Annotated in this window: 38 protein-coding genes, 2 rRNA genes, 1 pseudogene and 1 CRISPR repeat array (2 of these 42 cut by a window edge); of the genes and pseudogenes, 17 read left to right on the top strand and 24 right to left on the bottom strand. The window is 72.7% G+C overall.

Annotated features, from left to right (window positions below):
- The 6 genes from ACQYWQ_RS19490 to ACQYWQ_RS19465 all read left to right on the top strand — a co-directional run.
- Positions 1-731: the 3' portion of an ABC transporter substrate-binding protein gene (locus ACQYWQ_RS19490; RefSeq protein WP_431036205.1), read on the top strand. It extends 616 nt beyond the left edge of the window; 731 of the gene's 1347 nt are visible here — the last part of the coding sequence; the start codon falls outside the window, past its left edge; the stop codon is at positions 729-731.
- 124 nt (positions 732-855) lie between these two features.
- Complete coding sequence (locus ACQYWQ_RS19485) at positions 856-2151, top strand: carbohydrate ABC transporter permease (RefSeq protein ID WP_431039257.1); 1296 nt, start codon at positions 856-858, stop codon at positions 2149-2151.
- Positions 2148-3071, top strand: coding sequence for a carbohydrate ABC transporter permease (locus ACQYWQ_RS19480; RefSeq protein ID WP_431036204.1), 924 nt, complete (start codon positions 2148-2150; stop codon positions 3069-3071). The genes ACQYWQ_RS19485 and ACQYWQ_RS19480 overlap by 4 nt, the downstream gene beginning before the upstream one ends.
- 294 nt (positions 3072-3365) lie before the next feature.
- A complete protein-coding gene (locus ACQYWQ_RS19475; RefSeq protein ID WP_431036203.1) occupies positions 3366-5048 on the top strand; it encodes a hypothetical protein in 1683 nt (560 codons plus the stop codon).
- Positions 5045-6616: a glycosyltransferase gene (locus ACQYWQ_RS19470; RefSeq protein WP_431036202.1), complete on the top strand. Its 1572-nt coding sequence runs from the start codon at positions 5045-5047 to the stop codon at positions 6614-6616. The genes ACQYWQ_RS19475 and ACQYWQ_RS19470 overlap by 4 nt, the downstream gene beginning before the upstream one ends.
- Before the next feature lie 150 nt (positions 6617-6766).
- Positions 6767-7144, top strand: a complete 378-nt coding sequence (locus ACQYWQ_RS19465; RefSeq protein WP_431036200.1) for a peptidase inhibitor family I36 protein — start codon at positions 6767-6769, stop codon at positions 7142-7144.
- A gap of 210 nt (positions 7145-7354) precedes the next feature.
- On the opposite strand, the gene ACQYWQ_RS19460 is transcribed toward ACQYWQ_RS19465, so the two are convergent.
- Positions 7355-8077 carry a leucine-rich repeat domain-containing protein gene (locus ACQYWQ_RS19460; protein WP_431036199.1) on the bottom strand — a complete coding sequence of 241 codons (723 nt, stop codon included), beginning with the start codon at positions 8075-8077 and terminating at the stop codon, positions 7355-7357.
- Positions 8074-8763 (bottom strand): TetR/AcrR family transcriptional regulator, encoded by a 690-nt coding sequence (locus ACQYWQ_RS19455; RefSeq protein WP_431036197.1) that lies wholly within the window; start codon positions 8761-8763, stop codon positions 8074-8076. Before ACQYWQ_RS19455 ends, ACQYWQ_RS19460 begins: the two co-directional genes overlap by 4 nt.
- A gap of 128 nt (positions 8764-8891) precedes the next feature.
- Here ACQYWQ_RS19455 and ACQYWQ_RS19450 point away from each other — a divergent pair, with 128 nt between their 5' ends.
- The 4 genes from ACQYWQ_RS19450 to ACQYWQ_RS19435 all read left to right on the top strand — a co-directional run bounded on the left by ACQYWQ_RS19450 (position 8892) and on the right by ACQYWQ_RS19435 (position 14984).
- Positions 8892-9884, top strand: a complete 993-nt coding sequence (locus tag ACQYWQ_RS19450) for an ABC transporter permease (protein ID WP_431036195.1) — start codon at positions 8892-8894, stop codon at positions 9882-9884.
- A complete protein-coding gene (locus tag ACQYWQ_RS19445) occupies positions 9877-10785 on the top strand; it encodes an ABC transporter ATP-binding protein (RefSeq protein ID WP_431036194.1) in 909 nt (302 codons plus the stop codon). The genes ACQYWQ_RS19450 and ACQYWQ_RS19445 overlap by 8 nt, the downstream gene beginning before the upstream one ends.
- A gap of 222 nt (positions 10786-11007) precedes the next feature.
- Positions 11008-13263 (top strand): CDP-glycerol glycerophosphotransferase family protein, encoded by a 2256-nt coding sequence (locus ACQYWQ_RS19440; RefSeq protein ID WP_431036192.1) that lies wholly within the window; start codon positions 11008-11010, stop codon positions 13261-13263.
- A complete protein-coding gene (locus ACQYWQ_RS19435; RefSeq protein ID WP_431036191.1) occupies positions 13260-14984 on the top strand; it encodes a glycosyltransferase family 2 protein in 1725 nt (574 codons plus the stop codon). The genes ACQYWQ_RS19440 and ACQYWQ_RS19435 overlap by 4 nt, the downstream gene beginning before the upstream one ends.
- Positions 14985-15050: 66 nt before the next feature.
- On the opposite strand, the gene ACQYWQ_RS19430 is transcribed toward ACQYWQ_RS19435, so the two are convergent.
- From ACQYWQ_RS19430 to ACQYWQ_RS19415, 4 genes are all read right to left on the bottom strand, one after another.
- On the bottom strand, positions 15051-20021 hold the full coding sequence (locus ACQYWQ_RS19430) for an NAD-glutamate dehydrogenase (protein WP_431036190.1): 4971 nt from the start codon (positions 20019-20021) through the stop codon (positions 15051-15053).
- Between the two features lie 960 nt (positions 20022-20981).
- Complete coding sequence (locus ACQYWQ_RS19425) at positions 20982-23336, bottom strand: ATP-binding protein (RefSeq protein WP_431036189.1); 2355 nt, start codon at positions 23334-23336, stop codon at positions 20982-20984.
- A gap of 174 nt (positions 23337-23510) precedes the next feature.
- Positions 23511-24185: an HAD family hydrolase gene (locus ACQYWQ_RS19420; RefSeq protein WP_431036188.1), complete on the bottom strand. Its 675-nt coding sequence runs from the start codon at positions 24183-24185 to the stop codon at positions 23511-23513.
- Positions 24186-24710 (bottom strand): DUF6912 family protein, encoded by a 525-nt coding sequence (locus ACQYWQ_RS19415; protein WP_431036186.1) that lies wholly within the window; start codon positions 24708-24710, stop codon positions 24186-24188.
- A gap of 180 nt (positions 24711-24890) precedes the next feature.
- On the opposite strand from ACQYWQ_RS19415, the gene ACQYWQ_RS19410 reads away from it, so the two are divergent.
- Positions 24891-25322 (top strand): Rv3235 family protein, encoded by a 432-nt coding sequence (locus ACQYWQ_RS19410; protein WP_431036185.1) that lies wholly within the window; start codon positions 24891-24893, stop codon positions 25320-25322.
- Between the two features lie 550 nt (positions 25323-25872).
- A CRISPR array of direct repeats spans positions 25873-26328; the repeat unit is 29 nt; unit sequence GGGTCCATCCCCGCGCAGGCGGGGAGCAC.
- 1132 nt (positions 26329-27460) lie between these two features.
- Here ACQYWQ_RS19410 and ACQYWQ_RS19405 read toward each other — a convergent pair.
- From ACQYWQ_RS19405 to secA, 3 genes and pseudogenes are all read right to left on the bottom strand, one after another.
- Positions 27461-28290, bottom strand: a protein-coding gene (locus ACQYWQ_RS19405) for an IS5 family transposase (RefSeq protein WP_431039256.1) whose coding sequence is annotated in 2 segments (ribosomal slippage) — positions 27461-27946 and positions 27949-28290 — 828 coding nt in all. Because the reading frame shifts where the segments join, the coding sequence is not laid out codon by codon here.
- A gap of 63 nt (positions 28291-28353) precedes the next feature.
- Positions 28354-29216, bottom strand: a pseudogene (locus tag ACQYWQ_RS19400) (IS5 family transposase).
- Positions 29217-29850: 634 nt separating this feature from the next.
- A complete protein-coding gene (gene secA / locus ACQYWQ_RS19395) occupies positions 29851-32646 on the bottom strand; it encodes a preprotein translocase subunit SecA (RefSeq protein WP_431036183.1) in 2796 nt (931 codons plus the stop codon).
- 431 nt (positions 32647-33077) lie between these two features.
- Here secA and ACQYWQ_RS19390 point away from each other — a divergent pair, with 431 nt between their 5' ends.
- Positions 33078-34304, top strand: coding sequence for a winged helix-turn-helix domain-containing protein (locus tag ACQYWQ_RS19390; RefSeq protein WP_431036181.1), 1227 nt, complete (start codon positions 33078-33080; stop codon positions 34302-34304).
- A 121-nt stretch (positions 34305-34425) separates the two neighbouring features.
- Here the strand turns inward: ACQYWQ_RS19390 and ACQYWQ_RS19385 are convergent, their stop codons facing one another.
- Positions 34426-35145 carry an SDR family oxidoreductase gene (locus ACQYWQ_RS19385; protein WP_431036179.1) on the bottom strand — a complete coding sequence of 240 codons (720 nt, stop codon included), beginning with the start codon at positions 35143-35145 and terminating at the stop codon, positions 34426-34428.
- Positions 35146-35240: 95 nt separating this feature from the next.
- Between ACQYWQ_RS19385 and ACQYWQ_RS19380 the strand changes: the two genes are divergently transcribed.
- Positions 35241-36116 carry a LysR family transcriptional regulator gene (locus ACQYWQ_RS19380; RefSeq protein ID WP_431036178.1) on the top strand — a complete coding sequence of 292 codons (876 nt, stop codon included), beginning with the start codon at positions 35241-35243 and terminating at the stop codon, positions 36114-36116.
- 686 nt (positions 36117-36802) lie between these two features.
- On the opposite strand, the gene ACQYWQ_RS19375 is transcribed toward ACQYWQ_RS19380, so the two are convergent.
- The 4 genes from ACQYWQ_RS19375 to ACQYWQ_RS19360 all read right to left on the bottom strand — a co-directional run bounded on the left by ACQYWQ_RS19375 (position 36803) and on the right by ACQYWQ_RS19360 (position 40837).
- Positions 36803-37555 carry a response regulator gene (locus ACQYWQ_RS19375; protein WP_431036176.1) on the bottom strand — a complete coding sequence of 251 codons (753 nt, stop codon included), beginning with the start codon at positions 37553-37555 and terminating at the stop codon, positions 36803-36805.
- Between the two features lie 779 nt (positions 37556-38334).
- The gene (locus ACQYWQ_RS19370; RefSeq protein ID WP_431036175.1) at positions 38335-38457 is read right to left on the bottom strand and encodes a hypothetical protein; all 123 of its coding nucleotides are present in this window, start codon (positions 38455-38457) and stop codon (positions 38335-38337) included.
- A gap of 542 nt (positions 38458-38999) precedes the next feature.
- Positions 39000-39710 (bottom strand): ribosome hibernation-promoting factor, HPF/YfiA family, encoded by a 711-nt coding sequence (gene hpf, locus ACQYWQ_RS19365; RefSeq protein WP_431039255.1) that lies wholly within the window; start codon positions 39708-39710, stop codon positions 39000-39002.
- Between the two features lie 320 nt (positions 39711-40030).
- Positions 40031-40837, bottom strand: a complete 807-nt coding sequence (locus ACQYWQ_RS19360) for a ComF family protein (RefSeq protein WP_431036173.1) — start codon at positions 40835-40837, stop codon at positions 40031-40033.
- A 274-nt stretch (positions 40838-41111) separates the two neighbouring features.
- On the opposite strand from ACQYWQ_RS19360, the gene ACQYWQ_RS19355 reads away from it, so the two are divergent.
- Both ACQYWQ_RS19355 and ACQYWQ_RS19350 read left to right on the top strand, forming a co-directional pair.
- Positions 41112-42536 (top strand): hydrolase, encoded by a 1425-nt coding sequence (locus tag ACQYWQ_RS19355; RefSeq protein WP_431036171.1) that lies wholly within the window; start codon positions 41112-41114, stop codon positions 42534-42536.
- A gap of 693 nt (positions 42537-43229) precedes the next feature.
- Complete coding sequence (locus ACQYWQ_RS19350) at positions 43230-43814, top strand: GNAT family N-acetyltransferase (RefSeq protein WP_431036169.1); 585 nt, start codon at positions 43230-43232, stop codon at positions 43812-43814.
- A gap of 24 nt (positions 43815-43838) precedes the next feature.
- Here the strand turns inward: ACQYWQ_RS19350 and ACQYWQ_RS19345 are convergent, their stop codons facing one another.
- Complete coding sequence (locus ACQYWQ_RS19345; RefSeq protein ID WP_431036168.1) at positions 43839-44660, bottom strand: helix-turn-helix domain-containing protein; 822 nt, start codon at positions 44658-44660, stop codon at positions 43839-43841.
- Between the two features lie 167 nt (positions 44661-44827).
- On the opposite strand from ACQYWQ_RS19345, the gene ACQYWQ_RS19340 reads away from it, so the two are divergent.
- Complete coding sequence (locus ACQYWQ_RS19340; RefSeq protein ID WP_431036167.1) at positions 44828-45229, top strand: DUF1330 domain-containing protein; 402 nt, start codon at positions 44828-44830, stop codon at positions 45227-45229.
- 50 nt (positions 45230-45279) lie between these two features.
- On the opposite strand, the gene ACQYWQ_RS19335 is transcribed toward ACQYWQ_RS19340, so the two are convergent.
- The 7 genes from ACQYWQ_RS19335 to mtnA form a co-directional block, all read right to left on the bottom strand.
- Positions 45280-45678 carry a VOC family protein gene (locus ACQYWQ_RS19335; protein ID WP_431036166.1) on the bottom strand — a complete coding sequence of 133 codons (399 nt, stop codon included), beginning with the start codon at positions 45676-45678 and terminating at the stop codon, positions 45280-45282.
- Between the two features lie 86 nt (positions 45679-45764).
- Complete coding sequence (locus ACQYWQ_RS19330; protein ID WP_431039254.1) at positions 45765-47042, bottom strand: MFS transporter; 1278 nt, start codon at positions 47040-47042, stop codon at positions 45765-45767.
- A gap of 29 nt (positions 47043-47071) precedes the next feature.
- Positions 47072-47611 carry an ArsR/SmtB family transcription factor gene (locus tag ACQYWQ_RS19325; protein WP_431036164.1) on the bottom strand — a complete coding sequence of 180 codons (540 nt, stop codon included), beginning with the start codon at positions 47609-47611 and terminating at the stop codon, positions 47072-47074.
- Positions 47612-48173: 562 nt separating this feature from the next.
- Positions 48174-50012: an LpqB family beta-propeller domain-containing protein gene (locus tag ACQYWQ_RS19320; protein ID WP_431039253.1), complete on the bottom strand. Its 1839-nt coding sequence runs from the start codon at positions 50010-50012 to the stop codon at positions 48174-48176.
- A 58-nt stretch (positions 50013-50070) separates the two neighbouring features.
- Positions 50071-52197: an MtrAB system histidine kinase MtrB gene (mtrB, locus tag ACQYWQ_RS19315; RefSeq protein ID WP_431036163.1), complete on the bottom strand. Its 2127-nt coding sequence runs from the start codon at positions 52195-52197 to the stop codon at positions 50071-50073.
- A 17-nt stretch (positions 52198-52214) separates the two neighbouring features.
- Positions 52215-52904 (bottom strand): two-component system response regulator MtrA, encoded by a 690-nt coding sequence (gene mtrA, locus ACQYWQ_RS19310; RefSeq protein WP_007822956.1) that lies wholly within the window; start codon positions 52902-52904, stop codon positions 52215-52217.
- A 4-nt stretch (positions 52905-52908) separates the two neighbouring features.
- On the bottom strand, positions 52909-54042 hold the full coding sequence (gene mtnA / locus ACQYWQ_RS19305; RefSeq protein WP_431036161.1) for an S-methyl-5-thioribose-1-phosphate isomerase: 1134 nt from the start codon (positions 54040-54042) through the stop codon (positions 52909-52911).
- A gap of 156 nt (positions 54043-54198) precedes the next feature.
- On the opposite strand from mtnA, the gene ACQYWQ_RS19300 reads away from it, so the two are divergent.
- Complete coding sequence (locus ACQYWQ_RS19300) at positions 54199-55350, top strand: glycerophosphoryl diester phosphodiesterase membrane domain-containing protein (protein WP_431036159.1); 1152 nt, start codon at positions 54199-54201, stop codon at positions 55348-55350.
- Positions 55351-55491: 141 nt separating this feature from the next.
- On the opposite strand, the gene rrf is transcribed toward ACQYWQ_RS19300, so the two are convergent.
- Positions 55492-55608, bottom strand: a 5S ribosomal RNA gene (gene rrf, locus ACQYWQ_RS19295).
- Between the two features lie 91 nt (positions 55609-55699).
- Positions 55700-57671, bottom strand: a 23S ribosomal RNA gene (locus tag ACQYWQ_RS19290) (it continues 1150 nt past the right edge of the window).

Below are 57671 nucleotides of genomic sequence, written 5' to 3'. Positions count from 1 at the left end.
GCGCGGACGGCTGGACGCTCACCGACTGGTTCGAGAACATCTACCTCTCGCAGGCGGGCCCGGAGAAGTACGACCAGCTCGCGCAGCACGAGATCAAGTGGACCGATCCCTCCGTGAAGCAGGCGCTCACGACGCTCGGGCAGCTCTTCGGCAAGCCCGACCTGCTCGCGGGCGGCGCGAAGGGCGCGCTCGCCACCGAGTTCCCCGCCTCGGTCACGCAGACCTTCACGGGCGGCGACCAGCCGAAGGCGGGGATGGTCTTCGAGGCGGACTTCGTCGGCATCAACATCGCCGAGACGGAGGCGAAGATCGGCACCGACGCGAAGGTCTTCCCGTTCCCCGCCGTGGGCGGTGGGCAGGCCCCCGCCGTCGTCGGCGGCGACGCGGCCGTCGCGCTCAAGGACTCCCGGGGCGCGCAGGCGCTGCTGACCTACCTCGCCTCGCCCGAGGCCGCCTCGATCTGGGCGGGGACGGGCGGGTTCATCTCGCCGAACAAGGCGCTCGACACGTCCGCGTACCCGAACGACGTGCAGCGCGGCATCGCCGAGGCGCTGATCAAGGCCGGGGACGACATCCGCTACGACATGTCTGACCAGATGCCGCAGTCCTTCGGCGGCTCGCCCAACAAGGGCGAGTGGAAGGCGCTTCAGGACTTCCTCGCGAAGCCGAACGACGTCGCCGCGATCCAGCAGCGCCTGGAGCGGGACGCGGCCAAGGCGTACAAGGACTGACGGGGTGGCCGCCGAAGCGGCGGGGGGTGCCGGTCCCGTACCGGTGCCCCCCGCGTCCCCGAGCGGGAACGTCCCCACGCCCCGCAGACCCCCTGAACCCGTCACCGGCAAGCGCGCCGCGTCCGTGACCCGTACGCGCCGCTCGCTCGCCCTCCTCTTCCTGCTGCCCGCGCTCGTCCTGCTCGGCGCGCTCGTCCTCTACCCGATCGTGTGGAACGTCGTGCGGAGTCTCTTCGACTCCTCGGGGGACGGCTTCGTCGGCTTCGGGAACTACCGCGAGATGTTCTCGGACCCGAACATCAGGACGGCGATCAAGAACAACGCGATCTGGCTCGTCGTGGCGCCGACCGTCGCGACGGCGCTCGGGCTCGTGCTCGCCGTGCTCACCGAACGCATCAAGTGGGGAACGGCGTTCAAACTGCTCGTGTTCATGCCGATGGCGATCTCGATGCTCGCTTCGGGGATCATCTTCCGGCTCGTGTACGAGCAGGACCCCGACCGGGGCGTCGCGAACGCGGTCGCCGTGACCGTGCACGACACCTTCGCCGAGTCCTCCGCCTTCCCGAAGGCCCACCCGCGCCCGCGTTCGGCGCTGGAGGCCGTCAAGGGCGGCGCGTTCGTGACGAAGGAGCCCGTACGGGGCGGGACGAGCGTGCTCCTGCCGCTGGTCGGTGTCGCTCCCGACGTCATGCCGGACAGCGCGAGGCCCGCCGCCGTGCCCGCGCCGCCCGGCGGGGACGGCGGGGTCACGGGCACGGTGTGGCAGGACTTCACGAAGGGCGGCGGCGGCACGCTCGACAAGGTCGACCCGAAGGAACTCGGCTACCCGGGGATGCGGATCGAGGCCGTCAAGGACGGCGAGGTCGTCGCCTCCGCGAAGGCCGGTGCCGACGGCCGCTTCACGCTCCCGGCGCGGGCCGACGGGGCCCTGCTCCGGCTTCCCGCCGACAACTTCCGCGAACCGTACGGCGGGATCAACTGGCTCGGGCCCACGCTCGTCACGTGGTCGGTCATCGGCGCGTACGTGTGGATGTGGGCCGGGTTCGCGATGGTGCTCATCGGCGCCGGGCTCGCCGGGCTGCCGCGCGAACTCCTCGAAGCCGCGCGCGTGGACGGGGCGGGCGAGTGGCAGGTCTTCCGCCGCGTCACCGTGCCGCTGCTCGCGCCCGTGCTCGGCGTCGTGCTCGTCACGCTCATGATCAACGTGCTGAAGATCTTCGACCTCGTGTACGTGATCCCGCCCGGCTCGGCGCGCGACGACGCCAACGTCCTGGCCGTCGAGCTGTACAACACGGCCTTCGTGGACGGGGACGCGGGCGTCGCGAGCGCCATATCGATCTTCCTGTTCGTCCTGGTGGTGCCGGTGATGCTGCTCAACATCCGCAGGCTGCGCAGGGAGCGCAAGGAGGAACGCCGATGACCGCCGCCGTACCCGGGACGGTCCCGGAGCCCCGCACCTCCGCGCGGGACCGTGGCCCGCGCGGCAGGGGCGAGTCGTTCGCCGCCCGCGCCGCGCGCCTCGCCGCGGGCGGGCTGCTGCGCCTCTTCCTCCTCGTCGTGGCCGTCTTCTGGCTCGTGCCGACGATCGGGCTGCTGATCTCCTCGCTCCGCTCGCCGTCGGACATCGCCGACGACGGCTGGTGGAAGGTCTTCACCGCCCCCGCGCAGCTCACGGTCGAGAACTACGGCAATCTGCTCGACAACAGCGCGATCACGCACAGCCTGTGGTCGACGGTGCTCATCACCGTGCCGTCCACGCTGCTCGTCGTCCTCATCGGCTCGCTCGCCGGATACGCCTTCGCCTGGATGGACTTCCCCGGGCGCGACGGCTGGTTCCTGCTCGTGGTGGGGCTGTTGGTCGTCCCCGTGCAGGTCGCGCTGCTCCCGGTGTCGAAACTCTTCGGCTGGATAGGGATTTTCGAGTCCACGATCGGCGTGATCCTCTTCCACGTCGCCTTCGGGCTGCCCTTCGCCGTCTTCCTGCTGCGGAACTTCTTCGCGGAGATCCCGCGCGAACTCCTGGAAGCGGCACGGCTCGACGGGGCGGGCGAACTCCGGTTGTTCACAAGGGTCGTGATGCCGCTCGCGGGCCCCGCCATCGCCTCGCTCGGCATCTTCCAGTTCCTGTGGGTCTGGAACGACATGCTGATCGCGCTGATCTTCGCGGACTCCGGGAGCCCGCCGATCACGGTCGCGCTCCAACAGCAGGTACGGCAGTTCGGCAACAACGTGGACATCCTCGCGCCGGGCGCCTTCCTGTCGATGCTCATCCCGCTCGTCGTCTTCTTCGCCTTTCAGCGGCAGTTCGTGTCGGGGGTGATGGCGGGCGCGGTCAAGTAGGCGGCCGGGGGCCCGCTTCTCTCCGTACGGAGGAGGAAGCGGGCCCCTTCGCGTACGGGCCCCTTCGCGTACGGGCCCCTTCGCGTACGGGCCCCTTCGCGTACGGGCGCTCCGCGGCCCCGGGCCCGCTCGGCGACCCGCTCGCCCCCCTCCCCGTACCCCCCAAGAGCACCCCCACAAGAACACCCGAAAGCATTAAATAACACAAATAGGGATACCGGTCCTCCTGCCGGTGGGACATCTGAGGGCATCCGCACCCGTACGGCCCCGCCCCCCGAGAGGACCCCGCCCGCCGTGGACTCCACCGACGCGCAGGCACCCGCCCAGCCCCTCCCACCCCCGGCCCCGCCCCGCCTCCACCGCCGCCGCAACCCGCCCGGCGCCACGGCGAGCCGCCCGCTCGGGCGCTGGCGGCCCACGCCCTTCTTCGTCTTCGGCGGCCTCTTCTGGCTCGGCCTCAGCCTCCTCGCCCTCTCGGTGCAGGCGTGCTGCGACCTCGGGCAGCACGCGGCGGTCGTCGAGCGGCTGCGCGCGAGCCTGCTCCACCCGAGGCACCCGATGGCGGACCTGCCGGGCGCGGGGAGCCCGTACTACTCGCCCTACGCGCTCGCCGAAGGTGTGCTCGCGCGGCTCTTCGGGCTGAGCGGCTGGGAGACGGTACGGCTCGCCGCGCCCGTCAACCTGCTCGTCGTACTGCTCGGGCTCAACGCCTTCGTGAAGCGGTTCACCGCGAGCCGCTGGGCATCGACCGTCGCGCTCGCGCTGCTGGTGACGCTGTGGGGCACGCGACCGCTCGTGTGGAGCGGCTTCGTGGGACTCGTCTCGCTCCCGGTCGCGGCCGGCTACCCGAGCACCTTCGCCCTCGGCCTCACCCTCCTGACCTGGGCGTACGCGGCCCAGCTGACCGACAGGGACCGCGCGGCCCCGCCCTCGCCGTGGGCCAGGGGCGCCCTCGGCGCGCTGTGCGGTCTGCTGCTGCTCGTGCACCCGGTGAGCGCGGTGGCGGGGGTGCTCGGGGCGGCGGTCCTGGTCCTGACGCGGGTACGCGGCGCCGCGCCCGTACCCGACGAAGGCGACCCGCCCGTACGAACCGCAGGCCGCGGCTCCCCCGTACGGCGCACCCGGGCCCCCGCCCTCCGCGCCCTCCGCGCCTGGGCCGCCTGGTGGCCGCTCCCCCTCGGCGCCCTCCTCGCCGCCCTCGCCTGGCTCCCCTGGTTCGACGTCCTCACGCTCGGCTCCGCTTCCGCCGTGCTCGACCCGACCCACGCCGCGCTCTACACCGACGTCCTCGCCCACTTCTGGCTGCTCGGCGCCGTCGCGCTCCCCGCCTTCGCGCTGCGCCTGCGCCGCGACCCGCGCGAGCCGCTCACGTGGATGTGCGCGGTGTGCGTCGCCGTCGCCGCGTACGGCTGGGTGTCCGGGCACTTCACGTACGGGCGCGTCCTCGGTCTCGCCGTGCTGCCCGCGCAGGTCGCCGTGGCCGTGGAGGTGACGCGCGCGGGGCGGGGGCGGGCGCTCAGGGCGCTCGCGGTCACCGCGGCAGCCGCCACCGGTTTCGTCTTCGCGCAGTCCGGGGCCGTGCTGCCCGAGCGGTGGACGCCCCCCGACACGCGGCGGCTGCCCGAGTGGCACTCGTACGCGTGGGCCGCCTCCTCGGTCCGGCCGGGGGAGCCGGTCCTGACCGACCAGCGCGAGGGGACGCGGAGCCTGCCGGGCTTCGGGATCGACATGGTCGCGCCCGTGTGGTCGGACCCCGCGCTGCCCGAGAAGGAGCGGCGGGCGCGGTGGCGGGCGGCGCACTGGTACCTGTCGGGCAGGGCGAGCGCGGCACAGCGCGCGGAGATCGCGCGCCGCTACGGCGTCCGGTGGCTGCTGCTCTCGCGGTGGCAGCGGGTCCCGAAGGAGGCGAAGGTGCTGGACTTCAGCCGCGAGACGGGCGAGGTACTGGCGAAGCTCCCCGAACGGGAGGGGCGATGAGCGTCACCGTCGTCGTGATCGGCTACAACGACGCCCCGCACATCGCCGACGCGGTCGCGTCCGCCTGCGCGCAGGGCGAAGCGGTCAGCGAGGTGATCGCCGTGGACGACTGCTCGACGGACGACAGCGTCCACGTGCTCGACGGCGTCGCCGCGCACGAGCCGCGCCTGCGCGTCGTGCGGCGCACGGTCAACAGCGGCGGCTGCGGGACCCCGCGCAACGAGGGCCTGGCACACGCGACGGCACCGTACGTCCTCTTCCTCGACAGCGACGACGTGCTCCCGCCCGGCGCCGTGGACGCGCTGCTGCGCGCGGCAAGGACGACCCGCGCGGACGTCGTCGGCGGCCTGTGCGTACGGCGCGAACTGCCCGGCGGGCGCGAACTGCCCTGGCAGCGCGAGCTGTACGCGAAACGGCGCACGCTCGACGAGCCCGCCGCGCTCCCCCGCGTCGCCGCCGACACGCTGTGCGTCAACAAGCTCTACCGCACGGACTTCCTGCGCGCGCACGCGATCCTCTTCCCGCCGGGGCGCTACCTCTACGAGGACTTCGTCTTCACGGCGCGCGTCCTGGCGGCCCGCCCGCGCATGGCGCTCGTACCCGACCGGGTCTACGTCTGGCACGTACGGCGCGACGAGGAGCGCCGCTCGCTCTCGCTCGACCGGGACGGGGCGGAGAACTGGCGGGCGCGGGTGCGGGCGCACCGGCAGGCGGTGGCGGAACTGTCCGGGCAGCCGACGCTCGTACGCGCCGCCCGCGCGGGTTTCCTGGACCGCGGACTACGCATGTACGTACGGGAGTTGCCGCGCCACGACCCCGCCTACCAGCGCGCGTGGTGGGACCTGACGCGCGCGTACCTGACGGCGTTCGCTCCCGCGGACGTCGCCGCGGCCGCCGCCCCCGCGCGCACGGCGGCCGCGGTGGTGCGCAACGCGCCCGCGCCGCGCGACCTGGGCCGCCTGCGCGACCTCGTCTCGAAGCCGTCGCGGCTCCTGCCCCCCTCCGCACGTGACGAGACCGGCACCCCCGTGTGGGCCGCCGACCTGCCCGGTGTCCCGCTCACCCATCTGGAGCGCGCCCCGATGGGCCGCCTGCCGCTCACGGTGGACGCGATCCTGAAGCCCGCCGCACGCGGCAGCAGGCTGCGGCTGCGCCTGCACGAGCTGTACGGGCGCGTGGCGGAGGCGGGCCCGGTCGCGGTGCAGGCGGCCCTGGTCCACCGCGACACGGGCCGCGTCGTGCAGCGCCGCAGCGCGAGCCTGGCCCCCGGCCCGACCCCCGGCACCTGGACGGCCTCGCTCCGCCTGCGCCTGACGGAGCTGGAGGCGGGCACGTGGGACGTCTGGCTGATGCTCGCCTTCGCCGACGGCACGACCCGCACGACCCAGCCCCGCGCCCTCACGTCCCTGGGCCACCTCCACCGCACCGCCATCCCCAGCCGCCGCCACGGCCTCGTCCTGGTCCACCCCTACGCCACGCACTCCGCCTCGCTCGCCCTGCGCGTCGCGCCCGGAATGCGGGGGATGGGGGACGTGGTGCGGCGGAAAGTGGGGCGGTGGGTGAGGTGAGGAGGTGAGGGGGCGCGGCGGGGTGCTCGCGGGCGGTCGGGGGATGGGTCGGTGGTGTGTGCTGGGGCGGCGGGGCGTTTTCGCGGGAGGTGGCCTGGCGAGGCTGTGCGCGGCGGGGGAGAGCCTTCCGGCCAGTCAGAGGAGCACCTCATGCGTCGTCTTCCATCGTTCGCCGTCTCCGCCGTCGCGCTGAGCGTCGCCGCGCTCGGCGCGGTCCCCGCGGCCTCCGCGGCGCCCCGGCAGGGCCCGGCCGCCTACAGCTGCGGCGCCGGGTACTTCTGCGTCTACGACGGCTGGAACGGGACAGGGACCCGGTGCCAGTGGTCCCAGGCGAAGCTGGCCAACACGGCCGACAACTGTTCCTTCGTCCAGCGCGGCAAGAACGCCCTGTCCGTCTACAACCGCACCGGCCACCGCGTCCAGTACTACACCGGGACCAACTACAAGAACCGCGTCGGCTCGACCCCGAAGAACGGCAAGGGCAACCTCCAGGGCAACTACCAGATCCGGTCCTTCAAGCCGCAGTAGCGGGGACGGGCCGCGGGCCGCCCCTCGCGGGCGTCGCTGCCGGCGGGCCCGGCCGGACCGTGCCGCGTGACGGCCCACGGCCCCCTTCGCAGGGACCGCTCCGGCGCGGAGGCCGCCCCCGGGCCCCCGGCACCGCGCCCGCCCTCCTGGAGCACCGCTTCGGGCCCAGGCCGCCCCGCTGAGCGGGCCCGGGGGTGCGCCGCCGCCCGGTCACGTCAGGACGAAGCAGCCCCTGGCCTCCAGCTCCCCGGCCACCCCGGCGGGGACCTCGCACGGGTTCCAGCGCAGGTCCAGTTTCTCCAGGGCGGGGAGGGCCGTGATCCAGGGCGGCAGGGTGGTGAGGCGGTTGCCCCTCAGGTCCAGGTGGCGCAGCCGGGGAAGGTGCGCGAGGGCCGGGGGGAGGGAGGTCAGGGCGTTGTCGCGCAGTTCGAGGAGGCGCAGTGCGCGCAGTCCCGCGAGCGTGGGCGGGAGGTCCGTCAGGCGGTTCGCCCCGAGGTGGAGTTCGCGGAGGCGGGTGAGGGCCCCGATGCTCTCGGGGAGGCGCGTCAACCCGGCCTCCCGCACGCGCAGTTCGAGGAGCCCGGCCATCCGCCCGAGTGTGCGCGGAAGTTCCCGCAGCGGGTTCTCTCCCGCGTTCAGGTAGCGGAGGCGGGTCAGGGCGCCCAGGCTCGCGGGGAGCCGCTCCAGGCGGTTGTCGTGCACGTAGAGGCAGCCGTCCATGCCCGTCAGGGAGCCGAGCGAGGACGGCAGCGCGGTCAGGGCGTTGTGGCCGACGTCCAGCGTGCGCAGGGCGGTCAGCCCCGCGAGGCCGGGCGGGAGCGCGGTGAGGTCGTTGTCCGCGAGGATCAGCGTCGCGAGGTCCGTACGGGTCAGGACCTCGGGCGGGACCTCGCCCAGGTGGCGGCGCCACAGGTCCAGCGTCGCGCCGCTCACGCCCCCCTCAGCCCCGCCGCCACCGTCTTCGCCAGGGCCGCAGGGTAGGCGCGGTGCGTCGAGGTGCGGACGACGAGGACGCGCCAGTAGAGGGGGCCGGTGATCAGGTCGAGGGCGAGATCGCGGTCGAGGTCCGCGCGGATCTCGCCGCGCGTCGCGGCCGCGTCGACGACGCCCTGGGCCACACTGCGCTGAGCCTCGCGCAGGGCCTTCTCCAGGGCCTCCTGGAGGTCCGGGTTACGGGCCGCCTCGGCGAAGAGGTCCGGGACGATCTGGGAGGCCGCCGGGTGGCGCAGGGCGCGCGAGGCGACCTCGTAGAGCAGGTGCAGGTCCGTTTCGAGCGACCCGGTGTCGGGCGCGGGCAGGCCCTGGAGCGCTATCTCGGAGACCAGGTCGAGCACGAGGTGCAGTTTCGAGCGCCAGCGACGGTAGACAGCCGTCTTGCCGACGCCCGCGCGGCGCGCCACGCCCTCGATCGACATGCGCCCGTAGCCGACGGCGGCCAGCTCGGCGAAGACCGCGGCGCGGATCGCCTCGGTGACGTCCTCGCGCAGCACGGCGGCACCGGCGGGCGCGCGCCGCGCCTTGCCCGCGGGGGCCACCCCCGCGCCACCGCCGGGTCCCGCCCCCGCACCGGCCGTTTCCCTGCCGTCTTCCTTCGCGCCACTCGCCATGTCCTTCAGCATAGGCGGGCCACGACGAAACGGTTGCGTTGCGACGTACTGACGACCTAGGCTGCGCTGCGACGATACGGTTGCGTTCCGACGTAACGGTACCTACGACGTACCGACGTCCCCCAGCGAAGGCGGCGCGTGTGAGCCAGGTTCTCGATCCCCTCCCCCCACGGCAGGAGCCCCCGCGGGGCCCGAAGGCGTCCGGGACCCGTGCCGCCGCGGCGGCGGGCCCCGGCGCGGGTCCCGGAGCCCTTCCCGACGCGGAGCTGAGCGGCGCCCAGCTCGCCGCCCGCTACGGCCTCTCGGTCAGCGGCGCGCGGCCCCCGCTCACGGAGTACGTGCGGCAGCTGTGGGGCAGGCGGCACTTCATCCTCGCCTTCTCGACCGCGAAGCTGACCGCGCAGTACAGCCAGGCGAAGCTCGGCCAGCTGTGGCAGGTCATGACGCCGCTCCTCAACGCGGGCGTCTACCTGCTGATCTTCGGGCTGCTGCTCGGCACCAGCCGGGGCGTGCCCGACTTCGTGCCCTTCCTCGTGACCGGCGTCTTCGTCTTCACCTTCACGCAGTCCTGCGCGATGGCGGGGACCCGCGCGATCTCGGGGAACCTCGGTCTCGTCCGCGCGCTGCACTTCCCGCGCGCCTCGCTGCCGATCTCGTTCACGCTCCAGCAGCTCCAGCAGCTCCTGTACTCGATGGTCGCGCTCGTCGTGATCCTGCTCGCCTTCGGCGTGTGGCCGCGGCCGTCCTGGGTGCTCGTGGTGCCCGCGCTGCTGCTCCAGTTCGTCTTCAACACCGGGCTCGCGCTGACGCTCGCGCGCGTCGGCGCGAAGACCCCCGACGTCGCGCAGCTCATGCCGTTCATCACGCGTACCTGGATGTACACCTCCGGCGTGATGTTCAGCCTTTCCCACATGCTCGCCAAGCACGACCTGCCGAGCTGGGTGCACACGGTCCTCCAGTGCAACCCGACCGCCGTGTTCATCGATCTCATGCGCTTCGCGCTCATCGACAGCTTCCACTCCGACCAGCTCCCGCCCCACGTCTGGGCCGTCGCCCTCGGCTGGGCGCTGCTGAGCGGCCTCGGCGGCTTCGTCTACTTCTGGAAGGCCGAGGAGAGGTACGGACGTGGCTGAGACGCGTACGCAGAAGAACGGCGGCGCCACCCCCGCGCCGGCCGCCGCGACCCCCGCGGACGCCGCACCCGCACCCGCGGGCGCCGTCCCCGCCCCCGCGGACGCCGCACCCGCGTCCGCACCCGCTGACGCCGCCCCCGCGGCATCGCGCCGCCCCACCGTCATCGTCGAGAACGTCGACATCGTCTACCGCGTCAACGGCGCCAAGGGCGGTCGCGGCTCGGCGACCGCGGCGCTGAGCCGGCTCGTACGGCGTCAGGGACCGGGCGGGCGGCAGGTGCACGCCGTGCGGAACGTGTCGTTCACGGCGTGGCGCGGCGAGGCGATCGGGCTCATCGGCAGCAACGGCTCGGGCAAGTCGACGCTGCTCAAGGCCATCGCCGGTCTGCTGCCCGTCGAGTCGGGCCACATCTACACGGACGGGCAGCCCTCGCTCCTCGGCGTCAACGCGGCACTCATGAACGACCTCACGGGCGAGCGGAACATCGAGCTGGGCGGCCTCGCGATGGGCATGAGCCGCGACGAGGTGCGCGCGCGGGCACCGCAGATCATCGAGTTCTCGGGGATCAACGAGAAGGGTGATTTCGCGACCATGCCGATGCGCACGTACTCCTCGGGCATGGCGGCGCGGCTGCGCTTCTCGATCGCGGCCGTCAAGGACCACGACGTCCTGCTCGTCGACGAGGCGCTCGCGACGGGGGACGCGAGCTTCCGCAAGCGCTCCGAGGCGCGCATCAGGCAGCTGCGCGAGCAGGCGGGCACCGTGTTCCTCGTGAGCCACAGCAACAAGTCGATCCGCGACACGTGCGAGCGGGCGCTGTGGCTGGAGCACGGGGAGCTGCGGATGGACGGCCCCACGGCGGAGGTCCTGCGGGAGTACGAGAAGTTCTCGGCGCGCTGAGGGGCGGCGGGCCCCACGCGCCCACGGGGCCCACGCGCCCACCGGCCCCACGCGCCCGCGGGCCCCGCGGCAGCCCCACGCGCCCACCGGCCCGCGGGGCCCCTCCCGCACGCCCCGCCCCGCCCCTCCCGCGAGCCGCCCGCCACCCGAACAGTGCATACCGCAGGAAACCGCCCCTTTCCGGACGCACACTGGCCTGTGCCGAGGGAAAGGGGCCCCACCGTGCCACCACGTGTCACCGTCATCGTTCACGGACCCGATGTCCGTGGTTCCTTCGCCGAGTGCCTGGCCGGGGTGCTGCGCCAGCTCCCGGCTCCGGGGCGGGACGGCGACAGGGAGCCCGGGGCCGAGATCGTCGTCGTGCCGACGGACGCGGAGGCGCGCGAGGCGACCGCGCACGCCGCCGCGCGGGACGGGCGGCTCCTCGTCGTCGAGGTCCCCGACGCCACGCCCGCTCCGGAGGCGCGCGCGGTGGGGGCGCGGCGGGCGGGCGGCGAGTGGCTGCAATTCCTCGCGGGCAAGGACAGGCTCCCCGCGGGGAGCCTGCACGCGCTGACGGGCGCGATCCAGCTCTGCTCGGTCCCCGCGGGCCGCCACCACGCCGAAGTGATCCTCCTCAACCACGTGCGCTCGACGTGGTCCACCGACGGCGCCCCCTCGCCCGACGGCCCCCTCCTGGACAAGGCGGGGCACAGCCCGCTCCCCCTCGTGACGTTCCCCGGGCTGCTCCGCCTCGCGCCCCTGCTCGGCACGCGGCTCGTGCGGGCCTCGTTCTGGCGCGCCCACGAGGAGGTGCTGACGGCGGGGAACGCGCTGTACACGGCGTACGCGCTGCCGCTCCTCGCCGACCGCGTCGCGTGCAGCGACCAGCTCGCGCTCGACGTGCGCGCCCAGCGCACCGCGACGCTCCCGCCGCCCGCCGCTGACGGCCCCGAAGGCCGCGTCGAGCCGTACGTGGCCGCGTACCGTCTCCTGGAGACCTCGCCGGCGACCGCGCCGCTGCGCCGCACGCTCTACGACCTCATGACGCAGGACTGGCTGCGGATCATCGCGCGCGAACAGCGGGGCAACGACCGGGAGTTCTTCTTCGCCGCCGCCGAGGCCGCACGCGCCTGCAAGCCGGAGGGGCACCGGGCGCCCGAGGGCATCGACGGGGTGCGGCAGAAGCTGCTCGAAGCGGGCTCGTACGAGAGGTACGTGCGGCTCGCCGAGTTCAACGACCGGCGCAGGCACTGGCGTTCGCTGGCGCAGAAGCAGAAGCGGGCGCTCGGCGCGAAGGTCCGCGCGCACCGGAGCCGCACGGCCCGCAGGGCACCGCTCGACCCGGACCTCGCGGTCTTCACCGCGTACTGGAACAGGGGCGTGACGTGCAACCCCGGCGCGATCGCCGCGAAGCTCGCCGAACTCGCCCCGCACATCAAGCCGGTGTGGGTCAGCGGGCGCGCGCGCGTGCCGCTGCTCCCGCCGGGCACCGAGTACGTCGTGCCCGGCACGCCCCGCTACCAGGAGGCGATGAGCCGCGCCACCTACCTCGTCAACAACGTCAACTTCCCGACGGGCTGGGAGAAGCGCCCCGGGCAGCTCCACCTCCAGACCCACCACGGGACACCGCTCAAGCGCATGGGCCTGGACCAGATGCCCTACCCGGCGGCCGCGCACGGCCTGGACTTCCGGCAGTTGCTGCGCCGCGTCGACAAGTGGGACTACAGCCTCACGTCGAACCGTCACTCGACGCTCATGTGGCGGCACGCCTACCCCTCGGGGTACGCCGAGCTGGAGTACGGCTACCCGCGCAACGACATCTACTACGCGGCCGGCGCGGACCTGGTGCGGACCGTGCGGGCGCGGCTCGGCATCGCGCCCGGGGTGCGTGCCGTGCTCTACGCGCCCACGCACCGCGACTACGAGAGCGAGTGGCACCCCAGGCTCGACCTCGCACGGCTCACCGAACGCCTCGGCCCCGACACGGTGCTGCTCGTGCGCGGGCACTACTTCTACTCCTCGGGCCCGAGCGACCTCGCCGGGCTGCGCGCGACCCGCAGGGTGCTCGACGTCTCCGCGTACGAGCCGGTCGAGGAACTGGCCCTCGCCGCCGACGCGCTCGTCACGGACTACTCCTCGATCATGTTCGACTACGCGCACCTGGACCGCCCGGTCGTGGTCTACGCCGACGACTGGGAGATCTACCGGGCCACGCGCGGCGTCTACTTCGACCTCATGGAAGGCCCCCCGGGCGCGGTCGCCCGCACCGAGGACGAACTGACCGAGATCCTCGCGGGCGAGGCGTGGCGCGACGCCGCCGCGCACGCGGCGCGTGCCGCCTTCCGCGAGCGGTTCTGCGCCTTCGACGACGGGCACGCCGCCGAACGCGTCGTGCGGCGCGTGTTCCTGGGCGCCCCGGAGGCCGCGCTCCCGCCCGTGGTGCCGCTCGCGGCACGCACCCCCGCCCCCACGCCCGAGGAGGCCGTGTCCGCATGACCGCGACTCCGACGACCGAACAGAAGAAGGCCCCCTCCGCCGCGGCGACGGCGGCATCGCCACCGCCCCCCGACGTCACCGTCGTCGTCATCGCCTACAACGACGCCGACCGGCTCCCGCGCGCCGTGCGCAGCGTCCTCGCGCAGACCCACCGCGCCCTGGAGGTCGTCATCAGCGACGACCACTCCACCGACACGACCCCCGAAGTCGCACGCTCCCTCGCCGCCGCCGACCCGCGCGTGCGCTTCCTGCGGCTGCCCGAGAACAGCGGCGGGTGCAGCGCGCCGCGCAACCGGGCGCTGGACATCGCCGCGGCCCCGTACGTGATGTTCCTCGACAGCGACGACGAACTCCCGCCCGACGCCGTCGCGAAGCTCCTCGCCGCGCACCGGGCGCGGGAGGTCGACTTCGTGATGGGCGCGGTGCGCAGGGTCCGCGTCGACACGGGCACGTCCTCCCTGTGGATGCCCCACCTGGTGACCGAGCGGCGCACCGTCGAGGGCATCGACCAGGAGCCGGAACTCCTCTTCGAGCACCTGTCGACGTCGAAGATGTACGCGCGCGCCTTCCTCGACCGCGCCGGACTCCGCTTCCCGGAGGGCATCCACTACGAGGACCAGCTGTTCTCGGCGCAGGCGTACTGCCTCGCGCGCGCCTTCACCGTCATCCCCGAGCCGGTGTACGTGTGGTACATCGAGCCGTACGCGGCCGCGGGGAGCGCCTCGATCTCCAACCAGCGCGACCGCCTGGAGAACGTGGCCGACCGCATCCATGTCCAGCGCCTCATCGACGAGTTCCTGGAGACGAGCGGACACGGCGCGATCCGCCCGGAGAAGGACTACAAGTTCCTCAAGCACGACTTCCGCATGTACGCGGGCGACTTGCCCCGCAGGGACCCGGAATGGCTCGCCGGCTTCGCCGGGCTGGTCACCCCGTACCTCGACACGCTCGCCCCGGAGGCGTACGCGCGGCTGCCCCGCACCGAGCGCGTCGTCCTGCGGCTCGTACGGGACGGGCGCCTCGAAGAGGCCCAGCGGGCCGCGCGCGGCCTCGGCCTGCCCGTGGGGCCCCGGCACGTGAGCCACGACGAGCGGGGGCACGTGTACTGGGGCGAGCCGCTGCCGGAGTCGCGGGAGGCACGCACGGAGCTGGACCTGAGCGAGGAGGGCGTCGAGGCGGGCCCGCTCTCGGCCGCGCTCTTCCGGCACGAGGTGCGCGACCTGGAGACGGGCCCCGGCACGGTGCTGCGGTTCACGGTGCGCACGTACGACCCGCTCCTGCGGCTCCCCGTGGGGCCGCAGGTCGCGCGGCTCGCGGTCGCGCCCGGCGGCAGGCGGTACGAGGTCGCCTTCCGCATCGACCCGGTGCTGCCCGGCGTCTTCGAGGGCCGCGTGCGCTTCGACCCGGGGCAGGCGCCGCTGCCCGTACAGGGCTTCGACGGGGTCCGCCACCCCGTGGTCGAACTGCGGCAGGGGCGGGGCCGCCACACCGCGCCGCTCCTGGGCCCGCTCGGCTTCCCCCCCGTCTCGTCCCGCCCCCGCGCGTACGGCGGCACCGTCGAGCACGTCGTGACGGTCTCGCCCGAGGCGGCGGGCACGGCGCGGATCGAGGTCCGCTGGCGCCCCGCGGGCCCCACGGCGAAGCTCGGCCCCCTGGCGGGCCGCCTGAGCCGGTCGGTGGTGTCCAGGGCGGCGAAGGTGATCCGGGGGGCGCTGCGCTGACACGCGGGACGACCGAGGGCGGCCTCCGCGCGGGAGACCGCCCTCTGCCACGTCCCGCCGACTGCCTCAGCCGTGCGCCCGCAGCAGCGTGCGCATCGTGCGCATCGCCACCGACAGGTTGGCCAGGTCGAAGCTGTCGCTGCTCTGGATCTCCTCCAGGGTCGCCCGGGCACGCGTCAGGATCGGCGCGTTCTTGCCCGCCCACACCTCGAAACGCCGCTCCGGGCTGTCGCCGGGCTCGCCCGCGGCGAGGATGTCCTGCGTGAGGCCCGCGTGGGCCGCGTACAGGTCCTCGCGGATCGAGGCGCGCGCCATCGACTGCCAGCGGTCCGCGCGCGGGAGTTCGATGATGCGGTCCATGAGCTGCGTGACCCCGAGCCGGTCGGCGACGTCGTAGAAGACCTCGGCGACGGCGAGCGGCTCGCTGCCCGTGCGCCCGGCGACGGCGACGATGTCGAGCGCGGGGAAGACCGAGGAGAAGCCCGCGACGCGCGCGGCCAGTTCCTCGGGCACGCCCTCGTCGGTCAGCTCCTTCAGGATCGACCCGTACCACTCGGCGTCCGCGCCGCGCAGCAGCTCGGGCAGCCGCTCCCACACCGCGCGCACGTCGTCGCGGAAGGCCTCGACGGTCTCGGCGAGCTGGAGCGGCTGCGGCCGGTTGTTGAGCAGCCAGCGCGTGCCGCGCTCGACGAGGCGGCGGCTGTGCAGCCTGACCCGGGTGAGGACGGCGGCGGGCACCTCGTTGTCGAGCTGCTCGACGGTGTCCCACACGGCGGCGAGGCCGAAGATCTCGCGTGCGACGAGCTGCGCGCGCACGATCTCCTCCAGCGAGGCGCCGGTCTCCTCGCGCAGGCGGTGCAGGAAGGAGATGCCGCCGGAGTTGACCGTGTCGTTGACGAGGACGGTCGTGATGATCTCGCGGTGCAGGGCGTGCGCCTCGATCTGCTCCGCGTACCGCTCGCGGACCTCCTCGGGGAAGTACGCGAAGAGCAGCCGGCGCAGGTAGGGGTCGTCGGGCAGCGAGGTGCCGATGAGTTCCTGGGCCGCGGTGATCTTCGTGTACGCGAGGAGCACGGCGAGTTCCGGCTGGGCGAGCCCGCGGCCGGAGTTGAGCAGTTCGCGCACCTGCCGGTCGCCCGGCAGGAATTCGAGCGCCCTGTCGAGGTCGCCGTCCTTGACGAGGCGGCGCATGAGGCGCTGGTGGGCGTGGAGCAGGCTCGGCGCCTCGGCCTGGGCGTTGGCGAGTGCCACGTTCTGCGCGTAGTTGTTGCGCAGCACGAGGCGGCCGACCTCGTCGGTCATGCTCGCGAGGAGTTCGTTGCGCTGCTTGACGGTCATGTCGCCGCTCTGGACGACGGCGTTGAGCAGGATCTTGATGTTGACCTCGTGGTCGGAGGTGTCCACACCGGCGCTGTTGTCGATCGCGTCGGTGTTGATCCTGCCGCCGTCGCCGCCGTTGCCGAGGCGTGCGAACTCGATGCGCCCGAGCTGGGTGAGCCCGAGGTTGCCGCCCTCGCCGACGACCTGCGCGCGCACGTCGGCGCCGTTGACGCGGATCGCGTCGTTCGCCTTGTCCCCGACCTCCGCGTCGCTCTCGGTGCTCGCCTTGACGTACGTGCCGATGCCGCCGTTCCACAGCAGGTCGACGGGGGCCTGGAGGATGGCGCGCATCAACTCGGCCGGGGTGAGCTTCGCGACGCCGTCGTCGATGCCGAGCGCGCGCCGGATGTGCGCGTTGACGGGGATCGACTTGGCGGTACGCGGGAAGACGCCGCCGCCCGCGGAGAGCAGCCGCGTGTCGTAGTCGGCCCACGAGGAGCGGGGCAGCTCGAAGAGGCGGCGGCGCTCGGCGTACGAGGTCGCGGCGTCGGGCTCGGGGTCGATGAAGATGTGCCGGTGGTCGAAGGCGGCGACGAGGCGGATGTGCTCCGAGAGCAGCATCCCGTTGCCGAAGACGTCCCCGGACATGTCGCCGACGCCCACGACGCGGAAGTCCTCGGTCTGCGTGTCGTGGCCCAGCTCGCGGAAGTGCCGCTTGACGGACTCCCAGGCGCCGCGCGCCGTGATGCCCATGCCCTTGTGGTCGTACCCCGCCGAGCCGCCGGAGGCGAAGGCGTCGCCCAGCCAGAAGCCGTAGGACTCGGCGACCCCGTTGGCGATGTCCGAGAAGGTCGCCGTGCCCTTGTCGGCCGCGACGACGAGGTACGTGTCGTCCCCGTCGTGGCGCACGACGCGCTCCGGCGGGACGACCTTGCCGCCGACGAGGTTGTCGGTGATGTCGAGGAGCGCCGAGATGAAGGTCTTGTAGGCGGCGACGCCCTCGGCCATCCACGCGTCGCGGTCGGCGGCCGGGTCCGGGAGCTGCTTCGCGACGAAGCCGCCCTTCGCGCCGACCGGCACGATGACCGTGTTCTTGACCATCTGCGCCTTGACGAGGCCCAGGATCTCGGTGCGGAAGTCCTCGCGCCTGTCCGACCAGCGCAGGCCACCGCGCGCGACCTTCCCGAAGCGCAGGTGCACGCCTTCGACGCGCGGCGAGTACACCCAGATCTCGTACGCGGGCCGCGGCGCGGGCAGGTCGGGGATGGCCTGCGGGTCGAACTTCATCGACACGTAGGCGTGCGGCTGCCCGTCCGTCCCGCGCTGGAAGTAGTTCGTCCTGAGCGTCGCCTTGATGACGGTGAGGAAGCTGCGCAGGATGCGGTCCTCGTCGAGCGAGGCGACCGAGTCGAGCGCGCCGTCCAGCTCTTCGAGCAGTCCGTCGATCAGCTCGGTCCCCGCGCTCAGGCGCTCGGGCGACAGGCGCGCCTCGAAGAGCGAGACGAGCAGGCGGGTCGTGTGGATGTTGGTGCGGAGGGTGTCCTCCATGTAGTCCTGGCTGAACGTCGCGCCCGCCTGCCGCAGGTACTTGGCGTACGCGCGCAGGACCATCGCCTGCCGCCAGGTGAGCCCGGCGCCGAGGACGAGGGCGTTGAAACCGTCGTTCTCCGCCCTGCCGCTCCACACCGCGCCGAAGGCCTGCTGGAAGCGCTCGCGCGCGTCCTCGCCGAGCGGCTCGCTGCTGCCCTCGGGCATCCGCAGGCCGAAGTCGTAGATCCACGCCGTCGTACGGTCCGCGCAGCGCAGCTCGTACGGGCGCTCGTCGACGACCTCGACGCCGAGCCTGGTCAGCACCGGGAGGACCGACGAGAGCGAGATCTCGCCGCCGAGCCGGTAGATCTTGAAGCGCTTCTGGCGCGGGGCCGCGCCGAGCGGCTCGTAGAGCGAGAGCGCCGAGGACTCCGCGCCCTCACCGGCGCGCAGGCCCTCCAGGTGGGCGAGGTCGGCGACGGCGGCGCGCGGCGAGTGGTCGGCCTTGTAGCCCTCGGGGAAGGCGTGCCCGTAGGTGCGGAGCAGCGCGGCGGCGCGTTCCTCGCCGAACTCCTCGCGCAGCGCCTCGCCGAAGCCGTCGTGCCACGAGCGCGTCGCGTCGATGAGGCGCTGCTCGATGCGCGCGGCCTCGCCGTCGCTGAGGTCGGGGACCTCGGTGCCCGGCGCGACGCGGACGACGAAGTGCAGCCTGGAGAGGATGGATTCGGTGTTCCAGGCGGTGAAGTCGACGGTGACGCCGCCCAGTTCCTCCTTGAGGATGTCGATGACCCGCAGCCGCACCTCGGTCGTGTAGAGGTCGCGGGGCAGGTAGACGAGCGCGGAGTAGTAGCGCCCGTAGACGTCCTTGCGCAGGTAGAGCCGCAGGCGGCGGCGCTCCTGGAGGTAGAGCACGGAGGTGACGACGGGGAGGAGTTCCTCGGGGGTCGTCTGGAACAGCTCGTCGCGCGGGTAGGTCTCCAGGATCTGGAGCAGGTCGCGGCCGTCGTGGCTGTTCGGGGTGACCCCGGCGGCGCGCAGGACCTCGTCGACCTTGCGGCGGACGACGGGGACGCGCTTGACGGACTCGGTGTAGGCGGCCGAGGAGAAGAGGCCGAGGAAGCGGCGCTCGCCGACGACCTCGCCGTTCTCGTTGAACTTCTTGACGCCCACGTAGTCGAGGTAGCTGCGGCGGTGGACCGTCGCGCGGCTGTTCGCCTTGGTGAGGACGAGGAGCGTGTGCTCGCGGGCCTTCGCGCGCGCGTCGGCGGGGAGGCGGCCGAAGCTCGGGCTGACGGGGTGTTCCTCGGCGGTGTCGTGGTGCGGGTCGGAGCGCAGGATGCCGAGCCCGGTCCCGGCCACGGGGGCGAGGGCGTCGTCGGCGACGAGGTCGTACTCGCGGTAGCCGAGGAAGGTGAAGTGGTCGGCGGAGAGCCAGCGCAGCAGCTCGCGGGCCTCCTGCACCTCCTGGTCCCTGAGCCCGGCGGCCGCGGGCCCCTTCGGGAACTCCTGGGGGAGGTGGTCGGCGATGCGCTGCGCCGAGTCGCGCATCTTGTCCCAGTCCTCGACGGCCTCGCGGACGTCGGAGAGGACGCGGAGCAGGTCCGTGGTGATCTGTTCGAGGTCGGCGCGGTCGCTCTCGCGGTCGATCTCGACGTGAATCCACGACTCGGTGAGCAGGTCGTGCGAGGACTCGGCGGGCGGCTCGGGGAAGACCTCGATGAGCTTGCCCGTCAGGTCGCGGCGGACCGTGAGCTGGGGGTGCACGACGGCGTGGATGCCGCGGCCCTGCCGGGACAGCTCGTTGGTCACGGAGTCCACGAGGAAGGGCATGTCGTCGGTGACGACCTCGACCACCGAGTGCGGGGACGACCAGCCGTTCTCGTCGACGGTCGGCGTGTGCACCCGCACCTTCGCGGTGCCCTGCGGGCGCTCGGCCGCGAGCTTGAGGTGGGCCATCGCCGCGCCGTAGAGGTCGTCGGGCTCACGGCCCTCGACGTCCTCGGGGGCGGTGTGCCGGTAGTAGCGCTGGAGGTAGGTGAGAACGCGGGCGCTCTCGAAACCGGGAGTCCCGGGCGAGATGCCGGCCGGAACGGAGATCGGCGGTTGGCCGCCCGTCGTCGGGTTCTCAGCGAGTCGGGCCGCCTGTTCGAGCAGCTCGTCCTTGGCATCGTCCAGCTTGGTCCGCATGATCCTCTGGCTCCTGTCGCGCGCCGTTGCGTGACGTAGAAGGAAGGTGGCGGCGGCACGGTTCTTCGGTGCCGCCCGAAACACGGGGCGGGGTACCGCGACGCCCGTCGCGCGCCGGTTCCGTGCTGCCGGTATCCGTGCCCTCGGCGGCCGAAGCGGCCGCCTCCGGCTGCGCGCCGTACCCGCGCGGTCGCTCAGCGGCGCCCGGGGCACGGAGTGCGTGCGCCGGACGAAGGGCGGGGGCCACGATGCCCGCACGGCCTATCGCGCTGATCACGGACCCAGGCTAACGCCCCCCGCGGGGCCCGCGTCATGAGCCGTATGTGTACAAATCACAGGCGTGGACTTTGACGCGACGCACAGCGCGCCGCATCTCCCTTGTCACGTAAGGCCGCTGCCGTTCCGCAGGCCCCGGCAGGCCCCCGACCAGGGCATCCCGCGAATTTGCGCGCTTCTTACCGCCCCGACACACAAGGCCGTCGAGTGTGACGCGAAAGACACCGAACCGGGGCGCGCCGACAGGCCGGCTGTCCCACCGACGAGGACAGCCGGCCCCCACACGCCCACCGGAGAAGGGCCCGGAGGAGGCCCCGGAGACGGAGCGCGGAACGGGGGAACCGGAACGCCCCGCCCCCGGCCTCCGGACCCTCCCGGTCCGTCCGGCGACGCCCCTCGATTCTTCCGGCGGGAGCGGGCGGATCGGGCAGGTACCGGCGGAAATAGGTAGGGGCGGACCGCTTTTAGGTATACGTACGCAAGGCACGCCCCACCCGATGCGCCCCTGGCACCCCGTCAGCCGCCCGGCCGCCACCCGCCGCGCACGCGTCCGCGAGACGGCTGGGCCCGCGAGACGCCCCGTCAGCGCCTGGGGCCCCTGCGCGAGGAGCCTGGGGGCCCCTGTGCGAGGAGGGGGCACCGCCCGCGCCCGCCAGACGCCCAGACGCCCAGGCCCCCGCCCCCTCACGCCCCCGCGAGTGCCGCCCCCACCGCCGCCCGCGAGCCCACCCCCAGCTTCGCGAGGATGTGTTCCACGTGGGCGTCCGCCGTCCGCTTCGAGATGACGAGCCGCTCCGCGATCTCCCGGTTCGACAAGCCCTCGGCGACCAGTCCGGCCACCTCCCGCTCCCGCCGCGTCAGCGCCTGGGCGCCGCGCCCCGCCCGCCGTCGCCTGACGCCCGGCAGGTCCGCGTCCGCGCGCAGCGCGCCGAGCACCTCGGCCGCCGTGAGCCGCCCGCCCGCCTCGTACCCGCTCCGGTACGCGTCCGCGTCCAGCCCGGCACGGAGCGCGGCCCGGCTCGCCTCGTGCCACGCCTGGAGCGGCGGCAGTACGGAGACGGGGTCGCCGCCCACCTTCCGTGCCCCCTCGCTCCAGCCGAGCAGCCACGCGGCCCGTGCCCACCGCGCCCGCCGCACCGCGACCCAGGTCAGCCCCATCCCCGCTATCCCCGACAGCTGCGACTCGCCGATCTCGGCGCACGCCTCCAGCGCCGCGAGCCAGTCGGCCTCCGCCGCGTCCACCCCGGCACCGGGCGCCACCCCCGCGCCGTCGGCGCCCTGCTCGGCGAGCCAGTGCGCGGCGCCCCGTACGACCAGCGCCGCCGCGCGCAACTGGCACTCGCCGGGCGCGTGCGCGGCGAGGTGCCCGAGGATGTGGTCGCACATCGCGCGCGCCCGCTCCGTCTCACCGAGCACGGCCCACACGATCGCCTCCTCGTGGTAGATCATCGCGATCCCGAGCCCGTCCCCGCGCGCGTCGAACTCGGCGCGCAGGCGCGCCATCGTCTCCAGCGTCCCCTCCGCCTCACCGCTCAGCAGTCGCGTCCCCGCGAGGTGCCCCTCCGCGTACCTGGCCACGTCCTCGTACCCGTAGCGCCGCGCCTCGGCGAGACACCGCGTCAGCCGCTCGGCCGCGAGCGGGAGATCGCCCGTCCACAGCCCGAAGGACCCCGAGCCGAGCAGCGCCCAGGCACGTGCCTCCCTGCCGACGGGCTCCCGCGGGTTCTCGGGGACGAGCGCGAGGCCCTTGTCGAGCCAGTAGTGGCCCTCGGAGATCGCCGCGCGCGCCCGCCAGTACGGCCACAGGTGCGCGGCGAGCAACAGCCCGGTGCTCGCGCGCTCCCGGCTCGCGAGGGCGAGGCCGAGGGCGGCGCGCAGGTGCGGGATCTCCTCGTGCACGGTGCGGTGCAGCGCGGGCTGCTCGGAGCTGAGGAGCCGCGTGTGCAGCCGCGCGGCGAGGGCCGCGTAGTACGTGAGGAAACGGTCCCGCAGTGCGTCGGCCCCGGCGTCGTCGGTGAGCCGCCCGGCCCCGTACTCGCGCAGCGTGTCGAGCATCCGGTAGCGCCCACCGCCCGCTCCCGGGCGCTGCACGACGGACTTGTCGACGAGCCCGATGAGGTGCCGGAACACGTCCCGCGCGGGCAGCCCACCGCTCTCGTCCCCGTCCCCGTCCCCGCACACCGCCTCGGCGGCCTCCGGTGTGAAGGGCCCGTCGAAGACCGAGAGCCGCGCCCACAGCAACCGCTCGGCGGGGGTGCACAGCTCGTAGGACCAGTCGACGGCGGTACGGAGCGTCTGGTGCCTGGTCAGCGCGGTGCGGCGCCCGCCGGTCAGGACGTGGAAACGGTCGTCGACGCGGTCGAGCAGCTGGTCGAGCGGGGCCGCGCGCAGCCGTACGGCGGCGAGTTCGAGCGCGAGCGGGATGCCGTCGAGACGGCGTACGAGTGCCCGCACCCGCGCCGCGTCCGCCCCGCGCGCCGCGAAACCGGGCGAGGCGTCGGCGGCGCGCTGGGCGAAGAGCGCGACGGCGTCGTCCTCGTCGAGCGGCGCGAGCGTGCGGCAGTGCTCGCCCGGGACGTCGAGGGGCTGGCGGCTCGTCGCGAGAACGCTCACGCCGGGCGCCTCGCGCAGCACGAGATCGGCGAGCGCGGCGCAGGCGTCGAGCAGGTGTTCGCAGGTGTCGAGGACGACGAGCGCCTGACGCTCGCGCAGGTGTGCGATCACGGCGTCGAGCGCGGGACGCCCCGAGGGCTCGTACGCCGCCGACGCGGGCCCTTCCTGCGCGCTGGACTCCGGCAGCCCGAGCACCGTGGCGAGCGTCGCGGGCAGCAGCTCGGGATCACGCAGGGCCGACAGCTCGGCGAGCCACACCCCGTCGGGATACCGCTCCCTGGCCCCTGCGGCGACCCGCAGCGCGGTCCGGCTCTTCCCCACCCCACCAGGTCCGATGACGGTCAGCAAGCGCACTCCGCCCAGCACGTCCCCCAGCTCGGCGACCTCCCGCTCCCGCCCCACGAACCGCGTCACCTCAACCGGCAACCCGCCCCGCCGCCCCTGCCCGAAGCCACCGCGCACGCCCCGCCCCCATCCCCCGAACCCCGAACCGCCACCGGCCGGCACCACCTGCACCCACCCCAGCGTACGCATGGGGGTGCGGAGGGTGAGGGGCTGAGGGGGAGGGAGGGGGGAGGGTGTGCTCAGGCGTCCTCCGTGTCAGACACCCGCCGCGATCTCGACCGCCTCCGCGAGCGAGTCGGCAACGGGGAAGCCCGTGCGGGCGAGGCTCGCGCGGCTGTGGGAGCCGCCGGTGTAGAGGACGGCGCGGGCCCCGGCGGCGCGGGCCGCGTGGGCGTCGTCCGCCGCGTCACCGATGACAACCGTACGGGCGGGAGCGACGTCGTCGGCGAGCGCGGCCAGGTGCCGTACGAGGTGCTCGGCCTTGCCGCCCCCCGAGGGCCCGGTGCGCCCCTGGACCCGCACGAAGCGGTCCGCGATGCCGAACCCGTTGACGAGCGGCACCAGTTCCTCGTGCCCGTACAGGCTCAGCAGCGACTGGCTGCGACCGGAATCGAGCCACGCGTCGAGCACGTCGACGGCCCCCGCGGTGAGCCCGCACCGCGTGCTCTCGCGCGCGTAGTGGCGCTGGAACGTGCCGTCCATCAGCTCCCACTCCTCCGCCGTGGGCGCACGCCCCATCAGGGCCTCGTAGAACTCGGTGACGGGCACGCGGTACAGCTCGCGGTAGCGCTCCAGCGTGAGCGAGCGCAGCCCGGGCAGGGCGAGTTCGGCGAAGGCCGCGTTGGTGGCGCCGAGTACGGCGTCCATGTCGTGGAAGAGCGTGCCGTTCCAGTCCCAGACGAGGTGCTGGGCCGGTATCGCCGCGCTCATTCAGCGCTCCTCGGCGGTCGGCGCGATGAGGTACGGGATCTCCTGCGTCGCGAACCACAGCAGCTCGTGATCCTCGGCCCCGTCCACGACGAACCGCGCGTCCGCGTCCCCCTGGTCGGCGGCGCCGAGCGCCTCCGCCGCCGACGTCACGTCCTTGACGGCCTCCTCACCGTCCGCGTGCACGGCGGCCGCCTTCGCGAGCCGGACGGGCCCGGCGAGCCGCACCTCCCCGACGGAGTCCGCGTCCATCCCGTGATCGGGATCGGTACGGGCCGCGCTGTCGGGCACGTCGATCGCGAGCACGACCCGGCGCCTGGCCTCGGCGGGGTCGACGGCGAGCAGCCTCAGCGAGGCGGCGGCGGCGCGACTGAGCGCCGCGTACTCCAGTTCCTCGATGTCGTCGGACACGTACCACTCGCGCAGCGCGGGGGTCACGGCGTACGCCACCACGGACTCGGCCCCCAACTCGCCCCCCTCATGGGCCCGCGCGAGCGCGCTGAGAGTGAGCGGGACGTACACACGCATGGAAACCGCATCCTTTCGCCGGTGCGGCAAGGATACGTGGAGCGGGCGGGCCCTCACCCGGATCGGTGAACCGGTGACCGCCGTCGCCGCACACGCACAGTGACCGCCCGTGCGCCTCGCTTCGCGAACCCTCTCCCTACCGCCCAGTAACAACCGCGTTTCCCCGGAGAGAGGTGCCCGATGTTCACGACCGAGAGTGACGACTCCCCGCGCGTCCCCGCCCAGCGCCGCCGCCGGCGCGGAGCCCAGCGCGGCCCCTCGGGCCCGGCGGGCCGCGCCCCGGCCAACCGCCGCCGCGAGCGCGTCCGCCCGCACGCCCCGCAGGACGAGTGGGCCCGCCGCCTCCTGGCCGCCCTGACGGGCCACCGCACTCCGCAGGACCTCTGGGGCCTCGCCACCGGCACGGCCCTCCACCACCTGACCACGGCGACCCCGCCCTACCCCACCGCCGCCCCGGTCCTCCGCACCACCCGCGCCACCCAGATCGCCCCGGGAATCCTCGAAGCGAGCGCGACCCTGGAAACGGACGGCCGCGTCCACGCCATCGCCTTCCGCCTGGAGGACTGGGGCGACGGCGTATGGCGCTGCACAGCCCTGGAACTCGCGCCGTAGCGCGCAAGCCCGGAGCGACGCGAGCCCGCCCCCCGCCATGCGTGCCGATGGGCCCCGGACCACTGAGTGGTCCGGGGCCCATCGGCACGCATGGCGGGACAGCGAACGGAGCCCGACGCCGGGGACGGCAGCAGGAACGGAAGGCCCGGGCCGCCGGGGACAGGCACCGAAGGCCCGGGACAGGGACGGGCACCGAAGGCCCAGAGCAGGGGCCTGCCAGCGTGGCGAGGGCGGAGGTACGGAGCCCGGCGCCGGGGGCGGGGGCGGAGGCGGAGGTCCAGGGCGGGCCCATCAGCGTAGGAGCGGGGCAGGGGTACTGGGGGCCCGAGCGGGGCCTACCGGCGTGGGAGTGAGGTCGAAGACCAACGCCGGGGCAGGGTGCCGGGCCCGTGGAGCAACCGGAGCCCGAACTGCCCTCCTCGCTAACGAGGCCCCCGACGCTGGACGGGAAGCCCCCCATCACGCAGGGCCGTCTCCCCACACGGTCAGGACCACCCCTCCGGAGGCGTGCGGCACGTTGCCACGACCTACACAACCGGCAGCGGCAGGCGGGCCCGTCCCCGCACAGGCGGGGAGCACAACCACCCCGTGCTCTCGGCTTTCGAGGAGTCGGGCCCATCCCCGCACAGGCGGGGAGCACCCGGAGGTGCCCGCGGGCATCACGCGCGGCGAGGGTCCATCCCCGCGCAGGCGGGGAGCACCCCTCGATCATCTGCGGGGTCGGCGCGGCCAGGGGTCCATCCCCGCGCAGGCGGGGAGCACCCCTCGATCATCTGCGGGGTCGGCGCGGCCAGGGGTCCATCCCCGCGCAGGCGGGGAGCACAAGGACTTCGCGAGCGAGGAGGCGGCGCACGAGGGTCCATCCCCGCGCAGGCGGGGAGCACTGAGTCGCCCAACTCCCTACGGAGCGCGGTACGGGTCCATCCCCGCGCAGGCGGGGAGCACATGCTGCTGTCCTACGACTACTGGTGCAAGGAGGGTCCATCCCCGCGCAGGCGGGGAGCACCCTCGTTGACCTGCGGCCCTACCCACGCCGGACTCCCAGTCTCGCAACAATCGAGGGTTCAGCCGCCCGGCTCCGCCCTGCCGCTTCGCACCTCCCGTCAACCGCCACCCCCGAAAGAGTCGGTCTCACTGTCCCCCATCGAGTGAACATCGGGCGCCTGATTCACGCCCGCACGGCCCACCCTTCCAGCCCTACAACCAGAAAATCCCCCGGAAAAGCCATCGTCCCCGCCGCCCGAAAGAAAGGGAGCCGCCGACCACAGCTCACCAACGCAAACCGCCGAATACCCCCACCAGGAGAGGACCCCACCGCGAACCCACCAGCCCCGCTACCAGACCCCAGCGCCACCCAGCCCAGGCTCCCTGCCATCGGACCACCGCGCCGCCATCAGGCCAATTCCGTCAGGCCCCCGGCCACACCCCACCCTCGACCACCCAGCCACGCAAGCACCGCCCGCCCGGCTACCGAGCCCGCCCCACCACCGGGCGACCCAGCTACCAGGCTGCCCAACCACGAGACCCCCGAGCTACCCGGCCACCCGGTCCGGCGCCCCGGGCCACCGGAGCCACCCAGCTACCGAGCCCACGCCACCGCACCACCGGAGCCGGCCCCCAGTCGCCAAGCCACCCGGCTACCAAGGCCACCCGACACCCAGCCCACCAGCCATTACCAACAACTCCCGTCAGCTCTGGCCCGACCCCGCCCGCCAAGCCCCGCAAACCACCGGGCCGCCGACAACTGAGCCCCCCAAGCACCCAGCCCCGGCGCACGGGCCACAGGCACCCCGACCACCGAACACCGAGCACCCAACGACCAAGCCACCAGAACCCCGAGCTACCGGGCCGCCCCGCCCATCCGGCTACCCGGCCCACCCGGCGCCCGGCCCACCGCGCTACCCGGCCACAGCCAACGACTCCCGTCAGGCCCCGACCAGACCCCACCCCAACCACCAAGCCACCCGAGCACCGGCAACCGGCACCGGGCGGGCACCGCCAACGAATCGCACCAGCCCCTCAACCACCAAGCCACCCAACCACCGAGCCACCCGACACAACCACGCCGCCCGGACACCCGGCCCCAGCACACGCGGCACCGGGCACAACCAACTCCCGCCAGGAGCCGTCTTCACATGTCACGCCCACATCAGGAGCGAGGCGAGGGTGACGGCTGCCTCGTAGGACTCGGCGGTCTTGTCGTAGCGGGTCGCGATGCCGCGCCACTGCTTGAGCCGGTTGAAGCACCGTTCCACGATGTCGCGCCGCGTGTAGAGCTGCTTGTCGAAGCTTGGCGGACGCCCGCCGCGGCTGCCGCGCCGGAGCCGGTTGCGGACCTGGTCGGCCCGCTCGGGGATGGTACGGCCGATGCCGCGACGCCGCAGCCACGTTCGTATCGCACGAGAGCTGTAGCCCTTGTCGCCCAGCACGTGAGCGGGCCGCACTCGGGGCCGCCCCGGCCCGGGGCGGGGCACCCGGATCGCCTCCATCACGGCGGTGAACTGCGTGCAGTCGTTGCTGTTCCCGCCCGTGAGGGTGAAGGCGAGCGGACGCCCGAAAGCGTCGCAGGCCAAGTGAATCTTGCTGGTCAGGCCACCCCGCGAGCGTCCGAGGCATGGGCTGCGGCGCCCCCTTTTCGGGCCCCGGCGGCATGCTGGTGGGCACGCACGACGGTGGAGTCGACCGACACCAGCCCCTCGATGTCCCCGGCCGCGTCCGCCTGGGCCTGCGCGGCCCGGAGCATCCGCTCGAAGGTGCCGCCCAGGGCCCACCGGCGAAAGCGGGGGTGCAGCGTCTGCCACGGCCCATACCGCTCAGGCACGTCCCGCCAGGCCGTGCCGGAGCGGAACTTCCCCACGATCCCGTTGAGCACCCTTCGATCGTCCAACCGCTTCCGCCCCCGCAAGGACGCAGGCAGCAATGGCCGGACGAACTCCCACTCCTCATCGGACAGTTCATGGCGACGAATCACCCGACCATGATCCACCACTCAAGATCAACTGAAGACACGGCCTAGGACGTGTCCGCAATGTCAGTCGGGGAGCCGGAGGCAGAGGCGGGCGAGAGCGACGAGGACTTTGTCGCGGCGGGCTCGTTTGTCGTAGCGGGTGGCGAGGGCTTCGTTTTGAGCTTGGTGAAGCGGCGTTCGACGAGGTTGGGGCGCCGGTAAACCGTGCGGTCGAGACGGCAGAGTGTCTCGCCGCGTCGTTGGCGTCCGCTGATCCGGTCGGTGCGTTCGGGGATGGTACGGGCGATGCCGCGTCCGCGGCGGGTACGTGCGGATCTTGCGGGACGCGTAACCCTTGTCGCCGGTCGCCCGGTCGGGCCGGGTGCGGGATCGGCCCGGGCCGTTCCGCTTGATCGCGATACGGGCCATGACCGGCCCGGACTGCCTGTGGTCGTTGACGATTCCGCCCATGATCGTGAACGCGAGCGGCAGGCCCTTCCCGTCGCGGGCGAGGTGGATCTTCGTGCTCAGCCCGCCGCAGGACCGGCGAGCGCCTCACCTCTCCGGAGCCCCTTTTCGCGCCCAGGACGCGCGCTGATGCGACCCGCACGACCGTCGAGTCGACGCACACGATCGGCCAACGGACCTCGCCGACCGCATCGGAGCGCCGCTGGACGTGAGCCGGGCCCCGGTCCCAGCATCCGGTCCCAGATCCCGTCCGCAGACCAGCGCCGGAACCGTTCGTAGACCGTCTTCCACGGCCCATACCGTTCCGGCAAGGTCCCGCCAAGCCGCACCCGTGGACAGCTTCCACAGAATCCCGTTGAGGACCTGCCGACTGTCCCGCACCGGCCGCCCATCCACGGCGGAGCAAACAACGGCCCAACCACAGCCCAGGCTTGACCAGTCACTTCATGACGACGCACCACGAACGGGCCTACGGCCAACTGACATTGCGCACACACGGCCTAGGCCGAGCCACCGGCCACCGGGCTACCCGGCAACCAAGCCACCCGAGCACCGGCCACCCACCGATCCAACCGCCCAGCCACCCTTGCACCGAGCACCGAGCCCACCCGACGCCCGGCCACCGCGCAGCCACCGGCCACCGGCCACCGGGAAACCCCGCCTTCAAGCCACCCAGCTACCAGACCCAGCTACCAGGCCGCTACCGGCCACCCGGCCCCAGAGCACCCGGCCATCGGGCCCCGAGCTACCGGGCCTCCGCGCCACCAGCCCCCAAGGCCGCCGTGCCACGCCCCACCCGGCCAGCAGACCCCCGCGCCACCGCGCCACCGCGCCCCGCCAACTCCCGCTCGGCCCGGCCATCAAGCCACCCGACCGGGCCACCCAGCCACCGACCCCCGAGAGCTACCGCCCCCGGCCCCGGAGCACCAAGCCACCCGGCCCCAAGCAAGCCAAGGCCCAACTCCCGCCAGGCCCCGGCCACCAAACCGCCAGATCCCCGAGAGTTACCAGCCACCCAGCCCAGGAGCACCGGGCCACCGCCCCCAAGCCACCCGGGGGCCCCGCCAACTCCCGCCGGGCCCCCGGCCAGAACCCGCCCCCGGCGAGATCCCGTTACTTCTTCCGGCGCCGTCCCTTCTGCGCCTTCCTCCGCTCCGCCCGCGTCATTCCGTCGCCCGCGGCCACCGGCTCGCCCGGTTCCCGTGCGAACTCGCCCTCGACCACGCCGCCCTCGCCGTCCACGGTCGGGGCGGAGAAGTGGAGGCGGTCGGCGCGCTGCGGGGCGTCGAGGCCCTTCGCACGGATCTCGGGGCGTCCCGCGCCCGCGGGCACCGCGTCCTCCGGGGCCTCGTCCTTGACCTCGACCTCCTCGACCTGCTGCTCGACCTGGACCTCCAGGTTGAACAGGTAGCCGACGGACTCCTCCTTGATGCCGTCCATCATGGCGTTGAACATGTCGAAGCCCTCGCGCTGGTACTCGACCAGGGGGTCCTTCTGCGCCATCGCGCGCAGGCCGATGCCCTCCTGGAGGTAGTCCATCTCGTAGAGGTGCTCGCGCCACTTGCGGTCGAGGACGGAGAGGACCACACGCCGCTCCAGCTCCCGCATGATCTCGGAGCCGAGTTGCTCCTCGCGCTTGTCGTACTGCTCGTGGATGTCCTGCTTGATCGCCTCGGCGATGTACTCCGCGGTGAGCCCGGCACGGTCCCCCGCCTCCTCCTCCAGCTCCTCCACCGTGACGCGCACGGGGTAGAGCTGACGGAAGGCGTTCCACAGCCGGTCGAGGTCCCATTCCTCGGCGAAGCCCTCGGCGGTCTCGGCGGCGACGTACGCGTCGATCGTGTCGTCCATGAAGTGGATGACCTGGTCCTGGAGGTCCTCGCCCTCCAGGACGCGGCGGCGCTCGCCGTAGATGACCTCGCGCTGCCGGTTGAGCACCTCGTCGTACTTGAGGACGTTCTTGCGCGTCTCGAAGTTCTGCTGCTCGACCTGCGACTGGGCCGAGGCGATGGCGCGGGTGACCATCTTGTTCTCGATCGGCATGTCGTCGGGCACGTTCGCCATCGACATGACGCGCTCGACCATCTGCGCCTTGAAGAGCCGCATGAGGTCGTCGCCGAGCGAGAGGTAGAAGCGGGACTCGCCGGGGTCGCCCTGACGGCCGGAACGACCGCGCAGCTGGTTGTCGATACGGCGCGACTCGTGCCGCTCGGTGCCGAGGACGTAGAGCCCGCCGAGGTCCTTGACCTCCTCGAACTCCGCCTTGACCGCGGCTTCGGCACGCTCAAGGGCGGCCGGGAGGGCGGCGGCCCACTCCTCGACGTGCTCGACCGGGTCGAGTCCGCGCTGGCGCAGCTCGGCCTCGGCGAGGTCGTCCGGGTTACCGCCGAGCTTGATGTCCGTACCACGCCCCGCCATGTTGGTGGCGACCGTGACCGCGCCCTTGCGCCCGGCCTGGGCGACGATCGTCGCCTCCCGGTCGTGCTGCTTGGCGTTGAGCACCTCGTGCTGCACGCCGCGCTTGGCGAGCTGCTGCGAGAGGTACTCGGACTTCTCGACGGAGGTGGTGCCGACGAGGATCGGCTGCCCCTTCTCGTGCTTCTCGACGATGTCGTCCACGACCGCGTCGAACTTGGCGACCTCGGTGCGGTAGATGAGGTCCGACTGGTCCATGCGGACCATCGGCTTGTTCGTCGGGATCGGCACGACGCCGAGCTTGTAGATCTGGTGGAACTCGGCGGCCTCGGTCATCGCCGTACCGGTCATGCCGGAGAGCTTGTCGTAGAGGCGGAAGAAGTTCTGGAGGGTGATCGTGGCGAGCGTCTGGTTCTCGTCCTTGATGTCCACCCCTTCCTTCGCCTCGATCGCCTGGTGCATGCCCTCGTTGTAACGGCGGCCGGCGAGGATACGGCCGGTGTGCTCGTCGACGATCATGACCTCGCCGTCGATGACGACGTAGTCCTTGTCCTTCTTGAACAGCTCCTTGGCCTTGATCGCGTTGTTGAGGTAACCGACCAGGGGGGTGTTCACGGACTCGTAGAGGTTGTCGATGCCGAGCCAGTCCTCGACCTTGGCGACACCGGGCTCGTGGATCGCGACGGTGCGCTTCTTCTCGTCGACCTCGTAGTCGCCGGTCTCCTCGATGCCCTTGAGCTGGTTGCCCGGCTCACCGCGCTCCAGGCGCTTCACGAGGCGGGCGAAGTCGCCGTACCACTTGGTGGCCTGGTCGGCGGGACCGGAGATGATCAGCGGCGTACGGGCCTCGTCGACGAGGATCGAGTCGACCTCGTCGACGATCGCGAAATTGTGACCGCGCTGGACGAGTTCGTCCTGCGACCAGGCCATGTTGTCGCGCAGGTAGTCGAAGCCGAACTCGTTGTTCGTGCCGTACGTGATGTCGCGCCCGTACTGCTCGCGCCGCTCGGCCGGGGTCATGTTGGCGAGGATGCAGCCGATGCTCAGGCCCAGGAACTTGTGCACCCGGCCGGTCAGCTCGGAGTCGCGCTCGGCCAGGTAGTCGTTGACCGTGATGAGGTGCACGCCCTTGCCCGAGAGCGCGTTGAGGTACGCGGGGAGGGTGCCGACGAGGGTCTTGCCCTCACCGGTCTTCATCTCGGCCACGTACCCCATGTGCAGGGCCGCGCCGCCCATGATCTGCACGTCGTAGTGGCGCTGACCGAGGACGCGCTTGGCAGCCTCGCGCACGGTGGCGAAGGCCTCGGGCATGAGGTCGTCCAGGGACTCCCCGTCCGCGATGCGCTGCTTGTACTCGTCGGTAAGCGCGCGCAGCTCGGCGTCGGAGAGGCTGACGAAGTCCTCTTCGATGGAGTTGACCTGGTCCGCGATGCGGTGCAGCTTGCGCAGGATCTTGCCTTCGCCTGCACGCATGATCTTCGAGAGGACGGACACGAGGGTGGGTCTCCTTGCCGGTCGGGGCCTGGCACGGTCAAGTCTTCGGGCAACGGCCATCGTATGCGAGGACCCGCCCGCGCCGGGAGGTCTGCCAAGACAGTCAACGCGCGAGGCCCTCGGAAGGTGCCGGGATGCCGTCCGCCACCTTCGCTCGCGACCTTCGCTCGCAACCTTCGGTGAGGGAGGCGGTACGCACCGCAGCGCAGTATTCCTGCCCAGGCTGTGCGAGGGAACACCGGGGAGGCACGGGCGTGGCAGTCCGCAGCCGCGCAACGGCAGTGTCCTGCCACCTCACCGCCTCTCGCTGCCGCCTCTCTGCCACCTCACTGCCCCTTCCCGCCCCTTCTCTGCCGCCGCGCTGCCGCCCCCCTGCCAGTTCACCCGCTACAGCTCCCTGGCTGTCGGCCCTCCGTCCTAGGCTGCACAGCATGACGACGCAGCCGCTCCCCCTCTCCGCCGACGAGGCCCGCCGCATCGCCCTCCGTGCCCAGGGCCTCCTCGGCGCCCCCGACCGGCGCGCGGGCGCGCGGGGTGTGCTGCGGCACCTCGGCGCGGTCCAGCTCGACACCATCTCGGTGCTCGCCCGCTCGCACGAGCTGGTCCCGTACGCGCGCCTCGGCGGGATCGGCCGCCAGGCCGTCGAATCCGCCTACTGGTCGCCACCCGAGTCCCCCGCGCACGCCTTCGAGTACTGGTCGCACGCGGCCTGTGTGCTGCCCGTCGAGGAGTGGCCGCACTTCGCCTTCCGCCGCCGCGCCTACCGCGACCGTCCGCTGTGGGGGCACGAGGTGCCCGCGGGCGCGTACGAGAAGGTGCTCGCGCAGCTCCGCGACGAGGGCCCGCTCACGGCGACGGAGCTGGGCGGCGCGAAGAACGGCGGCGAGTGGTGGGACTGGTCCGCCTCCAAGGTCGCGGTGGAGCGGGCGCTGACGTACGGGGACGTCGTCTGCGTACGTCGTACGGGCTGGCGCCGGGTCTACGACCTGCCGGAGCGGGCGATCCCCGCCGGGCTGCTCCACGACGACCTGGACGACCTGGAGTGCGTACGCCGCCTGATCCGCCTCGCGGCGCGCTCGCTCGGCGTCGGCACCCGCTCCGACCTCGCCGACTACCACCGCCTCAAGAACGAGCAGTTCGACGCGGTGATCGAGGACTGCGGCCTCGTCCCTGTGCGCGTCGAGGGCTGGGGGAAGCCGGCCTGGGCCGACCCGGCGGCCCTGGAGTCGAGCCCGCGCGGCCGCCACCGCACGACGCTCCTCTCCCCTTTCGACTCGCTCATCTGGGAACGCGCCCGCGCGGAACGCCTCTTCGGCTTCTCGCACCGCCTGGAGGCGTACGTGCCGAAGCCGAAGCGCGTCCACGGTTACTTCGCCATGCCGGTCCTCTCCGGCGGCCGCCTGATCGCCCGCGTCGACCCGGCCCGCGAGGGCACGACCCTCGTCGCCCGCCAGGTCACGCTGGGCGGCGACATCCCCGGCACGGCGACCCCGCGCAAGGCCGTCCCCGGCACGGCGAAGGCACTGGCGGAAGCGGCCACCTGGGTCGGCTGCACCCGCGTCCGCGTGGACCGCGTCGACCCACCGGAGCTGAAGGAGGCGCTGGAGCGCGAGGCGACGGCCGCCCTGGCGGCACGGCTGGAGGCAACGCAGGACTGAGATCCACGAGGGCGAGTACGGGCGGACCGGGCGCTACGGGCCGGACCGGCGGTACGGGCCGGACCGGCGGTACGGGCCGGACCGGCGGTACGGGGCGCTCGCGCGCGTCACCGGCGGGGTCTCACCACGCGACCACTCCTCCGTCGTCGAAGAACCCTCCGCGCGGGCCGTCGTCCGGGAGGGTCGCGAGGTGGAGGGCGATGGCGGCGCCTTCCTCGGGGGTGCGAGTGGACTGGTGGCCCGTGAAGTCGGTGGCGACGTAGCCGGGGCAGCAGGCGTTGACGAGGACGGGGGTGTCCGCGAGACGGCGCGCGTACTGGGTCGTGAGGGCGTTGAGCATGGTCTTGGAGGGGGCGTAGGCGGCCATGACGGGCCCGGTCTCCAAGGTCAGCGAGCCCATGTTGCTGGACACGTTGACGATGCGCGGCGAAGGGGCGCGCAGGAGCAGCGGGAGCAGCGCGTTGGTGGCGCGGACGACGCCGAAGACGTTCGTGTCGAGGACCGTACGGACCACGTCGAGGTCGAGCGTGGTCGGGTCCTGCGCGCCGTCCTCGGTGCTGCCGCCGATGCCCGCGTTGTTGACGAGCACGTCGAGCCGCCCCGCCGTCTCGGCCACGGTCCGCGCGGCGGCGGCCGCGCTCTCCTCGGAGGTCACGTCGAGCGCGACCCCGAAGGCCCGCGCCCCCTCGGCCCGCAGCGACTCCACGGCCGCCGCTCCCCGCGCCTCGTCCCGGGCCCCCACGGCGACCGTGAAGCCGAGCCCAGCGAGGCCCCGCGCGATCGCGAGGCCGATCCCCTTGTTCGCGCCGGTGACCAGCGCGGTCTTCGTCGATTGGCTCATGCCCCCATGCTCGGCGGGCCTCGTCGGGGCGTCCAATACCACTTCGGCCAGCCGTGATACCCGCCCGGTATCAGGCGCGGGCCTAGGCTGGCCGTATGAACGACGAGGCGGCCGACGTGGAGGTCCGCGAGCTGAGGTACTTCCTCGCCGTGGCCGAGGAGCTGCACTTCGGGCGCGCGGCCGAGCGGCTCGGCATCACGCAGCCCCCGCTCTCCCGCGCGATCCGGCAGCTGGAACGCCGCATCGGCGCGCGGCTCCTCGACCGGGACCGCCAGGGCGTGACGCTCACGGCGGCGGGCGAGGTGCTGCGTACGGAGGCGGGGACGGCGCTCGACGCGGTCGCGGCGGCCGCGCGCAGGACCCGCAGGGCAGGGGACCCGGAACGACACCTCGTCCTCGCGACGAAGGCGGGTGCTTCGCACGAGCTGCTGCGCGGGCTCCTCGACGCGGCGGCACGCGAACCGGCCGTCCCCCCGGTCGAGGTCCTGCTGTGCGAGGTCGGCGAGCAGGCCGGACTGCTCCGTACGGGGCGCGCCGACGCCGCGCTCATGCACCGCCCGGTCGACGACCTCAAGGGCTTCGCCACGGAGGATCTCCACACGGAGGGCCAGGTCGCGATCCTCCCGGCGGCACACCCCCTCGCCACCCGGCCCCGCCTCACACTCGCCGAGGTCAGCGACGTCCCCGGCCTCCCGATGGCCCGCTGGCCCCGCCTCGACGGCACGTACCCGGACGGCCCGGGCCCGGAGGTCCGCACCCAGTCCCAGCTGGCCCAACTCGTCTCCCTGGGCAAGACGTTGCTGGTCATCCCCGCATCGAGCCGCGCCTGGCAGTGGCCGGACCACACCGCGATCCCGGTCCCCGACGCCCCGCCCGTCACCACCGTCCTCGCCTGGCCCGCCCCCAGTCACTCCCGCCCCCTGGCAGCCCTGATCCGCACGGCGAGGTCCCTGCGCACTCCCGCCCCATGAGCCGGCGAAGACCTGCGACAGCGGTGTGAGCAGCCGTGGCGTCGGGCAGGACGCGGCGGCTCGGCGCCACGCTCAGCGGGCCGGGCAGCGGGCCGGGCAGCGAGTCGGGCAGCAAGTCGGGCAGCGAACGCACGCCCCGGAGCGAGGCGAAGGCATCCGGCAGGTCGCTCGGGTGGCGAACCACCGTCGCTCTCCCGTCCGGCACGGTCAACGGACCTGAGCATGGACGTGGTGGGGCAGGTTCCTCTTCACGTCCGGCGCACGCGGACGAGACCACCCGGGGAATCCGCGCGAACGCCCTGAAGGAATTTCCCACCGTCCTCTCCTCCGGGCCGACCTCGTGGGCTCTGCGCCCCGGAGGAGGCCAACAGCGGTACGAGCGGCTGTGCAGATCCGGCACCGGGCGCCCGGAGTCCGCGTATGCACGCCGCGATACGGGCGAAGAGCGCCCACGATGGAGGGGCGAAGGGAACGGGCGTTCGGCGCCCGGCCGGCTTCCTGAGCGCCAGGGCCGGGCCGCTCGCGCGGCTCGCCCCGTCCCCCGGAGGCGCGTCGCTCCGCCGCTCACGATCACGCGCCGCTGCGAGCCGCCTCCCGGACCGGCGGTCTTCGCGCCCATCCCCTGCGCGGGCAGCGCCTCGGCGTCCGGCCGGGTCGGCGGACGGCCGTGCCGTAGTCCCCGCCGCTCAGCGGATTTCGAGGATCTTCTCCCGCATCGCGTACACCACCGCTTCCATCCGCGAGTGCAGTTGCAGCTTCTCCAGGATGTTCCGCACGTGGTTCTTCACCGTGTTCTCGCTGATGAACAGCTCTTTGGCGATGTCCCGGTTGTTCATCCCGGTCGCGACGAGCTTGAGGACTTCCATCTCGCGGTCGGTGAGCCGGGGCGCGGGGACGAGGCGGCGTTCGTCGGTGCGCTGGATCATCGACTTGAACTCGCTGAGCAGCTTCGACGCCATCGAGGGGCTGATCTGTGACTGCCCGTCCGCGACGGCGCGGATCGCGGTGGCGACCTCGTCCGTGGAGATTTCCTTGAGGAGGTAGCCGGTGGCGCCTGCCTTGATCGCGTCGTAGAGGTCGGCCTCCTCGTCGCTGATCGTCAGCATGATGATCTTCGCGCTGGGGGCGACCTCCTTGATCGCCGTGCACGCCTCGATGCCGCCGCGCTTGGGCATCCGCACGTCCATGAGCACGATGTCGGGGAGCAGGTCGGTCGCCTTCTCGACGGCCTCGGAACCGTCCCCGGCCTCGCCGACGACCTCGATGTCCTCCTCCGTGGCGAGCACGATCTCCAAGCCGCGCCGGAAGAGGGCGTGATCATCGACGACCAGGACCCGGATCGGTTCGGCGCGGGGCCTCGGTTCGTCCTCATCGGGGCGGAATCCGCCGGAGGCACCCCCGGCTCCCGCGTCCCGCCTCGGCCCGAAGCTGTCCGCCATCGTCTCTTCCCCCTGAAGCCACGACTGTATGAGCCGACTCAACCGGGTGCGGCTGCGGGCCGGTTGGCCGTTCGGCCAATGATTCCACGTCCCGCACTCCCCGTGGGCCGCTCGGGACCCCGGCTTGAAGCCCTGGGGGCGCATCAGCGCACACCAGGGGCACCGACCAGAACCGGCGTACGGGTCTTCGCCCTCACGCCCCAGCGCACTCCCGCACACCCCGACGATCACCGGCCGAGGAACTCCCCTGCGCCAAAAGCGCACGCAGAACGTCACAATGGGGCGCACCGCCATCACACCACTCACCCCGCCCCGCCAGCTCACCCGTCCGGGGCCGGTTCAGCCGTCCCGGGTCGGCTCGGTCGGCCCATCCCCCGGCCAGCCCGACCGAGGGCCCGTCCCGGCCAAGTCCGTCGGCCCGCGCCGCCAACCCGCCCCGCAGAACAGGCCAGGTCAGCGAAGGGTCAGCCCCCCCCCCACGGCCGCACGGGTCCCCCGGCTTCGAGCCCCGCGCCGAACTCTCACTCAGGGAGATAGCAGCCCCGGCACGCGGGGCACGGCCGACCGGGCACCGGCTACATCCCGCCCATGCCACAGCAGCGGAACCCGCCCGACCGAGTGCCGCCCTGGGCCCTGTCGCAGCTTCCAGCGGGCAGCCCGCCGGGCCACGTGTCCGCCACACGGTTCAGCCAGTCCAGCAGCAGGAGCCGCTCAGCCGCACCGAGCGCGGAGGCATCCTCCCTGCCCACGGCCGCGCGCCGACGCCATCGCCGCACCGGCTATTTCCTGACCAGGGCCGGGCGCGAGGCGTCGGCGGGAGGCGTGGTGCGGGCGGCGACGACCAGATCACGGGTCACGTCCGCGGCTTCGAGATCCCGCAGCTCCGCCGACGGACTGATCAACGTGAAGATCGTGCCCGTGCCCGCCGGGTGCACGGTGCCCCGGCACGCTCGACACTCATGCGCAGCCGACGTGGCACGGCGACCGGGGCGATCGTGCCTTCCCGCCCGGCATCAGCCTCCCGACCGGCTCGGGCCGGGTGACCGGGGCGGGGGCACCCCGTAGAGCAGGGTGTTCGACCACTCGTCCCACCCGCCCAGCCGCGGCGGCCACCCCGAACCAACCCACCCGTCCACGCCGGATCGACCGACCCGGGCCAGGTCACCCGGCCCCTTCCACGGGCCGCCGAACCAACCCACCCGTCCACGCCCGATCGACCAGCCCGGGCCAGGTCACCCAGCCCCTTCCACCGGCCGCCGGGCGGCCTCGCCGAGCCGAGCCGACCGGTCCGGGAGGGGTTGGCCCGTCAGTCGACCTGCCCGGGCCGACAGGGCCCCTCAACCGACCGGCCCGGGGCGGGCGAGACCCTCGACAAACCGGCCCCGGGCCAGCAGGACCCGCGACCAAGCAGCCCGGGCCGGTACCCTCCCTCAGTCCTCAGATCTCAGTTCTCCTGGCCGCCCAGAGCGCCGCCCGCACCGGCGGGTTCGGGGGCCTGGGCCACCATTGGGTCGCTCGACAGGTGGATGACGCCGTAGTCGTAGGCGTGCCGTCGGTAGACCACGCTCGGCTCCTTCGTCTCCGCGTCCACGAAGAGGTAGAAGTCGTGGCCGACCAGCTCCATCTCGTAGAGCGCCTGGTCGAGCGACATCGGGGCCGCCACGTGCGTCTTCTCGCGTACCACGAGCGGTCCGTCGCCCTGGACCTCCAGGGAACCGACCTTCTTCGTCGGCACGGCGCCGTCGCTCTCGGGCTGCGGCTCGGCGAAGGTGCCGTCCTCGTTGAGCCCGGCGGTGCCCGGCACGCGCTCGCCGACCTCGGCGGCGGTCAGCCGCTCGGTGCCGCGCCGCGTACGGCGCTTGTCGTGCTCCTTGCGCATCCGGGCGGCGAGCTTCGCGACGGCGAGGTCCAGGGCCGCGTACGGATCGGCGGCGCACGCCTCGGCGCGGATCACAGGACCGCGCGAGCGCAGCGTGATCTCCACGCGGTCGCAGCGGTCGGCCTGCCGCGGATTGTGTTCCTTGGACACCTCGACGTCCAGACTCATCACCTTGCCGTCGAGCTTCTGGATCTTCTCCACATTCAGCTTTTCGGCCACATGCTTGCGGAACCGCTCGGGCACCTCGGTCTTACGGCCCTTGACGACGATGTCGATGTCCACGCAGAACTCCGTTCCCGGATTCACTCCGCCCGCGGCGGAGAAACTCCCACTTGCACCAGGCCCCCGGAATTCCCCCGGGAGCCCCGGACACGGTGAACCCCACCTCCTCCGCCCCGGCGGCTCGCTCCCACCAGGGGTCACGCCTACATGACGAGGGGCGACATCTCGCACGGGAAAGCCGGTGGCCTCGCGGCCGGTGGCTTCCCCACCTCCGAACATATCTCGCCCGGTGGTCAAACGGCACCCGCTGCCGAGTGATACCTCCGTTCAGGCGAATTACGCCCCTCCCTGCCTGCGAAAATCGAAATTCTCGCTCAGTTCCGGTTTATTTCGAAGGCGCGTGGAGAAACCGCGACGACGGCCGCCCGGACGGCCATCGTGATCCTTTCCCCCGCCCCTCCGGGACGGCTGGAACGATCTCCTCGGTGCACTCCTTCCACGTCTGCCGCGCGTAATGCGCGCGCGGCCTCGGCAATCGTGGCGCCGGTCGTCATGAGGTCGTCGACCAGTACGACCGTCGTACGGGGCGGAGCCCCGCGCAGGAGCCGCACGCCCCCGGCCCGTACCCGTACGGCCCCGGCGAGGTTGGTCCGTCGCTCCCGCGCGCCGAGCCCCGCCTGGTCCCGTACCTCCCGGCGGAGCGCGAGTGCGGGAACGACCCGCGCCGCGCACCCCCCGGCCCGCAACCGCTCGGCGGCGGCACGCGCGAGCCGGGGCACGTGGTCGTGCCCCCTGGCCCGTACCGCCCGCGCCGCCGAAGGCACCGGCACGAGCACGACAGGACCCGCGGCCCCGCCCGCGTCCCCGCGCGCACCCCCGCCCGTGCCCATGCCCACGCCGTGCCGCACCGCCGCGGCGAGCGCACCGCCGAGCGGCCCTGCGAGCCCGAGGGCTCCTCGTTCCTTGTAGGAGAGCAACACCCTCCGCACCACCCCCTCGTAAGCGACCGCCGCACTGACCCCCGGCAAACCGGCCGGCGGCGGTTCCGGCCGGACCCGCCGCGCTCCCGCCCCGCTCAGCGCCTCACCGCACGCCGCGCACACCGGCGCCCCGCCCGCCCCGCACCCGAAGCAGTCCGCGGGCAGCACCAGTTCGGCGAAGGCGCTCCACCACCCGTCCACACCCCCACGATCCCCCGCCCGCGCCTCCCGAACCGCCACCACGGCGGATCTGTGGACAGACTCCCGGAACCCGTCACACGCCCCACCCGTAAGAGTGAGCGCGGTGACGGAAACACCCGGGTTGTCCACAAGCGGGAACCGATAATCGGCCCGCGAGCGCGCACCCGACGCGTCGACTCCCGCCCGTGGCCGTGTCATCCGGCCGCCCGATCGGGCACGCACCCTGCCCCCTGGGCACCTGACGTGGCGTCCGCCGCGCCCATAAGGTCCGGGAGTGAGCCTCTGGACTTCCCTCGATCCCGCCTCCGCGACTGTGGACCCGGGTGGCAGTACGACGGTGCGGCTGCGGCTGCGCAACACGGGTGACGTGGTGGACGAGTACCGCTTCGAAGCGGTGGGAGCCCTCGCGCCCTGGATCGGCGTGGAGCCGCGCTCGCTGCGCTTGTACCCGGGCACGACCGGCACCGTGGAGCTGGCCTTCGCTCCGCCGCGCACGCCGGACGCGGCCGCGGGACCCCACCCGTACGCGGTGCGGATCACGCCGACGGAGCATCCCGAGGCGACGACGGTCCCCGAAGGGGTCGTCACGGTCACCCCCTTCACCGAGGTGCGCGCGGAGTTGGTCCCTCCGGCGGTGAAGGGCCGTTTCCGGGGCCGCCCGAGACTGGCCGTGGACAACCTCGGCAACGTGCCGCTGACCGCTTCGGTGAACGGCGGCGACAACGGCGATCAGCTGTCGTACGACATACGCCCTGGCAGTGTCAGGATCGAGCCGGGCCGCGCGGCGTTCGTCGAGACGACGCTGCGACCGCGGCGGATCACCTGGTTCGGCTCGGCGGAGAGGCGGCCCTTCACGTTCGCGGTGCGGCGCTCGGGCGTGGAGCCACTGGACGTGGAGGGTACGTACGTGCAGCGGGCCGTGGCGCCGCGCTGGCTGGCGGCCTGCCTCGGCGTCCTCACGGCGCTGGCCATCACGTTCACGATGCTGTGGATCGCGTACAGGCCCCAGGTCGCCACGGCCGCCACCGAGAAGCTCCAGCAAGCGGGCGTCAGCACGCTGCCGCCCGCCCCCTCGCCGACCCCGGAGGCGCCGAAGGCCCCGGCAGCCACCGCCCCGGCTCCCCCGCCCGCCGCCGAGACGCCGCAGGGGGGCGGGGGCGGCGGCTCGGAGGAGGAGTCCAGGGCACCGGAGAAGGCACCCGAGAGGACCGCGGCGACCGCCGTGCGCGAGCTGGCCGCGAAGGACCCCGCCGGACGGCACATCTGCTACCGGGTCCACCCGGCGGGCAAGGGCTGGAGCGACGCGGCGTGCGACGGCGAGACGGCGGGCACGCCGGGCTCGGGGACGCCGCTCACGGCCGTGGACATCGCCGTCGCCGGGACCAAGGGCACGTCCGGCGGCGCCTTCGTCCACGATCCCGCGTCGACCACCGGCGAGGGGCACTTCCCCGACCCCTGGTCGAACGCCGTCGACGGCGAGGACAACTACCTCGGCAGCACCAAGGAGGACGCCCCGCACATGCTGGGCTTCACCGTCAGCGTCGACGGCGGCAGGGGCGTCGTGTGCCAGTCCTCCTCCGTCCACGACGACGACTGGCTCGACCTGGCCTGCGACGAACCCGGCGCCGGACTCGACTTCACCTACGCCGGTACCCACGACAACGACTCGTGGATCGAGGCGGTCAAGCTCACGGTGTGAGGCGGGCGGACGGCAGGCGGGCGAGGCCCGGCCCGGCGGAAGCCCCTCAGCACCACCGAGCCGTGCCGCCCCTGCCCCTGCCCCATGTCGAGGAGCATCACCTCGCCCGCCGGGTGCGCGAAGTGGCGGCCGCCCTCACCCGCCGTCCCCCGGGTCCGCCCGCCCGCTCATCGGCCGGCCCCCGCCCCGCCATGACTCGGGCCGACAGACCCACGGCGCCCACCCGCTCGTCCAGGGACAGGTCGTACGCGCACCCGCACGCGCACCCGCCCCGCACGCGGACAGGTCGTACGCGCACCCGCGCCCGCATCCGCCCCGCACGCGGACAGGTCGTACGCGCACCCGCGCCCGCATCCGCCCCGCACGCGGACAGGTCGTACGCGCACCCGCGCCCGTCCCACCAGGCGCGCGGCCTGTCGCGACCGTGCGGGCGTGGGCGGCCCGCCCACCGGGCAGTCGGCGAGCCCGCCCACCAAGCAGTCGGCGAGCCCGCCCACGGGGCAGTGGGCGGGCCCGCCCGAAAACCGGTGGAACGGTCCCCCGTGCCGACCGAGAATCAGCCCGCACCCGTCCCCCGTCCCCCGTCCCCCGTCCCGAGACCTCCGGCGCCGGCAGCGGAAGCGGACCCCGTTCCGGCCGGTGCCGCACCCGCCCTGTCCCCCGCCACCCCGCCGTCCCGTCCCAAGGAGTCCCGTGCCCACGCCCGCTCCCCCGGCCATCCTCCGCCCGGCGACCCCCGCCGACAGCCCTTCCTGGCTTCGCTGCCGGGTCCTCTCCTTCCTCGACTCCGCCTACTTCGACGACGTCCTCCGCGCCAAGCCCGCCACCCCGCACCCGGGGCTCGACCTCGTCGCCGTCGACGCGGGCGGCGAGGTCGTGGGGATCATGGCCGCCTCGCTCGACGGGGGTCTCGCCACGATCGACACCGTCGCCGTGCACCCGGCGCACCGGCGCCGCGGGCTGGCCGCCGCTCTCCTCACCCGCGTACGTGCCGAGGCGCGGCGCCTCGGCGCGGAGACCCTCGACGCCTGGACCCGCGACGATCCCGGCACCCTCGCCTGGTACCGCGCCCAGGGCTTCACCGAGGGCGAGCACTACCTGCACGTCTACGCGGACCACTACCACGACGCGGCGGAGCCGGGCCGGGCCGTGCGCCCCGGCCGTGAGCGGCTCGCCCCCGTCAAAGTCTTCGCCCACGCTCCGCTCTCCGAAGAGGCGCGCCTGCGGGCGGAGTTCGGCCGCGTCCACGTCTGCCGCCGCTTCCGCACGAGTCCCTGACACCGCACGGCAGCGTTCTGCCCCCTACCGCCGGTGCAGCCACCGCCTGGTCGCCTCGTCGGCGGGCAGGAACGTCTCCAGGTGCAGCCCGGCCAGACCGGCGTCCGTCGCCGTCGTGAGGACCGCCGAGGTGCTGAAGAACCGGAGCGGCGTCCCGTCCACGTCGATGTCGAGACTCAGCACAGGCCCCGCGGGCGCGGCGCCCGGGTCCGCCGCGCCGCCCCGGTGGCCCGCCGCCTCCGCCGGGTACCCGGCCGCCGCCAGGTATCCGGCCGCCTCCGCCGCCAGCGCGTGGTGCCGCTCGTCGTGGGTGCGTTCGGCGCGGTGGTCGAGTTGCCGCAGCAGGTGGCCGCCCCACTCCGCCGGGTTCCCGATGCGCCCGGCGAGCCCGTCCGGGTGCAGGGAGACCCTGACGACGTTGACGGGCGGCTCCAGGAGCCGCGGCGCGCAACCGGCCAGCAGGTGGTCGACGGCCGCGTTGGCGTCCACGATGTCCCAGTACTCGTCCAGGAGCAGCGCGGGATACGGCAGATGGGCGTCGAGAAGGGCGCGCAGACCGTCCATGACGAGGGCGACCGACGCGTCGTCCGCGCGCCGGTCCTGGTAGCGCGGCGCGTAACCGCCCGCCAGCAACAGCCGGTTGCGCTCGCGCAGGGGCAGGTCGAGGTTCTCGCAGAGGTGGACGAGCATCTCCGGCGTCGGACGCGCCTTGCCCGTCTCCACACGGCTCAGGTGCCGCGTCGACACCCCCGAGCGGTTCGACAACTCCTGCTGGCTGTACCGGCGTCGCTCGCGCCACGTCCGCAACAGCACGCCCAGAGGCGCGACTTCGGTCTGGACGCTCATGCCCGCGAGTGTACGGACCCCACCCCGGCCCGTCTTGACCTGTGAGGTCATGGCCGCGGCGAACGGGCGCGTCCATGATCGGGGCATCGGCCCGCCGGGGCGGGGACCGAGGGCACCCGCCCACCCCACCTCAGGGCGAAGAAGCCCCGCACGCAAGGGAGAAGACGATGACGTACACCGCTCGCACGCCTCAGCGGGACCAGGACGGGAGCGCGCCGCGCGCGCTCATGATCGGGCTGCTGAGGAACGTCGAGACCTGCCCCGACATCGCCGACTACATGGAGCGGATCGACGCCACGATGGCGCCGTACGGCGGCCGCTTCCTCGTGCACGGCGGTCCCCCCACCCTGTACGAGGGCACGGCGCGGGGCGACCTCGTGATCCTGGAGTTCCCCGACCTCGCGAGGGCGCACGAGTGGTACGAGTCGCCGGGATACCAGGCGATCCTGCCGCTGCGCACCGCGCACGCGGACTCGACGGTCCTCGCTGTCGAGTGCGTACGCGAGGGCTACCGGGCGGCCGAGAAGGCGGCGCGCCTGTTCCCCGGGCGGACCCCCCGCCCGGCCTGAGCCGCCGGACGGCCCGCCCGGCGCCCGCGGGACCCGGCACGCGGGACCCCCTACCCCCGCCCCTCCTTCACCAGCGCCTCCACGTTGTTCCCCACCGCGTCACTCACGAAGGCGCAGTACGCCCGGTACTCGTCCCAGTGCCGCGGCGCGTACCGTTCCGTGCCGCCGTGGGCGAGGGCCGCGCGGTGGAAGGCGTCGACCTCGGCGTGGTTCCGCGCGGCGAAGGCGAGGTGGAGGCCGCGGGTCTCCGCCGCCGGGTCGGTGACGCGTTGCAGCGCCAGCGAGGGGGTGTCGTGGCCCTCGTGCCAGTACTCGGCCAGGCCCTCGGCGCGGTAGCCGGGGACGATGCCGAGCGGGGCGAGGGCCGCCGTCCAGAAGCGTTCGGCTGTGGCGAAATCGGTCACGAAGAGGCCGAGATGGTGGACGAGCAGGGGGCCGTGAGCACTCATGCGGGGAGCCTACGGGCGGGGCGGCCGCCCGCCCGGGAGGCGCGGCAGCCGCACCCCGGCCCGGCCCGAACGCGGCCCCGCACCCCTCACGGCATCTCCCCCGCCGCCTCCGCCGCCACCGGCTCGCCCTGGTCGCCGCCCTCCGTCGTCGTCGACGCCGCCGCGGCCCGCCGCGCCGCGTCGACCCTGCGGTTGCTCGTCATGGTCGCCGTGACCGCCGTGGTCACCAGCAGGAGGCCACCGGCGGCGTAGACCGGGGTGCGGACGTCGTAGGCGGTGGCCAGCCAGCCGCCGAGAAAGGCCCCGAGCGGCGCCGCGCACATGGCCAGCATCCGCGAGGTCGAGGTGACCCGGCCCATGAGGTGGGCGGGAACGATCGCCTGTCTGAGCGAGGGCCCCAGCACCATCGTGGCGCCCATCGCCGCCCCGCAGACGGCGAGTGCCGGCCCTGCCGCGTACGGGTTCGGGGCGGCGGCCAGGCCGAGGATGGCGAGCGCTTCGACGGCGGCCGTGCAGGCCAGCGCGGTGCCGGTGCCGAGTCGTCGGCCGAGCACGGAGGCGAGGGCGGCGCCCAGCAGGCCGCCGGTGGCCTCCGCCGTGAGGAGCAGCCCGAAGCCGTACGTGTCGATGCCGAGGCGGTCGTGCGCGAAGAGGGCCAGGACGGTGTCCACGGCGAGGAAGGCGATGTTGCCGACCGCGGGGCGCAGCGCGAGCCCGAGCAGCAGCCGGTCGCGGAAGACGTACGAGGCCCCGGCCCGCGCCTGGCGCAGCAGCGACTCGTGGGCCTCGGGGGCGGGCCTCGGACCGGCGGGCAGCGTCCGTACGAGCAGGGCGGAGCACAGGAACGAGACCGCGTCGGCGAGCAGTGGCACCGCCCGCCCGAACGCGAGCAGCGCGCTTCCGGCGGGCGGCCCCGCGAAGCCGGACATGACGGTCTGAGCCCCGCGCAAGCGGGAGTTGGCACGTTCCAGGAGTGCGGGATCACGCTCCAGCAGCTCGGGCAGATAGGCCGTGGCTGCGGTGTCGAAGAAGAGTCCGCCGAGCCCGAGCAGGAAGGCGACGGCCGCGAGCAGCGGAATGCTGAGCGCGTCGAGTACGGCAGCGGCCGCGGGTATCGCGAGCAGCACGGCACGTCCCGCGTCCGCGAGCCACATGGTCCGCCGCCTGTCCCAGCGGTCCACGAGCGCGCCGCCGAGCACCCCGAGGAGCAGCCACGGCAGCGTCCCGGCCGCGGTGACGACGGCGAGCGCCATCGGGTCCCGCGTCAGGGTGAGCGCGATCAGGGGCAGCGCGGCGTGCGTCACCCCGTCGCCGAGCGAGGAGACCGTCTGCGCGCTCCACAGCCGCCCGAACCCGCCCGGCAGCTTCCCTGTCCCCTGCCGCGCCTCGGGCGTCACTCGGACTCCCCCCGCGCCTGCGCGCGTGCCGCGGGCCGGAACAGCGCGAAGGCGAGCGACACGTCGGGGAGCGAGGGATCGGACAGTTCCCCGTACTCGTCCGCCAGCGCCTCAAGCCGCGCCCCCAGCTCGGCGAACTGCTCGTCCGTGAGCCGGAGATGGCTGAGCCTCACGTATCGCTCGTCATCGGCCGGCGCCGCCTCCAGGTCCGCCACCACGTTCCGCATCAACGTGTCCGGCTGCCCCTCCCCCGGCGTCGGCAGTACGAGGGACCGTGCGGCCATCGCGTAGTACCGCTCGGTGACCCCGCGCACCTTCCGCGTCCGCACCACCTTCACGAGACCGGCCCGCTCCAGGAGCCGCACGTGGTAGCTCGAACTTCCCTTCGCGAGGCCGACCCGCTCGGCGATCTGCGTAATCGTCGCCGGTGCGAAGCGGAGCTGGGCCATGATCCGGTGACGCGTGAGGTTGGAGACGGCACGCAACTGCTCGTCCGTGGTGACGTGGAAGGCCTCGGAGGGCTCGTCTGTGGGCATGCGAGCAATGGTCAACGACTCTTGACCATTGGGCAAGGGGATATCCCGCACCACCCGTCGTCACGCCACTTGCCTTGACACGCAGGCGACTTCGGCCGACGCGCCGCACGGCACCGCACGAACACCGGGCTTCGGTCGGGCAGTCAGCTGTCAGCCACGCGGCAGGTGGCAGCCACGTGGCAGGTGGCAGGTGGCAGGTGGCAGACAGCCGCCAGCACATGGCAGACGACAGGTGGCAGGTGGCAGGTGGCAGGTGGCAGCCAGCACATGGCAGACGACAGGAAACGGTCAGCGGGAGACAGGCAGGAAGTGCAGACGAGGTACGAATACGGACCGGACCCGCCGGGGCTAACGGACGGGCCGGACCCGCCGGGGCTACCGGACCCGCCGGACCCGCCGGGGCTACCGGGGCTACCGGGGCTACCGGGGCTACCGGGGCTACCGGGAAGCCGAGCCGGGACCGGCCCGGCCCCCGCCGTCCCGCACCCGCACCCGCACCCTCCGCCCCACCGCTCCCCTCACCCCGCCCCACCGCTCACCTCACCCCGCTCGGCCGCTCGCCTCACCCCGGGTAGAACGGCCCCGTCCCCTGCTTCGACACCGTCTCCCAGTTCATCCCCGCGGGCAGCCGCACGATGCCGTCCGACGAGTGGGCGATGAGGGGCAGCCCCGGGTCGTCGGACGCGGCGATGTCGGTGACGCCGTTGAGACCGGGGAGGGTCGACTTCGGCGGCGTGGAGCCGTCGCTCAGCACGTACTGGAGCTGGCGCACGCCGCCCTCTTCGCGGCCCGCGACGACGAGGCGGCTGCCACCCGCCCAGGACATCGCGGTGACCTCCTCCAACTGCGGTGCGGCGGCCCGCAGTCCGGCGACCGCGATCTTCGTCGCGTCGCCCTCGCCGGTGCGCTCCACGCGCCCTATCCGCAAGGTCGTCTGCTTGTCCTCGCGGACGAGGAGCGCGATCCGCACCCCGTCCGACGAGGCGCGTACCGCCTCGATCGCCGCGCCGTCGCCGAGCCCGGCGATCTTGACCTCGACCGGATCGGCCGAGCCCTTCCGTACCCACATCAGGCGCGAGTTCTTCGGGTCCGTGTCCGCCACCCACAGGTCGCCGAAACCGTCCCAGCTCGGCGTCGAGAGACGGTTCTTCTCGTCGGCCGCCTTGCTCCGCACGCCCGTGAACCGCAGTTCGCCCGTCCCCGCGAGCGCCGAGACGAAGAGCCTGTCACCGTTGAGCGAGACCCCGGCCCCGTACTTCTCGTCGCGCGAGACCGCGGCCGAGCGCAGGGTCTGGTCGCCCGTGCCGAGCGGTCCGGGCACCCCGCCGGGCAACTCGTCGCCGCGAGCTGCCGAGTTGAGGTTCACGAGCCGGTGGTTCTTGTCCAGGTAGTACTGGTCGGGGCCGTCCGACTTCCCCGCGCCGCGCCGTACGACCGCGTCCGCCTCGTCCTCGTCGAGTGTGCACAAGGAGCCCTTGCGTGCCCGCAGTTCGACCATGCTGACGCTCGTCGATGCCAAGTCGCGGAGCGAGTAGAGCAGTTGGGTCGCCATCTGCCGGCACTCGGCGGCGCTCACATCGCCCCGGTTCACGTCGAGCGGCACGGTGAGCCTGTTGTCGTCGTCGGGAGCGAGCGCGGTCGTGCCGCGGCGCAGCGCGACCCCGTCCGGGAAACTGCTCCTCGCGACGCCGCCGAGCCACGCCGACGGGCCGTCGAGCACCGCCTTGACCGTCTGCGTGACGGAGTCCTCCCACGAGCGGATGTACACGGGGTCGGCGACGAGCGGCTGCCGCCCCTCCTCGGTGCGCGCGGCGAAGTAGTACTTGTTGACGGGCCAGTACAGTCGCTGGAAGTCGTTCTTGCCGAGCACGACTCCGGTCGGCGGCCGGTCGATCCGCCATTCCTTCTTGTCCTTGCCCGTCCGTACGAGCCGCACGGTCTCCTGGTACGTGGCGTCGCTCGGGTGGTACGAGAGCCGGTCGTCAACCATCGCGACCTTCTTGCCGGTCAGCTCGTACGTGTAGCTCGTCGCCTGGTCCGCGTCGCCGGCCTCGTTCGGTGGCGTCCCGCGCGCCGGGGAGGGGCGGGCGCTGTCGGTGAGGACGGTCGTCCTGCTGCCGGGCCGCCAGTCGCGGGACGCCTTCTCGGTGAGGTACTTGCGCGCGACGGCGTAGTCCCTGTCCTCGCTCGTGAGCGCTTCGAGGAAGCCCTCGACGACTTCGAGCGGCCGCGCGCCGTCGCGCGGCGCGACCCCGAAGACCCGCACGCGCGGGTCGTTGCGCGTCGAGGAGTCGACGGGCTGCACGTCGCCGTGGTCCGGCATCGACGCACACCCGGCCACGAGCGCCCCGACGGCGGCGAGCACGACGCCGCCGCTCCAGCGACGCCGCTGGCCGGGGATGGCAGGCGTGGCAGGCGTGGCAGGCGTGGCAGACACGGCAGCCGTCCGACGATCTCGTTCACCGCGCATGGCGCACCCCTGCCTCCGTCTCGCTCCGGCCCGTCGCCGGCTCTTCGGTCTCTCCCCCGGCCCCCGTCTCCCCTACGGGCTCGTCGCCCCGCTCCCGTACGGACCCACCGGCCCGCTCCGCCACGGCCCCGTCGCCCCGCTCCCGTACAGGGCCGGCCGCCCGCTCCGGTGCGGCGTCGCCGCCGCGCCGTGACCGCGTCACCACGCGCGCCCCGCTCCCCGGCAGCGCCGTCGGGTCGGCGGCGACAGGCCCGCGCGGCGCGGCGGGGGCCCGTACCGCCGCGGGCAGCGCGGGCGGCCCCGCCACCGCGGCCGTACGCCGCCCCGGCTCCGTGGCGGAAGAGCCGTCCGCGGCCTTGCGCGCGGCCGCCGCACGCGAGTCCTCGGGCTCCAGCGGTATCGGCGAGCCCCGCAGCGGCTCGTCCGCCGTGCGCGGCAGCGTCAGACGGAACTGCGAGCCGCCGCCCGGCTCGCCCCACGCCTGGAGCCAGCCGCCGTGCAGGCGCGCGTCCTCCAGGGCGATCGACAGGCCGAGGCCCGTACCGCCCGTGGTCCGGGCCCGCGCGGGGTCGGCGCGCCAGAAACGGCTGAAGACCCGCGTGGCCTCGCCCGGCTTCAGGCCGACGCCGTAGTCCCGTACCGCGACGGCGACCGCGCCGCCCGCCGCGCCGAGCCGCACGACGACGTCGCGGCCCTCGCCGTGCTCGACGGCGTTGACGACCAGGTTGCGCAGGACGCGTTCCACGCGGCGGACGTCGGCCTCGGCCACGACGGGCTGCTCGTCGCCCACGACGAGGACCCTGCTCCCCTTGCGCTCGGCGAGCGGCAGCGCGCCCTCCACGACCCGCCGCACCACGAGCCGCAGGTCCACGGCGTCCGCGTCGAGCGCGGCGGCGCCCGCGTCGAAGCGGCTGATCTCCAGGAGGTCGGCGAGGAGCGACTCGAAGCGGTCGAGCTGATCGGCGAGGAGTTCCGCGGAACGCGCGGTGACCGGGTCGAAGTCGGCGCGCGCCTCGTGGATCACGTCAGCGGCCATCCGCACCGTGGTCAGCGGCGTCCGCAGCTCGTGCGAGACGTCACTCACGAAGCGCCGCTGCATGCGCGACAGCTCCTCCAGCTGCCTGATCTTGAGCTGGAGGTTCTGCGCCATCTTGTTGAAGGCCTCGCCGAGGCGCGCGATGTCGTCCTCGCCGGTGACCTTCATCCGCTCCTGGAGCTTGCCCGCCGAGAGCCGCTCCGCGACCGAAGCGGCCATCCGCACGGGCGTGACGACCTGCCGCACGACGAGCCACGCGATGGCCCCGAGCAGCACCACGACGAACATCCCGGCGGTGGCGAGGGTCGTCTTGACCAGGCTGAGGGTCTTCGCCTCCTGGTCGAGCGAGAAGAGGTAGTAGAGCTGGTACGGCTGCCCGTAGAGGTCGTTGACCTGGCGGCCGATGATGAGCGCGGCGCGGGGCGCGCCCGCCTCGTACACGATGCGGGTGTACGAGCGGTACGCGCCCGTACCGTGCGCGACCTCCTGGCGCAGCGCCGCCGGGACGCTCTCCAGGGGCAGGACCTGGCCCGAGGAGCGCGGGCTGCGCGCGGTCGTACCGCTGTCGGAGCCCGCGCCGAGCGCGACGACGTCGAAGGACCCCTGGCCGCCACTGGCCAGCTGCGTGACGAGTTCGGACATCCAGCTGCTGGCGTTCTGCCGGCCGTCGGCCCCCGATTCCTGGGCGTCGCCCTGCGAGGTGCCGTCGGCGGCCGCGCCCGTGGCGGGGCCCTCCGCGTTCGCCTTCTGCTGCGCGGCGATGAAGCCGCCGCTCGCCTGGCTCTGCGCCGCCTTCTCCTTCGCGTCGAGCAGCCCGTTGCGGACCTGCCCGACGACGACGAAACCGAGCAGCAGCACGACGCCCATCGACATGAGCAGCGTCGTCGCGACGATCTTCAGCTGGAGATTGCGGCGCCACAGACGGGCGACGGGCAGCAACGGCCGCCGCACCCACCGTGAGAAGAGCCGCAGGAACGGGCTGCCGTTGGCACCCACGCCCCCGCCGAGGGCCCGGCCCTGGGCGACGATCCGGCCGAACCTGCCAGGCCCGCCGGAGCGTGCGGCACTTCCCCTGGTCATGTCAGTCCCCGGCCATGTCAGTTCGGTCCGGCCTTGTAGCCGACACCGCGCACCGTCACGACGATCTCGGGACGCTCGGGGTCGCGCTCGACCTTGGAGCGCAGCCGCTGGACGTGCACGTTGACCAGGCGCGTATCGGCGGCGTGCCGGTACCCCCACACCTGTTCGAGGAGCACCTCGCGGGTGAAGACCTGCCACGGCTTGCGCGCGAGCGCGACGAGCAGGTCGAACTCCAGCGGGGTCAGCGCGATCGACTGGCCCTCGCGCTTGACCGAGTGCCCGGCGACGTCGATGACCAGGTCACCGATGGTGAGCTGCTCGGGCGCCGGCTCCTCCGACCTGCGCAGCCTGGCCCGGATACGGGCCACCAGCTCCTTGGGCTTGAACGGCTTGACGATGTAGTCGTCGGCGCCCGACTCCAGGCCGACCACGACGTCCACGGTGTCGCTCTTGGCCGTGAGCATGACGACCGGGACACCGGACTCGGCGCGGATCAGGCGGCAGACCTCGATACCGTCCCTGCCGGGCAGCATCAGGTCGAGCAGCACCAGGTCGGGCTTGGTGTCGCGGAAGGCGGCCAGCGCCTTGTCGCCGTCCGCGACGAACGACGGCTCGAAACCTTCACCACGCAGCACGATGCCGAGCATCTCGGCCAGTGCGGTGTCGTCGTCGACGACAAGGACTCGTCCCTTCATGACTGACATCATCCCATTAGCTCATCGTTGCCTGACGTGAACTGGCACACAGAGCCGCCAGTCCCTCCGCCGTCACCGGGGTCACCACCCCGGCCTCCGTGACAATCGCGCTGATCAGTTCGGGCGGTGTGACATCGAAAGCGGGGTTGTACGCCCGCGTCCCGAGCGGTGCCAGCGGCACCGTGAGACCCCCGCGCCCCCGCACCTCGGTCACCTCGTGCCCGGCCCGCTGCTCCACCTCGATCGCCGCCCCTGTCTCCGTGGCGAGATCCACCGTGGACAGCGGAGCGACGACGACGAACGGCACCCGGTGGTGGTGCGCGAGCACCGCGAGCGGATAACTGCCCACCTTGTTCGCCACCGCCCCGTCCGCCGCGATCCGGTCCGCCCCGATCAGCACGGCATCCACCTCACCGGCCGCGAAGAGCGAACCGGCTGCGTTGTCCGCGAGCAAGGTATACGCCATTTGGCGCCGCGCCGCCTCCCACGCGGTCAGCCTGGCGCCCTGCCACAGCGGCCGCGTCTCGTCCACCCACAGCCTGCGCAGCCGCCCCGCGCGGTGCGCGGCGAGCGCCACGGCGAAGGCGGTGCCCTCGCCCCCGGAGACGAGTGCCCCGGTGTTGCAGTGCGTGAGCAGCCGGTACCCGCCGCCCGGCAGCAGCCCTTCGAGCAGCGTCGCGCCGTGCGCGGCCATCGCCGCGGAGGCCGCCGCGTCCTCGGCGTGCAGCGCCCGCGCCTCGGCGAGCGTCGCTGCGGCGGCGGCCGCCCGGTCCGCCCCGGCCGCGCGTGCGGCTCGGAAGGCGCGCTGCGCCCGCCGGGCACCCCGCGCGAGGTTCACGGCCGTGGGCCGAGCCGAGGCGAGCGCGTCGGCCGCCTCGTCCACGTCGAATCCGCGCACGGCCGCGAGCGCGACCCCGTACGCCCCCGCGATCCCGAGCAGCGGCGCCCCGCGCACGGCGAGCGAGCGAACGGCCTCGACGAGCGCGGGCGCGTCCGTGCACACCAGCTCTGCCTCCTCATCCGGCAGCCGCCGCTGATCGAGGAGCACCACCACCGGCCCCTCCGGCGGCTCGGCCCAGCGCAGCACGGAGAGTGACTGCTCCGGGAGCGGGGACAGGGGTGCCTGCGGTACGGGGGACTCTTGGGCCATTCCCCCAGTCTGCCCTCATCCGGGGGCCCGGCAGAAGCCGCGGGAGACCCCCGTTCCCGCCGCTCGGCGGCCCCGCCGACTCACCTGTTCGCGTGACACGATGAGCCCACGCCACCGTCCCTGAGCGGACCCGGCACCACCCACGAAGGAGCGTCGATGACGGACACCCCCGGTCCCGCCGTGCCCGAAAACCCCTCGCAGGGCTCCCCCGAGCCCGCCCCACCCCCGCACGACCGCTCCGCGCCCCCGCCGGGCGGTACGGGCCGGGGGCAGCCCGAAGCGATACCGGGGCAGCGGGGCGAGGGGCAGGCTCCCGGGCCCAGCGGGTGGCGCCACGGCGGTACGGGCCCGGGTGGGCCGCCTCCCGGTGGCCCGGGCACGGGCTGGGGCGGGCCGGGGGGTGGCTGGGGCGCTCCCGGAGGCGGCTGGGGCGGTCCGCCGCTCGCGCCGCAGCCGGGCGTCATCCCGTTGCGCCCGCTGGAACTCGGGGACATCCTCGGTGGCGCCTTCCGCATGATGCGCACGTACTGGCGGGCGGTCCTGGGCATCTCGCTCGGGCTCGCGGTCCTCGTCGTGGGCATCACGCTCGCGGTGCGGGGCACGATGTCCGGCGACACGAACCTCTACAGCCTCGGTTCGCTGCCCGCCGAGTTCGTCGCGCTGCTCGGCTCGACGCTCGCGGTGGGGATGCTGACCTCCGTGGCGAGCCACGCGGTACTCGGCCGCCCGCTGAGCCTGAAGGCCGCCTGGCGCGAGGCGCGCCCGCGCTTGTGGAAGCTGCTCGGGCTGACCGTCCTGCTGTCCCTCGTCACGGCGGCGGCGGTCCTCGTGTGCCTCGTCCCCGGTCTCGTGGTGAACGCGGCGGGCGGCGGCGACGGGCTCACGCTCCTCGGCGCCCTCGCCGGGGTGGTCCTCGCCGTGTGGCTGTACATCCGTCTGTCGTTCAGTACGGCCGCGCTCGTGCTGGAGCGGCAGGGCGTCGTGGACGCGATGCGCCGTTCCGCGAAGCTGGTCGACGGCGCCTGGTGGCGCACTTTCGGCATCCTGCTGCTGACCGGACTCATCGCGTCGGTGGCTCAGTTCGTCATCATGCTCCCCTTCGATGCGCTCGGCCTCCTGGCAGGCTTCGCGGGCTCGGGAGAGACCACCACGGGCGGCTTCGCCTTCTGGCTCTTCTCGGGCCTCGGCATGATCGCCTCCACGATGTTCGTCTTTCCCCTGACCGCCGGCGTCACGGTGCTCCTCTACGTGGACCGGCGCATCCGCCGCGAATCCCTCGACATCGAGCTGGCGGCAGCAGCCGCCTGACAACCGCGCAACAGGCCCCGGGGCGGTATACGCCCCGGGGCCCACGCATTCAACCGGTTGCCATTCCACCGGCCCCCATTCCACGGGAACGCAGAAAAGCCCCGCACCAAATGAATGGTGCGGGGCAATCCCACAATAATTGTTCGGCGGCGTCCTACTCTCCCACAAGGTCCCCCTTGCAGTACCATCGGCGCTACGCAGCTTAGCTTCCGGGTTCGGAATGTAACCGGGCGTTTCCCACGCGCTATGACCACCGAAACACTATAAAACCCACAACCACCCCGCCCCTCAAAAGGACGTGGTCCGGTTGTTCGTGGTTTCAGAACCAACACAGTGGACGCGAGCAACTGAGGACAAGCCCTCGGCCTATTAGTACCGGTCAACTCCACCCCTCACAGGGCTTCCATATCCGGCCTATCAACCCAGTCGTCTACTGGGAGCCTTACCCTCTCAAAGGAGGTGGGAACACTCATCTCGAAGCAGGCTTCCCGCTTAGATGCTTTCAGCGGTTATCCCTCCCGAACGTAGCCAACCAGCCATGCCCTTGGCAGAACAACTGGCACACCAGAGGTTCGTCCGTCCCGGTCCTCTCGTACTAGGGACAGCCCTTCTCAATATTCCTACGCGCACAGCGGATAGGGACCGAACTGTCTCACGACGTTCTAAACCCAGCTCGCGTACCGCTTTAATGGGCGAACAGCCCAACCCTTGGGACCGACTCCAGCCCCAGGATGCGACGAGCCGACATCGAGGTGCCAAACCATCCCGTCGATATGGACTCTTGGGGAAGATCAGCCTGTTATCCCCGGGGTACCTTTTATCCGTTGAGCGACGGCGCTTCCACAAGCCACCGCCGGATCACTAGTCCCGACTTTCGTCCCTGCTCGACCCGTCGGTCTCACAGTCAAGCTCCCTTGTGCACTTACACTCACCACCTGATTACCAACCAGGCTGAGGGAACCTTTGGGCGCCTCCGTTACTCTTTAGGAGGCAACCGCCCCAGTTAAACTACCCATCAGACACTGTCCCCGATCCGGATCACGGACCCGGGTTAGACATCCAGCACGACCAGAGTGGTATTTCAACAACGACTCCACAACCACTGGCGTGGCCGCTTCAAAGTCTCCCACCTATCCTACACAAGCCGAACCGAACACCAATATCAAACTGTAGTAAAGGTCCCGGGGTCTTTCCGTCCTGCTGCGCGAAACGAGCATCTTTACTCGTAATGCAATTTCACCGGGCCTATGGTTGAGACAGTCGAGAAGTCGTTACGCCATTCGTGCAGGTCGGAACTTACCCGACAAGGAATTTCGCTACCTTAGGATGGTTATAGTTACCACCGCCGTTTACTGGCGCTTAAGTTCTCAGCTTCGCCAACCCGAAAGTCAGCTAACCGGTCCCCTTAACGTTCCAGCACCGGGCAGGCGTCAGTCCGTATACATCGCCTTACGGCTTCGCACGGACCTGTGTTTTTAGTAAACAGTCGCTTCTCGCTGGTCTCTGCGGCCACCCCCAGCTCACACTGCAAGAGTGATCACCAGGTGTGGCCCCCCTTCTCCCGAAGTTACGGGGGCATTTTGCCGAGTTCCTTAACCATAGTTCACCCGAACGCCTCGGTATTCTCTACCAGACCACCTGAGTCGGTTTAGGGTACGGGCCGCCATGAAACTCGCTAGAGGCTTTTCTCGACAGCATAGGATCATCCACTTCACCACAATCGGCTCGGCATCAGGTCTCAGGCACAAGCTACGCGGATTTACCTACGCAACGCCCTACACCCTTACCCCGGGACAACCACCGCCCGGGATGGACTACCTTCCTGCGTCACCCCATCACTCACCTACTACCAGCCTGGGTCACCGGCTCCACCACTCCCCTCAACTCCGAAGAGATCAGGGCGGCTTCACGGGCTTAGCATCACTGGATTCAATGTTTGACGCTTCACAGCGGGTACCGGAATATCAACCGGTTATCCATCGACTACGCCTGTCGGCCTCGCCTTAGGTCCCGACTTACCCTGGGCAGATCAGCTTGACCCAGGAACCCTTAGTCAATCGGCGCACACGTTTCTCACGTGTGAATCGCTACTCATGCCTGCATTCTCACTCGTGAACCGTCCACCACTCGCTTACACGGCAGCTTCACCCGGCACACGACGCTCCCCTACCCATCACAGCCTCCGTTGGGAGTATTGCTGCAATGACACGACTTCGGCGGTACGCTTGAGCCCCGCTACATTGTCGGCGCGGAATCACTAGACCAGTGAGCTATTACGCACTCTTTCAAGGGTGGCTGCTTCTAAGCCAACCTCCTGGTTG

It is taken from the genome of Streptomyces sp. P6-2-1 (genome assembly GCF_050613165.1).
Taxonomy (GTDB): domain Bacteria; phylum Actinomycetota; class Actinomycetes; order Streptomycetales; family Streptomycetaceae; genus Streptomyces.
The sequence above is the reverse complement of the archived record's forward strand: the minus strand, read 5'-3'. Positions and strand labels throughout refer to the sequence as shown.

Coding starts and splice junctions, on each gene's coding strand:
- ACQYWQ_RS19480 (WP_431036204.1), top strand. CDS start 2,148: ATGACCGCCGCCGTACCCGGGACGGTCCCGGAGCCCCGCACCTCCGCG.
- ACQYWQ_RS19470 (WP_431036202.1), top strand. CDS start 5,045: ATGAGCGTCACCGTCGTCGTGATCGGCTACAACGACGCCCCGCACATC.
- ACQYWQ_RS19465 (WP_431036200.1), top strand. CDS start 6,767: ATGCGTCGTCTTCCATCGTTCGCCGTCTCCGCCGTCGCGCTGAGCGTC.
- ACQYWQ_RS19455 (WP_431036197.1), bottom strand. CDS start 8,763: ATGCTGAAGGACATGGCGAGTGGCGCGAAGGAAGACGGCAGGGAAACG.
- ACQYWQ_RS19435 (WP_431036191.1), top strand. CDS start 13,260: ATGACCGCGACTCCGACGACCGAACAGAAGAAGGCCCCCTCCGCCGCG.
- ACQYWQ_RS19430 (WP_431036190.1), bottom strand. CDS start 20,021: ATGCGGACCAAGCTGGACGATGCCAAGGACGAGCTGCTCGAACAGGCG.
- ACQYWQ_RS19420 (WP_431036188.1), bottom strand. CDS start 24,185: ATGAGCGCGGCGATACCGGCCCAGCACCTCGTCTGGGACTGGAACGGC.
- ACQYWQ_RS19415 (WP_431036186.1), bottom strand. CDS start 24,710: ATGCGTGTGTACGTCCCGCTCACTCTCAGCGCGCTCGCGCGGGCCCAT.
- ACQYWQ_RS19410 (WP_431036185.1), top strand. CDS start 24,891: ATGTTCACGACCGAGAGTGACGACTCCCCGCGCGTCCCCGCCCAGCGC.
- ACQYWQ_RS19390 (WP_431036181.1), top strand. CDS start 33,078: ATGACGACGCAGCCGCTCCCCCTCTCCGCCGACGAGGCCCGCCGCATC.
- ACQYWQ_RS19385 (WP_431036179.1), bottom strand. CDS start 35,145: ATGAGCCAATCGACGAAGACCGCGCTGGTCACCGGCGCGAACAAGGGG.
- ACQYWQ_RS19380 (WP_431036178.1), top strand. CDS start 35,241: ATGAACGACGAGGCGGCCGACGTGGAGGTCCGCGAGCTGAGGTACTTC.
- ACQYWQ_RS19375 (WP_431036176.1), bottom strand. CDS start 37,555: ATGGCGGACAGCTTCGGGCCGAGGCGGGACGCGGGAGCCGGGGGTGCC.
- ACQYWQ_RS19345 (WP_431036168.1), bottom strand. CDS start 44,660: ATGAGCGTCCAGACCGAAGTCGCGCCTCTGGGCGTGCTGTTGCGGACG.
- ACQYWQ_RS19340 (WP_431036167.1), top strand. CDS start 44,828: ATGACGTACACCGCTCGCACGCCTCAGCGGGACCAGGACGGGAGCGCG.
- ACQYWQ_RS19335 (WP_431036166.1), bottom strand. CDS start 45,678: ATGAGTGCTCACGGCCCCCTGCTCGTCCACCATCTCGGCCTCTTCGTG.
- ACQYWQ_RS19325 (WP_431036164.1), bottom strand. CDS start 47,611: ATGCCCACAGACGAGCCCTCCGAGGCCTTCCACGTCACCACGGACGAG.
- mtrB (WP_431036163.1), bottom strand. CDS start 52,197: ATGACCAGGGGAAGTGCCGCACGCTCCGGCGGGCCTGGCAGGTTCGGC.
- mtrA (WP_007822956.1), bottom strand. CDS start 52,904: ATGATGTCAGTCATGAAGGGACGAGTCCTTGTCGTCGACGACGACACC.
- mtnA (WP_431036161.1), bottom strand. CDS start 54,042: ATGGCCCAAGAGTCCCCCGTACCGCAGGCACCCCTGTCCCCGCTCCCG.
- ACQYWQ_RS19300 (WP_431036159.1), top strand. CDS start 54,199: ATGACGGACACCCCCGGTCCCGCCGTGCCCGAAAACCCCTCGCAGGGC.